General features: G+C 71.8%; 56 protein-coding genes, 1 tRNA gene, 1 pseudogene and 1 riboswitch (2 of these 59 only partly in view). Of the genes and pseudogenes, 28 read left to right on the top strand and 30 right to left on the bottom strand.

Translation table 11 applies throughout. The features are described from left to right. The 3 genes from cysS to ACIHEJ_RS19865 all read left to right on the top strand — a co-directional run. On the top strand, positions 1–864 hold the 3' portion of the coding sequence (gene cysS / locus ACIHEJ_RS19875) for a cysteine--tRNA ligase (RefSeq protein WP_400137164.1). It extends 552 nt beyond the left edge of the window; 864 of the gene's 1,416 nt are visible here — the last part of the coding sequence; the start codon falls outside the window, past its left edge; the stop codon is at positions 862–864. Positions 865–952: 88 nt separating this feature from the next. Beyond that, positions 953–1,894, top strand: a complete 942-nt coding sequence (gene rlmB / locus ACIHEJ_RS19870; protein ID WP_400137162.1) for a 23S rRNA (guanosine(2251)-2'-O)-methyltransferase RlmB — start codon at positions 953–955, stop codon at positions 1,892–1,894. Positions 1,895–2,022: 128 nt separating this feature from the next. Beyond that, positions 2,023–3,723, top strand: coding sequence for a DoxX family membrane protein (locus ACIHEJ_RS19865; protein WP_400137159.1), 1,701 nt, complete (start codon positions 2,023–2,025; stop codon positions 3,721–3,723). Positions 3,724–3,873: 150 nt separating this feature from the next. Here the strand turns inward: ACIHEJ_RS19865 and ACIHEJ_RS19860 are convergent, their stop codons facing one another. The 3 genes from ACIHEJ_RS19860 to ACIHEJ_RS19850 form a co-directional block, all read right to left on the bottom strand. Next, a complete protein-coding gene (locus tag ACIHEJ_RS19860; protein WP_366011093.1) occupies positions 3,874–4,605 on the bottom strand; it encodes a nucleotidyltransferase family protein in 732 nt (243 codons plus the stop codon). Positions 4,606–4,710: 105 nt separating this feature from the next. Further along, positions 4,711–5,172, bottom strand: coding sequence for a hypothetical protein (locus ACIHEJ_RS19855; protein ID WP_400137156.1), 462 nt, complete (start codon positions 5,170–5,172; stop codon positions 4,711–4,713). A gap of 204 nt (positions 5,173–5,376) precedes the next feature. Further along, positions 5,377–6,513: an ABC transporter ATP-binding protein gene (locus tag ACIHEJ_RS19850; RefSeq protein ID WP_400137154.1), complete on the bottom strand. Its 1,137-nt coding sequence runs from the start codon at positions 6,511–6,513 to the stop codon at positions 5,377–5,379. Between the two features lie 207 nt (positions 6,514–6,720). Between ACIHEJ_RS19850 and ACIHEJ_RS19845 the strand changes: the two genes are divergently transcribed. Continuing rightward, positions 6,721–6,797 (top strand) — tRNA-Thr (locus ACIHEJ_RS19845). A gap of 81 nt (positions 6,798–6,878) precedes the next feature. Here the strand turns inward: ACIHEJ_RS19845 and ACIHEJ_RS19840 are convergent. Further along, positions 6,879–7,067: pseudogene (locus tag ACIHEJ_RS19840) on the bottom strand (hydroxyurea phosphotransferase); the annotation flags it as partial. A gap of 83 nt (positions 7,068–7,150) precedes the next feature. Here ACIHEJ_RS19840 and ACIHEJ_RS19835 point away from each other — a divergent pair. Together ACIHEJ_RS19835 and ACIHEJ_RS19830 are read left to right on the top strand one after the other, a co-directional pair. After that, positions 7,151–7,804, top strand: coding sequence for a rhomboid-like protein (locus ACIHEJ_RS19835; RefSeq protein WP_400137152.1), 654 nt, complete (start codon positions 7,151–7,153; stop codon positions 7,802–7,804). 10 nt (positions 7,805–7,814) lie between these two features. Further along, positions 7,815–9,221 carry an NAD(P)/FAD-dependent oxidoreductase gene (locus tag ACIHEJ_RS19830; protein WP_400137150.1) on the top strand — a complete coding sequence of 469 codons (1,407 nt, stop codon included), beginning with the start codon at positions 7,815–7,817 and terminating at the stop codon, positions 9,219–9,221. Positions 9,222–9,294: 73 nt separating this feature from the next. On the opposite strand, the gene ACIHEJ_RS19825 is transcribed toward ACIHEJ_RS19830, so the two are convergent. Continuing rightward, entirely contained in the window at positions 9,295–10,266 is a 972-nt protein-coding gene (locus ACIHEJ_RS19825; protein WP_400137148.1) for a zinc-binding dehydrogenase, read from the bottom strand. Between the two features lie 147 nt (positions 10,267–10,413). On the opposite strand from ACIHEJ_RS19825, the gene ACIHEJ_RS19820 reads away from it, so the two are divergent. After that, positions 10,414–11,139, top strand: coding sequence for a pentapeptide repeat-containing protein (locus tag ACIHEJ_RS19820; protein WP_400137145.1), 726 nt, complete (start codon positions 10,414–10,416; stop codon positions 11,137–11,139). Between the two features lie 3 nt (positions 11,140–11,142). Here the strand turns inward: ACIHEJ_RS19820 and ACIHEJ_RS19815 are convergent, their stop codons facing one another. Then, positions 11,143–11,643: a hypothetical protein gene (locus tag ACIHEJ_RS19815; protein WP_400137142.1), complete on the bottom strand. Its 501-nt coding sequence runs from the start codon at positions 11,641–11,643 to the stop codon at positions 11,143–11,145. Between the two features lie 53 nt (positions 11,644–11,696). Between ACIHEJ_RS19815 and ACIHEJ_RS19810 the strand changes: the two genes are divergently transcribed. Continuing rightward, complete coding sequence (locus tag ACIHEJ_RS19810) at positions 11,697–13,088, top strand: M1 family metallopeptidase (RefSeq protein ID WP_400137140.1); 1,392 nt, start codon at positions 11,697–11,699, stop codon at positions 13,086–13,088. A gap of 54 nt (positions 13,089–13,142) precedes the next feature. On the opposite strand, the gene ACIHEJ_RS19805 is transcribed toward ACIHEJ_RS19810, so the two are convergent. Next, entirely contained in the window at positions 13,143–14,111 is a 969-nt protein-coding gene (locus tag ACIHEJ_RS19805; RefSeq protein WP_400137138.1) for a GNAT family N-acetyltransferase, read from the bottom strand. Between the two features lie 108 nt (positions 14,112–14,219). Beyond that, entirely contained in the window at positions 14,220–14,795 is a 576-nt protein-coding gene (locus tag ACIHEJ_RS19800; protein ID WP_366011106.1) for a TerD family protein, read from the bottom strand. A gap of 163 nt (positions 14,796–14,958) precedes the next feature. Here ACIHEJ_RS19800 and arfB point away from each other — a divergent pair, with 163 nt between their 5' ends. After that, the gene (arfB, locus tag ACIHEJ_RS19795) at positions 14,959–15,396 is read left to right on the top strand and encodes an alternative ribosome rescue aminoacyl-tRNA hydrolase ArfB (protein ID WP_400137135.1); all 438 of its coding nucleotides are present in this window, start codon (positions 14,959–14,961) and stop codon (positions 15,394–15,396) included. Between the two features lie 175 nt (positions 15,397–15,571). After that, positions 15,572–16,411 carry a sigma-70 family RNA polymerase sigma factor gene (locus tag ACIHEJ_RS19790; protein ID WP_400137133.1) on the top strand — a complete coding sequence of 280 codons (840 nt, stop codon included), beginning with the start codon at positions 15,572–15,574 and terminating at the stop codon, positions 16,409–16,411. 486 nt (positions 16,412–16,897) lie between these two features. Here the strand turns inward: ACIHEJ_RS19790 and ACIHEJ_RS19785 are convergent, their stop codons facing one another. Further along, positions 16,898–17,470 (bottom strand): flavin reductase family protein, encoded by a 573-nt coding sequence (locus ACIHEJ_RS19785; protein WP_400137131.1) that lies wholly within the window; start codon positions 17,468–17,470, stop codon positions 16,898–16,900. A 338-nt stretch (positions 17,471–17,808) separates the two neighbouring features. Between ACIHEJ_RS19785 and cdgB the strand changes: the two genes are divergently transcribed. Both cdgB and ACIHEJ_RS19775 read left to right on the top strand, forming a co-directional pair. Beyond that, complete coding sequence (cdgB, locus tag ACIHEJ_RS19780) at positions 17,809–19,467, top strand: diguanylate cyclase CdgB (protein WP_400137128.1); 1,659 nt, start codon at positions 17,809–17,811, stop codon at positions 19,465–19,467. 118 nt (positions 19,468–19,585) lie between these two features. Next, positions 19,586–20,542: a carbohydrate-binding protein gene (locus tag ACIHEJ_RS19775; RefSeq protein WP_400137126.1), complete on the top strand. Its 957-nt coding sequence runs from the start codon at positions 19,586–19,588 to the stop codon at positions 20,540–20,542. Here ACIHEJ_RS19775 and ACIHEJ_RS19770 read toward each other — a convergent pair. The 3 genes from ACIHEJ_RS19770 to ACIHEJ_RS19760 form a co-directional block, all read right to left on the bottom strand. After that, complete coding sequence (locus tag ACIHEJ_RS19770) at positions 20,539–21,468, bottom strand: 1-phosphofructokinase family hexose kinase (RefSeq protein ID WP_400137124.1); 930 nt, start codon at positions 21,466–21,468, stop codon at positions 20,539–20,541. The genes ACIHEJ_RS19775 and ACIHEJ_RS19770 overlap by 4 nt on opposite strands. Before the next feature lie 122 nt (positions 21,469–21,590). Next, on the bottom strand, positions 21,591–22,733 hold the full coding sequence (gene nagA / locus ACIHEJ_RS19765) for an N-acetylglucosamine-6-phosphate deacetylase (RefSeq protein WP_400137122.1): 1,143 nt from the start codon (positions 22,731–22,733) through the stop codon (positions 21,591–21,593). After that, on the bottom strand, positions 22,733–23,704 hold the full coding sequence (locus ACIHEJ_RS19760; protein ID WP_400137519.1) for an ROK family protein: 972 nt from the start codon (positions 23,702–23,704) through the stop codon (positions 22,733–22,735). The genes nagA and ACIHEJ_RS19760 overlap by 1 nt, the downstream gene beginning before the upstream one ends. 142 nt (positions 23,705–23,846) lie before the next feature. Between ACIHEJ_RS19760 and ACIHEJ_RS19755 the strand changes: the two genes are divergently transcribed. From ACIHEJ_RS19755 to otsB, 3 genes are all read left to right on the top strand, one after another. Further along, the gene (locus ACIHEJ_RS19755; protein ID WP_400137120.1) at positions 23,847–25,091 is read left to right on the top strand and encodes an extracellular solute-binding protein; all 1,245 of its coding nucleotides are present in this window, start codon (positions 23,847–23,849) and stop codon (positions 25,089–25,091) included. 35 nt (positions 25,092–25,126) lie between these two features. Further along, positions 25,127–25,351 (top strand): DUF3263 domain-containing protein, encoded by a 225-nt coding sequence (locus ACIHEJ_RS19750; RefSeq protein ID WP_400137118.1) that lies wholly within the window; start codon positions 25,127–25,129, stop codon positions 25,349–25,351. Between the two features lie 239 nt (positions 25,352–25,590). Continuing rightward, positions 25,591–26,424, top strand: coding sequence for a trehalose-phosphatase (gene otsB, locus ACIHEJ_RS19745; protein WP_400137115.1), 834 nt, complete (start codon positions 25,591–25,593; stop codon positions 26,422–26,424). Here the strand turns inward: otsB and ACIHEJ_RS19740 are convergent. Both ACIHEJ_RS19740 and ACIHEJ_RS19735 read right to left on the bottom strand, forming a co-directional pair. Next, positions 26,412–27,893: a trehalose-6-phosphate synthase gene (locus tag ACIHEJ_RS19740; protein WP_400137112.1), complete on the bottom strand. Its 1,482-nt coding sequence runs from the start codon at positions 27,891–27,893 to the stop codon at positions 26,412–26,414. The genes otsB and ACIHEJ_RS19740 overlap by 13 nt on opposite strands. Before the next feature lie 84 nt (positions 27,894–27,977). Next, positions 27,978–28,922 carry a glucosyl-3-phosphoglycerate synthase gene (locus ACIHEJ_RS19735; RefSeq protein ID WP_400137516.1) on the bottom strand — a complete coding sequence of 315 codons (945 nt, stop codon included), beginning with the start codon at positions 28,920–28,922 and terminating at the stop codon, positions 27,978–27,980. Positions 28,923–29,082: 160 nt separating this feature from the next. Beyond that, positions 29,083–29,247, top strand: a riboswitch (SAM riboswitch). Positions 29,248–29,264: 17 nt separating this feature from the next. Between ACIHEJ_RS19735 and thrC the strand changes: the two genes are divergently transcribed. The 4 genes from thrC to groL all read left to right on the top strand — a co-directional run bounded on the left by thrC (position 29,265) and on the right by groL (position 33,388). Further along, complete coding sequence (gene thrC, locus ACIHEJ_RS19730) at positions 29,265–30,548, top strand: threonine synthase (RefSeq protein ID WP_400137109.1); 1,284 nt, start codon at positions 29,265–29,267, stop codon at positions 30,546–30,548. After that, positions 30,545–30,820: a MoaD/ThiS family protein gene (locus ACIHEJ_RS19725; RefSeq protein WP_400137106.1), complete on the top strand. Its 276-nt coding sequence runs from the start codon at positions 30,545–30,547 to the stop codon at positions 30,818–30,820. The genes thrC and ACIHEJ_RS19725 overlap by 4 nt, the downstream gene beginning before the upstream one ends. Positions 30,821–31,250: 430 nt before the next feature. Further along, the gene (locus ACIHEJ_RS19720; protein ID WP_004929928.1) at positions 31,251–31,454 is read left to right on the top strand and encodes a cold-shock protein; all 204 of its coding nucleotides are present in this window, start codon (positions 31,251–31,253) and stop codon (positions 31,452–31,454) included. Positions 31,455–31,765: 311 nt separating this feature from the next. Next, on the top strand, positions 31,766–33,388 hold the full coding sequence (gene groL / locus ACIHEJ_RS19715) for a chaperonin GroEL (RefSeq protein ID WP_366011123.1): 1,623 nt from the start codon (positions 31,766–31,768) through the stop codon (positions 33,386–33,388). A 92-nt stretch (positions 33,389–33,480) separates the two neighbouring features. Here the strand turns inward: groL and ACIHEJ_RS19710 are convergent, their stop codons facing one another. The 4 genes from ACIHEJ_RS19710 to ACIHEJ_RS19695 all read right to left on the bottom strand — a co-directional run bounded on the left by ACIHEJ_RS19710 (position 33,481) and on the right by ACIHEJ_RS19695 (position 36,320). Further along, positions 33,481–34,161, bottom strand: coding sequence for a Uma2 family endonuclease (locus ACIHEJ_RS19710; RefSeq protein ID WP_400137102.1), 681 nt, complete (start codon positions 34,159–34,161; stop codon positions 33,481–33,483). Between the two features lie 60 nt (positions 34,162–34,221). Continuing rightward, positions 34,222–35,103 (bottom strand): hypothetical protein, encoded by an 882-nt coding sequence (locus ACIHEJ_RS19705; protein ID WP_400137099.1) that lies wholly within the window; start codon positions 35,101–35,103, stop codon positions 34,222–34,224. Between the two features lie 190 nt (positions 35,104–35,293). Then, the gene (locus ACIHEJ_RS19700) at positions 35,294–35,497 is read right to left on the bottom strand and encodes a DUF397 domain-containing protein (RefSeq protein ID WP_400137096.1); all 204 of its coding nucleotides are present in this window, start codon (positions 35,495–35,497) and stop codon (positions 35,294–35,296) included. Continuing rightward, entirely contained in the window at positions 35,481–36,320 is an 840-nt protein-coding gene (locus tag ACIHEJ_RS19695; protein ID WP_400137093.1) for a Scr1 family TA system antitoxin-like transcriptional regulator, read from the bottom strand. Before ACIHEJ_RS19695 ends, ACIHEJ_RS19700 begins: the two co-directional genes overlap by 17 nt. A 115-nt stretch (positions 36,321–36,435) precedes the next feature. Here ACIHEJ_RS19695 and ACIHEJ_RS19690 point away from each other — a divergent pair, with 115 nt between their 5' ends. The 3 genes from ACIHEJ_RS19690 (at position 36,436) to ACIHEJ_RS19680 (ending at position 39,730) form a co-directional block, all read left to right on the top strand. After that, positions 36,436–36,855, top strand: a complete 420-nt coding sequence (locus ACIHEJ_RS19690; protein ID WP_400137091.1) for a hypothetical protein — start codon at positions 36,436–36,438, stop codon at positions 36,853–36,855. Positions 36,856–36,971: 116 nt separating this feature from the next. Continuing rightward, positions 36,972–38,099, top strand: coding sequence for an NADH:flavin oxidoreductase (locus ACIHEJ_RS19685; RefSeq protein WP_400137089.1), 1,128 nt, complete (start codon positions 36,972–36,974; stop codon positions 38,097–38,099). A gap of 68 nt (positions 38,100–38,167) precedes the next feature. Beyond that, a complete protein-coding gene (locus ACIHEJ_RS19680; protein WP_400137087.1) occupies positions 38,168–39,730 on the top strand; it encodes a carboxylesterase/lipase family protein in 1,563 nt (520 codons plus the stop codon). Here the strand turns inward: ACIHEJ_RS19680 and ACIHEJ_RS19675 are convergent. After that, positions 39,727–40,296 carry a hypothetical protein gene (locus tag ACIHEJ_RS19675; RefSeq protein ID WP_400137084.1) on the bottom strand — a complete coding sequence of 190 codons (570 nt, stop codon included), beginning with the start codon at positions 40,294–40,296 and terminating at the stop codon, positions 39,727–39,729. The two genes, ACIHEJ_RS19680 and ACIHEJ_RS19675, sit on opposite strands and share 4 nt — an antisense overlap. A 364-nt stretch (positions 40,297–40,660) precedes the next feature. On the opposite strand from ACIHEJ_RS19675, the gene ACIHEJ_RS19670 reads away from it, so the two are divergent. Further along, positions 40,661–41,335 (top strand): class I SAM-dependent methyltransferase, encoded by a 675-nt coding sequence (locus tag ACIHEJ_RS19670; RefSeq protein WP_400137081.1) that lies wholly within the window; start codon positions 40,661–40,663, stop codon positions 41,333–41,335. 21 nt (positions 41,336–41,356) lie between these two features. On the opposite strand, the gene ACIHEJ_RS19665 is transcribed toward ACIHEJ_RS19670, so the two are convergent. The 3 genes from ACIHEJ_RS19665 to ACIHEJ_RS19655 all read right to left on the bottom strand — a co-directional run bounded on the left by ACIHEJ_RS19665 (position 41,357) and on the right by ACIHEJ_RS19655 (position 43,543). Further along, complete coding sequence (locus tag ACIHEJ_RS19665) at positions 41,357–41,581, bottom strand: hypothetical protein (RefSeq protein ID WP_400137078.1); 225 nt, start codon at positions 41,579–41,581, stop codon at positions 41,357–41,359. A gap of 80 nt (positions 41,582–41,661) precedes the next feature. Then, positions 41,662–42,591 (bottom strand): N-acetylmuramic acid 6-phosphate etherase, encoded by a 930-nt coding sequence (gene murQ, locus ACIHEJ_RS19660; RefSeq protein WP_400137076.1) that lies wholly within the window; start codon positions 42,589–42,591, stop codon positions 41,662–41,664. Between the two features lie 46 nt (positions 42,592–42,637). Beyond that, positions 42,638–43,543: a MurR/RpiR family transcriptional regulator gene (locus ACIHEJ_RS19655; RefSeq protein WP_400137073.1), complete on the bottom strand. Its 906-nt coding sequence runs from the start codon at positions 43,541–43,543 to the stop codon at positions 42,638–42,640. Positions 43,544–43,598: 55 nt separating this feature from the next. On the opposite strand from ACIHEJ_RS19655, the gene ACIHEJ_RS19650 reads away from it, so the two are divergent. Together ACIHEJ_RS19650 and ACIHEJ_RS19645 are read left to right on the top strand one after the other, a co-directional pair. Next, positions 43,599–43,982 (top strand): hypothetical protein, encoded by a 384-nt coding sequence (locus ACIHEJ_RS19650; protein WP_400137069.1) that lies wholly within the window; start codon positions 43,599–43,601, stop codon positions 43,980–43,982. 10 nt (positions 43,983–43,992) lie between these two features. Then, positions 43,993–44,271, top strand: a complete 279-nt coding sequence (locus ACIHEJ_RS19645) for a DUF4031 domain-containing protein (RefSeq protein ID WP_400137068.1) — start codon at positions 43,993–43,995, stop codon at positions 44,269–44,271. On the opposite strand, the gene ACIHEJ_RS19640 is transcribed toward ACIHEJ_RS19645, so the two are convergent. The 6 genes from ACIHEJ_RS19640 to ACIHEJ_RS19615 all read right to left on the bottom strand — a co-directional run bounded on the left by ACIHEJ_RS19640 (position 44,253) and on the right by ACIHEJ_RS19615 (position 49,307). Next, positions 44,253–45,296, bottom strand: a complete 1,044-nt coding sequence (locus tag ACIHEJ_RS19640) for a GNAT family N-acetyltransferase (protein WP_400137513.1) — start codon at positions 45,294–45,296, stop codon at positions 44,253–44,255. The genes ACIHEJ_RS19645 and ACIHEJ_RS19640 overlap by 19 nt on opposite strands. A 50-nt stretch (positions 45,297–45,346) precedes the next feature. Next, positions 45,347–45,991, bottom strand: coding sequence for a hypothetical protein (locus ACIHEJ_RS19635; RefSeq protein WP_400137065.1), 645 nt, complete (start codon positions 45,989–45,991; stop codon positions 45,347–45,349). A 113-nt stretch (positions 45,992–46,104) separates the two neighbouring features. Further along, positions 46,105–46,722, bottom strand: a complete 618-nt coding sequence (locus ACIHEJ_RS19630; protein WP_400137062.1) for a hypothetical protein — start codon at positions 46,720–46,722, stop codon at positions 46,105–46,107. A gap of 5 nt (positions 46,723–46,727) precedes the next feature. After that, positions 46,728–48,029 carry a hypothetical protein gene (locus ACIHEJ_RS19625; protein ID WP_400137059.1) on the bottom strand — a complete coding sequence of 434 codons (1,302 nt, stop codon included), beginning with the start codon at positions 48,027–48,029 and terminating at the stop codon, positions 46,728–46,730. Next, on the bottom strand, positions 48,029–48,859 hold the full coding sequence (locus ACIHEJ_RS19620; RefSeq protein ID WP_400137056.1) for an ATP-binding cassette domain-containing protein: 831 nt from the start codon (positions 48,857–48,859) through the stop codon (positions 48,029–48,031). Before ACIHEJ_RS19620 ends, ACIHEJ_RS19625 begins: the two co-directional genes overlap by 1 nt. Positions 48,860–48,884: 25 nt before the next feature. Then, positions 48,885–49,307 carry a hypothetical protein gene (locus tag ACIHEJ_RS19615; protein WP_400137053.1) on the bottom strand — a complete coding sequence of 141 codons (423 nt, stop codon included), beginning with the start codon at positions 49,305–49,307 and terminating at the stop codon, positions 48,885–48,887. A gap of 443 nt (positions 49,308–49,750) precedes the next feature. Between ACIHEJ_RS19615 and ACIHEJ_RS19610 the strand changes: the two genes are divergently transcribed. Next, positions 49,751–50,449, top strand: a complete 699-nt coding sequence (locus ACIHEJ_RS19610; RefSeq protein ID WP_400137051.1) for a copper homeostasis protein CutC — start codon at positions 49,751–49,753, stop codon at positions 50,447–50,449. A 27-nt stretch (positions 50,450–50,476) separates the two neighbouring features. On the opposite strand, the gene ACIHEJ_RS19605 is transcribed toward ACIHEJ_RS19610, so the two are convergent. Both ACIHEJ_RS19605 and ACIHEJ_RS19600 read right to left on the bottom strand, forming a co-directional pair. Further along, positions 50,477–51,298, bottom strand: a complete 822-nt coding sequence (locus tag ACIHEJ_RS19605; RefSeq protein WP_400137048.1) for a hypothetical protein — start codon at positions 51,296–51,298, stop codon at positions 50,477–50,479. Positions 51,299–51,377: 79 nt separating this feature from the next. Continuing rightward, positions 51,378–53,492: a HelD family protein gene (locus ACIHEJ_RS19600; protein WP_400137045.1), complete on the bottom strand. Its 2,115-nt coding sequence runs from the start codon at positions 53,490–53,492 to the stop codon at positions 51,378–51,380. Positions 53,493–53,845: 353 nt separating this feature from the next. Here ACIHEJ_RS19600 and ACIHEJ_RS19595 point away from each other — a divergent pair, with 353 nt between their 5' ends. Continuing rightward, positions 53,846–54,028: a hypothetical protein gene (locus ACIHEJ_RS19595; protein WP_400137043.1), complete on the top strand. Its 183-nt coding sequence runs from the start codon at positions 53,846–53,848 to the stop codon at positions 54,026–54,028. Between the two features lie 18 nt (positions 54,029–54,046). Beyond that, positions 54,047–54,184 carry the start of a glycosyltransferase 87 family protein gene (locus ACIHEJ_RS19590; protein ID WP_400137040.1) on the top strand. The gene runs 1,005 nt beyond the window's last position, so only the first 138 of its 1,143 coding nucleotides appear in the window; its start codon is at positions 54,047–54,049; its stop codon lies beyond the right edge, outside the window.

The raw sequence follows: 54,184 nt of genomic DNA, 5'->3' as shown, positions 1-54,184 counted from the left end.
TCGGCGAAGCCGGGCGAGCCGACCTGGCCGACGCCGTGGGGTCCGGGCCGTCCGGGCTGGCACCTGGAGTGCTCCGCCATGGCGCACAAGTACCTGGGCTCCGCCTTCGACATCCACGGCGGCGGCATCGACCTGATCTTCCCGCACCACGAGAACGAGATCGCCCAGGCCAAGGCCTTCGGCGACGACTTCGCCCGGTACTGGGTGCACAACGCCTGGGTCACCCTCGCCGGCGACAAGATGTCCAAGTCGCTCGGCAACAGCGTCCTCGTCTCCGAGATGGTCAAGCAGTGGCGCCCCATCGTGCTGCGCTACTACCTGGGCACCCCGCACTACCGCTCGATGATCGAGTACAGCGAGGAGTCGCTGCGCGAGGCCGAGTCCGCGTTCGCGCGCATCGAAGGCTTCGTGCAGCGCGTCACCGAGCTGACCGGCAAGACCGTCGAACCGGCCGCCGAGGTCCCGCCCGCCTTCGCCGAGGCGATGGACGACGACCTGGGTGTCCCGCAGGCCCTCGCGATCGTGCACACCACCGTCCGGCAGGGCAACAGCGCGCTGGCCGCCGACGACAAGGAGGCCGCCGTGGCCCGGCTCGCCGAGGTGCGCGCCATGCTCGGTGTCCTCGGCCTCGACCCGCTCGACGAACAGTGGGCCGGCGCGTCCGACCAGGGCGAGATCGTGCTCAACAAGAGCGCGCACGGCGTGGTGGACAGCCTCGTACGGCTCGTCCTCGACCAGCGCGAGTCCGCCCGCGCCCGCAAGGACTGGGCCACCGCCGACGCCATCCGTGACCAGCTGGGCCAGTCCGGCCTGGTGATCGAGGACAGCCCGCAGGGCCCGCGCTGGACCCTCGGGTCCCGGTAGCCCCGGCCCTTGATCGATTGTGCCGTCCGGCCCCCCGGGCGGCACACTGCATAGACGTACACACACTTTCGTAGAGAACAGGTAGGTCATGGCCGCGAACAACCGCCGCATGTCCGGCAAGAAGGGCGCGCAGGTCGGCAGTGGCGGCCAGCGGCGCAAGGGGCTGGAGGGCAGGGGCCCGACCCCGCCCGCCGAGATGCGCAAGGGACACAAGAAGAACCGCATCGCCACCGCCAAGGCCAAGCAGGCCACGCGCCGCCCCGCGGTCCGCGGCCGGGGCGGCAAGTCCGCCTCCGAGCTGGTCGTCGGCCGCAACCCGGTCGTCGAGGCGCTCCGCGAGGGCGTCCCCGCCTCGACCCTCTACGTCCAGCAGTTCATCGACAACGACGAGCGCGTCCGCGAGGCACTCCAGCTCGCCGCCGAGCGCGGTGGCATCAACCTGATGGAGGCCCCGCGCCCCGAGCTGGACCGCATGACGAACGGCCTGAACCACCAGGGCCTCGTGCTGCAGGTCCCGCCGTACGAGTACGCGCACCCCGAGGACCTCGCCGACGCCGCCGCCGACGAGGGCGAGGACCCGCTGATCGTCGCCCTGGACGGCGTCACCGACCCGCGCAACCTCGGCGCGGTCGTCCGTTCGGTCTCCGCCTTCGGCGGCCACGGCGTGGTCGTCCCCGAGCGCCGCTCGGCCGGCATGACCGCCGGCGCCTGGAAGACCTCGGCCGGTACGGCCGCCCGCACCCCGGTCGCCCGGGCCACCAACCTCACCCGCGCCCTGGAGGCCTACAAGAAGGCCGGCATCACGGTCGTCGGCCTCGCGGCGGACGGTGAGGTCGAACTCGGCGACCTCCAGGCCCTCGACGGCCCGGTCGTCATCGTGGTCGGCAGCGAGGGCAAGGGCCTGTCCCGCCTGGTAGGCGAGACCTGCGACTTCCGGGTGCGCATCGCGATGCCGGGTGGCGCGGAGTCGCTGAACGCCGGTGTGGCGGCGGGCATCGTGCTGTACGAGGCGGCGCGCCGACGCGCCTGAACACGCGTCCGGCACTTCACCCGTGCAGGGTAATTCACGCGCTCCTGTGCCGTTCGGCATGGCTTTGACGCGGTCCGGACACATCCGCTCGGTCAGAGACGTGTCCTAACTCCACGTCACTCGGTTAGATGAGTGTGGACACCAGAACACCCCGCACACCCACGGGGGACCGCTCGTCGGGATTCCAGTCCGGGCTCGACGACGCTCCCGCGCTGAGCATGGTGAAGGTGCCGAGCGATCCGGCGCAGGTCATCGTCAATCACGCCAGCTTCCGCGTGCAGTTGGGCGCGTCGGCGAGGCGGACCCAATCCCCGCGGATCGCCCGGCACCTGAGTGCCGCCCAGGACACCGGCCGGATGCCCGTCATGGGCACGGCGGCCCGGGCGGGCGCCGCCGGCCGCCGCCGCCCCGTCGTGTGGAGCGGCAAGTCCGCCCCCGACGACACCGGAGCCCACCGGCTCCTCCAGGCCGTGCGGGGCAGCAGCGTCCGCCACGCCGAGGAGCCCGAGGCCGGCGCCACCCAGGTCATCCCGCGCGTCCAGACCGGCTACGCCGACACCTACGACCAGTTCGGCCGGACCGTCGAGGCCCCCGTCGTCGGCCACCAGCGCACCGCCTCCGACGCCGAGGCCGGCACCCGCCTCCTGCCGCACATGCGCACGGTGGGCGGCGCCTACGACGAACCCCCGTACTCCGGCGCCGACTTCGAGCCGTACGAGGACTACGAGAACTCCGAGAACTACGAGAACTACGACGAGTACGCCGACCCGTCCGACGCCGAGAGCCCGCACCCCACCAGGCGGCGCGGCGACGACCCGGCCCGGCACGCCTACTACCCCGGCCGCCGGATGAACCTGGGCGTCGTCCTGCTGCCCCTGCGGATCTTCCTCGGCTTCATCTCCATCTACGCCGGCATGGGCAAGCTGTGCGACCCCGTCTACTTCGACGGCGGCAAGCGCGGCTCGATGGTCAAGTGGCTCAACACCCTGCACCCGTGGAACGTGGCCGAGCCGCTGCGCCAGTTCGCCCTGCACCACCCGGTCGGCTCCGGCCTGGTCATCGCCTTCCTGCAAGTCGTCGTCGGCGTCCTGACCGTCCTGGGCTGCTGGCAGCGCGTGGCCGCGGTCGTCGGTGCCCTGCTCTCGGCCGCCCTGATCGTCACGGTCAGCTGGAAGACGGTCCCCGCCTACGACGCCCCGGACATCATCTACCTGGCCGCCTGGTCCCCGCTGATCATCGCCGGCGCGCCCGTCTACTCCGTGGACGGCCGGCTCGCGGCCGGCGCCTGGCGCCGGCTCGGACCCCGCTCCGACATCTGGGAGCTGCGCCGCTACGTACTGCGCCGCGGCGCGCTGCTCACGGCGATCACGGTCGGCGTCACCCTCCTCGCCGGCTCCCTGCTGGGCGGAGCCGTCCGCGACTCCAGCCGGGTTGTCGTCCCCGGCCCCGGCGAGGCCCCCCGCAACAACCTGCCCGGCTCGCCGCTCCCGCAGGAGCCCGGCACGCGGCACCAGAAGACCCCGGCGGCCTCCGCCTCGCCGACGGGTGGCGCCACGGCCGGCGCGAGCCCGTCCGGCGCGGCGACGACTCCGGGCGCCGGCCGGACCGCGGGCAGCACGACCACCACCCCCAGCCAGACCCAGGGCACCACGGGTCAGATCCCGCCCCACCAGTCCTCCCCGACGGGCGGCGCCCCGAGCACGACGGCGGGCCCGACGAGCACGGGCGGCTCGACCGGCTCCGGCGGCACGTCGACGGGCGGCACCAGCAGCTCCGGCGGCTCCTCGTCCTCGGGCCAGCCGGGCCTGGTGGGCGGCCTGCTCGGGTAAGGACTCGGAGCAGCACAGGGCCCCGCATCACGAAGATGCGGGGCCCGCTGCTTTTGGTCACCGCCCCAGAGGCTTCTCGGTCACCACCTGCGGAGGCCTCTCGGCTACCGCCCCAGGGGTTTCTCGGCACCGCCCCCCGAGGCCTCTCGGCTACCGCCCCAGAGCGGCCAGCTCCTTCGCCGCCTCCGTCAGATCCTTCGCCGTGTCGATGGCCCGCCAATAGGCCCCCTGCGGAATCGGGAACCCGAACAGCCTCCGCTCCCGGGCCAGCCCGGGAAACGTCGTCCGCTCGTGATCCCCCCGCTCGGGCAGCATCCCGGCGAACTCGGGCGAGAAGACGTACACACCCGCGTTGATCTCGAACGTGGACGGCGGTGCCTCGATGAAGTCGGTGATGTGCCCGAACCCGTCGGTCTTCACCGCGCCCCAGGGGATACGCGGACGAGCCAGCGCCAGCGTCGCGACAGCGTCCCGCTCGGTGTGGAAATCCGCCATGTCCCGCAGGGAGAAGCGGGTCCAGATGTCACCGTTGGTGGCGTACCAGGGCCGGTCGGGGCGGGGAAGATGCGCGGCGGCGTACTTGAGGCCGCCGCCGCGGCCGAGGGGCTCGGTCTCCACGACGGTGGTGACCGAGACGGGCAGGTCGGCCGAGTCCAGCCACTTCTGCAGGACGTCGGCGAGGTGGCCGCACGAGACCACCACGTCCGTCACGCCTTCCTCGGCGAGCCAGGTCAGCTGATGGCCGATGATCGGGGTGCCCGTGCCGGGGATCTCGACCATCGGCTTGGGCCGGTCGTCGGTGTACGGACGCAGCCGGGATCCCTGGCCACCGGCCAGGATCACGGCTTGAGTGGGGCGCGACGCGGCGCTCGGATCGGTCATGCCCGAACTGTACGCGGCGCCCCGGCCGGGGTTTTCCCCGGCGACAGGCTCCTCGTTGAGCCGTGGCCGACGTCCCGGCCGGCCAACGGCTGTCGTCGGCTGTCGTCAGCTGTGCGCGGCCAGGACACCCGAGGCGAACGCCGTGTCGCACACCGGTCGGGCGTAGGACTGGGCGCGCGGGGCGCCGTAGATGCGTACCGCGGCGCGGCCGAGGGCGCGGGCGATGGAGGAGCAGTGCCGGGCCAGCGACGGGTGTCCGTTGACGGCCTGCTGGAGGTGGGTGAGGACCACCCCAGGGTTCTGGTTCTGCAGCTCGTTCATCAGCTGGTCGCGGAGCACGTCCTGCGGGGCGTGGGAGACCGCCTTGGAGGAAACCTCCGCCGAGGTCACGTCGGAGGCGGTCAGCACCGAGCCGGAGGGGCTTCCCGTCCAGTTGACCCGGGTGACCGCGAGGGTCCCGGAGAGCACCAGGACGACGGGCAGGACGAGGGCGAGAGTGCGGCCGATCCGGCGGGCAGGGCCGCCCCGATGGCCGCGTCGCGTCTGAGGGGTGGTGGAGTGCTTCACGCGTGTGAGGGTAGCGCCCGGTAGTGACATGGCGACATTGAGTCACTCTTACGGGGGATGAGATCGCGCCGCATTCTGGGTAAGGGGTTGACGTTCCACGCCCGAAATGATCGCTCTGCCGGGGTATATCGCCACGGCCCACGACGCCGTGAGGGGCCCCGCGGCACTCCGCGGGGCCCCTCACGTCACCTCACGGCCCGCTGCTCAGTCGGAGAGCCGCTCACCCGTGGACGTCGAGAACACGTGGGTCTCGCCCGGCCGCGGCACGACGTGGAGGGTGGAGCCCTTCTCCGGGACCTGACGCCCGTTGACGCGGACCACCAGGTCCTTCACCTCGCCGCCGACCTCGGCGGAGCCGTAGACGTAGCCGTCGGCGCCCAGCTCCTCCACGACGTTCACGGAGACCGCCAGACCGGCCGGCGCGTCCGCGCTGTCCTTGGTCAGGGAAGCGGCGGCACCGCCGCCCAGCTCGACCACGTCGAAGTGCTCGGGGCGGACACCGACCGTCACCGTACGATCACCCTTGTCAGCGGCGGCCTTCAGGGCCTCGCGGTTGACGGGGACGACGCTGTTGCCGAACTTCACCCCGCCGTCGGTGATCGGGACCTCGACCAGGTTCATGGCCGGGGAGCCGATGAAGCCGGCGACGAAGAGGTTCGCGGGCTTGTCGTACATGTTCCGCGGGGAGTCGACCTGCTGCAGCAGACCGTCCTTGAGGACCGCCACACGGTCGCCCATCGTCATGGCCTCGACCTGGTCGTGGGTGACGTAGACGGTGGTGATGCCGAGACGGCGCTGCAGGGACGCGATCTGCGTACGGGTGGAGACGCGGAGCTTGGCGTCCAGGTTGGACAGCGGCTCGTCCATGAGGAAGACCTGCGGCTCACGGACGATCGCGCGGCCCATGGCGACACGCTGGCGCTGACCGCCGGAGAGCGCCTTCGGCTTGCGGTCCAGGTACTCCGTGAGGTCGAGGATCTTCGCGGCCTCCTCGACCTTCTGCCGGATCTCCGCCTTGTTGACGCCGGCGATCTTGAGGGCGAAGCCCATGTTGTCGGCGACCGTCATGTGCGGGTAGAGCGCGTAGTTCTGGAACACCATGGCGATGTCCCGGTCCTTGGGCGGCAGGTGCGTGACGTCGCGGTCACCGATGCGGATGGCGCCGCCGTTGACGTCCTCCAGGCCCGCGAGCATCCGCAGCGAGGTGGACTTTCCGCAACCCGACGGGCCGACCAGGACGAGGAACTCGCCGTCCTCGATCGCGATCTCGAGCGAGTCGACGGCGGGCTTGGTGGAACCCGGGTAGATCCGGGTCGCCTTGTCGAACGTGACAGTGGCCATGGTGAATGGGCCCCCTTCTACCGGCAGGAACGTGCCGGACGATCCGTTGTAGGAAGGTGGTTGGTGTAGTCCACACACGTGAACTGGATCGAGACGGTACCTGGCGTTCACTCGCTCTGTCAGTAGCTGGACCACTGTGAACTTCGCGGAAATTTTCGACGGGACGCACCACGGACCTGGGTACACTGCACGAGCACCCCGGTGCACGCCTCCTTAGCTCAGCTGGCTAGAGCACCGCTCTTGTAAAGCGAAGGTCGTCGGTTCGAATCCGACAGGGGGCTCCAGACCCAGGTGGGACCCGGTCCCGCCTGGGCTTTTTCATGTCGGTCGGTGGGGATTTCCAGCTGGCGGTCCTCGATCGGGCGGCCGCCCTCCACGTCCCACAGGGCGTTCTGCAGCGGCCGGCCCGGCGTCCGGGCCCGCGCGCGCTCCCGGTCCAGGCCGAGTAGCTCGGTCATCGCGTCGAAGCGCCGGCGGACCTCGGCCGCCTCGAAGCGGTTGTCCAGGGCGGGCCACAGCTCGAAGCCGGGGTCGTCGGCGAGCGGCCCGGGGTCGGGGCTACGTCTCCTGAGCCCCGGCCAGTGAGCCGGGGATGTCAATCACGGGCCGGACGATGCCGGCGTGCGTGAATCGGCTCATGCGAATTACCCGGGGCCTGGGCGCGGTGTGGGGTTACGTCCGCAGCGCTCCCGGCACGTACGTGTGGCTGGCGATTCTGTTCATGACGACCGTCGCTCTGCACCACATGTCGCCGGAGTTCGAGCAGCACTTCCTGCGGCAGCGGTCGACCAACATCCACGAGCTGTCGCGCAATCCGGTGCGGGTGCTGGTGGCGAGCGCGATGTGGATCGACGGCGGTCATTGGCTCCCGTACGTCCTGCTGTACACGGTGTTCCACGCGCCGGCCGAGCGCTGGCTGGGTACGGTTCGCTGGCTCGTGGTGTGCGCGCTGGCGCACGTCCTGGCCTCGTTGATCAGTGAGCTGGCGCTGCTGAGGGCGATCCGGGACGGCATGGCCCCGCATTCGGCGGTCAACACTCTGGACATCGGGGTGAGTTATGCGCTGGCCGGGGTGATCGCGGTGCTGGTGTACCGGATCGCCGTGCCGTGGCGGTACGGGTATCTGCTGGCGGTGCTGCTGGTCTTCGGGCTGCCGCTGACCGAGGGGCCGACCTTCACCGACCTCGGTCACTTCGTCTCCGTGCTGATCGGGCTGGCCTGTTATCCGCTGACGCGGGGGTGCGCAAAAGCATGGAATCCGAAGGAGACACTGGCCGCTCTCAGGAGTTAGCGTCCCGGCCATGAGCAGCTCGGCAAGCAGTGTCGTGAACGGTGGCGTCTCTTTCTGGTACGCGGACGACGGGCTCCCGGCGGTGCGGGAGCCGCTGTCCGGGGACGCGTCGGCGGACGTCGTGATCGTCGGCGGTGGGTACACGGGGCTGTGGACGGCCTACTACCTGAAGAAGGCGGCCCCTTTCCTGCGGATCACGGTTCTGGAGCAGAAGTTCTGCGGGTACGGCGCGTCGGGGCGCAACGGTGGCTGGCTGTACAACGGCATCGCGGGCCGTGACCGGTACGCCCGGCTGCACGGCCGGGAGGCCGCCGTACGGCTGCAGAGGGCGATGAACGGCACCGTGGCGGAGGTGATCGCGGTCGCCGAGGCGGAGGGCATCGAGGCGGACGTGCACCGGGGCGGGGTGCTGGAGGTGGCGACCACGCCTGCCCAGTTGGCGCGGCTGAAGGCTTTCCATGAGCACGAGCTGTCGTACGGCGAGAAGGACCGGGAGCTGTACGGCGCCCGGGAGACGGCCGAGCGGATCCGGGTCGCGGACGCGGTCGGCTCGACCTGGACCCCGCACGGGGCGCGGCTGCATCCGGTGAAGCTGGTCAAGGGGCTGGCGGCGGTGGTCGAGGCTCTGGGCGTCACCATTCATGAGTCGACCCCGGTGACGGAGGTCCGACCCAAGCACGCGGTCACTCCCTACGGCACCGTCCGCGCCCCGTACATCCTGCGCTGCACCGAGGGTTTCACCGCCGCTCTGAAGGGTCAGAGGCGCACCTGGCTCCCCATGAACTCCTCGATGGTCGTCACCGAGAGGCTGACGGAGGAGCAGTGGGCGGGGATCGGCTGGACCGGTCTGGAGACGTTGGGTGACATGGCGCACGCCTACATGTACGCGCAGCGCACCGCGGACGGCCGGATCGCGCTCGGTGGGCGTGGGGTGCCGTATCGCTTCGGGTCCCGCACGGACAACGACGGCCGTACCCAGCCGGCGACGATCGAGGCTCTGCGTGAGATCCTGACCCGTTTCTTCCCGTCTCTGGTGGGTGTCCGGGTGGAGCATGCCTGGTCGGGCGTCCTCGGTGTGCCGCGCGACTGGTGCGCGACCGTCACCCTGGACCGTTCGACGGGTCTCGGGTGGGCGGGCGGCTATGTCGGTTCCGGTGTCGCCACCACCAATCTGGCCGCCCGCACTCTGCGTGATCTGGTCCAGCAGGACTCCGGGCAGGGCGGCCGGACGGAGCTGACGGACCTGCCGTGGGTGAACCACAAGGTGCGCAGGTGGGAGCCGGAACCCTTCCGTTGGCTGGGTGTGCAGGCCATGTACGCCACCTATCGCATGGCCGACCAGCGCGAACGCCTCCATCCGGCCACGGAGTCGTCCCGTCTGGCCAGGCTGGCGGACCGGGTGGCGGGACGGTACTGAGGGGTGGACGGGTGACCGGCACGGGCCCGTTGCGGCCGGCGGTCACCGTGCCGTCCGTGTCCCGGAAGGTGCTTCATGGCTCCAGCACCACCTTTCCGATCGTGGCGCGGCGTTCCAGTGCGCGGTGGGCGGCGGCGGCCTCCGCGAGGGGAAACCGGGTGACGGCCGGGCGCAGTCGGCCCCGGGCGGCCTCGGCGAGTGCCCGCGCTTCGAGGGCGCGCAGGCCGCCGGCCCTGCGGAGCATCTCCGGGCCGAGGACGTTCTCGGAGACGCCCTGGACGGTGTACCCGTGTCCGTCCCCGATGCCTTCCGCCGACCAGCCGAAGACGAGGTGTCGTCCGGCGGGTCCGAGCAGGGTGACGGCCTCTCGGGCGATCGCGCCGCCCACGCCGTCGTAGACGATCGTGGCGGGGTGTCCGCCGAGTCCGGCGCGGACCTCGGCCGACCAGTCGGGGCGGGTGTAGTCGACGGCGAGGTCGGCGCCCTCGGCCCGGGTGCGGGCCGTCTTCTCCGGGCCGCCGGCGAGCCCGACCACCAGGGCTCCGGCGGCTTTGGCGTACTGCACGAGCAGGGTGCCGACGCCACCTGCCGCGGCCGGTACGACGATCACGTCGTCGGGGCCCGGTTCGGCGAACCCCAGGATTCCCAGCGCCGTGCGCCCTGTGCCGATCATGGCGACGGCCTCGGCGAAGCCGAGGTGCTCCGGGATCTCGTGCAGGCGGTCGGTTCCGGTGACGGCCAGCTCGGCGTAGCCGCCGGGGGCGAAGCCCAGGTGGGCCACCACCCGTCTGCCGAGCCACCGGCCGTCCGCCCCGTCGCCGAGCGTGTCCACGACTCCGGCGACCTCGCGGCCGGGCACGGTCGGCAGGGTGGGTGGTTCGGGCGCCGGGCCCCGGTGTCCGGCGCGCAGGGCCGCGTCCAGCAGGTGCACCCCGGCCGCGGCGACCGTGATGCGTACCTGGCCCGGTCCCGGGACGGGGTCCTCGGTCCGCTCGTGGGTCAGGTTCTCGGCCGGGCCGAAGGCGTGCAGACGGACGGCGTGCATGGGACCCCCAGGAGGACGACTGGCTGCGCGGTCCCAGCCTCCGACCTCGACCATGCTTGAGGTCAAGCGTGCTGATCTCGTGCGGGCCGCGCTCAGGGTTCGCCCAGGTCACGGGGGATTGTCAGTGGTGGGGTGCAGCATGGGGGCATGGCGAGGAGAGCGATGGGCGGCCGGGCCGCGGAGCGGGCGGGGGCGGCGGACGGGCCGGGGGCGGCGGGCCGTGCGGCGGTGAAGCGTGCGCGCCGGCCGGAGGTGCGGCTGCCCGCTCTGGAGGTGTGGACCGACGGGGAGTTGGAGCCCGACGGGGACTACGACGGGCTGGAGTTCCGGGAGGTGGACCTGTCCGGGCAGGAGGGTGCGGGTGCCCGGTTCATGGACTGCGCGCTGACGGGCTGTGCGGTGGACGAGACGGCGCTGGGCCGGACCCGGGTGCTGGACTCGGTCCTGACCGGGCTGCGGGGCGTCGGCACGCATCTGGCGGAGTCCACGCTCCGTGACGTCGAGGTGATCGATCCCCGGCTGGGTGGCACGCAGCTGCACGGTGCGGTCCTGGAGCGGGTCGTGATCCGTGGCGGCAAGATCGACTACCTGAATCTGCGGGAGGCCCGCCTGAAGGACGTCGTCTTCGACTCCTGCCTCCTGGTCGAGCCCGACTTCGCGGGCGCTCACCTGGAGCGGGTGGAGTTCGTCGACTGCGCGGTGAAGGGGGCCGACTTCGGCGGCGCGACCCTGAAGGACGTGGACCTGCGCGGCGCCGCCCCGCTGGAGATCGTCCGTGGGCTGGACCGCCTCTCCGGCGCGGTGATCAGTACGGGCCAGCTGCTGGACCTGGCGCCGGTGCTGGCGGCGGCCCTGGGCATACGGGTGGAGTAGGGGCTACGGCACGCGGGGGAAGCGGGCCTGGAGGGTCCAGAGCGCGGGGTTGTCCGCCAGCTCCTCGTGGAGGTCGGTGAGGTCCGCGATCAGGTCGTGCAGGAAGTCGCGGGCCTCGCGGCGGAGTTCGGTGTGCGAGAAGTGCAGTGGGGGTTCCTCGGCCGGCGTCCAGTCGGAGGTGATGTCCACCCAGCCGAAGCGGCGCTCGAACAGCATCCGGTCGGTGGACTCGGTGAAGTCCAGTTCCGCCCGCTGCGGCCGGGCGGCGCGGGAGCCCAGCGGGTCCCGGTCCAGCCGTTCCACGATGTCGCACAGCGCCCACGCGAAGTCCAGCACCGGCACCCATCCCCAGGCTGTGGACAGCTCCCGGTCCGTCTTGGTGTCCGCGAGATAGACGTCCCCGCAGAACAGGTCGTGCCGCAGCGCGTGGACGTCCGCGCGGCGGTAGTCGGTCTGGGGAGGGTCCGGGAACCGGTTGGAGAGGGCGTAGCCGATGTCGAGCACGTGGGAGATGGTGTCACGCCGGCCGGGGAACCCGTGCACATAAGATCACTGACATGTCCAGATCCGTGCGCCTTGTCCCGGCCGCAGCGGCCGTCCTCGCCCTCGCCCTGACCGCCACCGCGTGCGACGGCGGTGTGCACGGCACCCCGGGCGGGTCCGGCGTACGCGACCCGTACTTCCCGAAGGCCGGCAACGGCGGCTACGACGTCGGGCACTACGACCTCACCCTCGACTACACCCCCGCCGGCCGCCGTCTCACCGCCACCGCGGTCATCACCGCCCGCGCCACCCACGACCTGTCCGCCTTCGACCTCGATCTCGTCGGGCTGCACGTCGACTCGGTGACCGTCGAGGGCAGGAAGGCCCGCTTCAACCGGGCCGGTCAGGAACTCACCGTCCGCCCGCACGACGACCTCCGCAAGGGCGAGACCTTCCGCACGACCGTCCGCTACTCGGGCACCCCGCGCACCCTCACCGATCCCGACGGCTCCGAGGAGGGCTGGCTGCCCACCGCCGACGGCGCCCTCGCCCTCGGCGAACCGGTCGGCTCCATGGCATGGTTCCCGGGCAACGACCACCCCTCCGACAAGGCGACCTACGACCTCACGGTCACCGTCCCCGAGGGGCTGCAGGCCGTGTCCAACGGCGAGTTGACGGACCGTTTCACCAAGGGCGACCGCACGACCTACCGCTGGCACACCGCCCAGCCCATGGCGAGCTACCTCGCCACGGTCGCCATCGGTCACTTCGACGTCACCCGCACCACCGGCCCGCACGGACTGCCGGTCGTCACCGCCGTCGATCCCACTCAGGTGAAGGCCAGCGCGAAGGTGCTCGCGAAGCTCCCCGGCATCATCAAGTGGGAGGAGACCAACTTCGGCCCCTATCCCTTCTCCTCCACCGGAGTGATCGTCGACCGCCCCGACGATGCCGGATACGCCCTGGAGACGCAGAACCGGCCCACCTTCCCCGGCGCACCGGACACCGGCACGCTCGTGCACGAACTCGCCCACGAGTGGTACGGCGACTCGGTCACCCCGGAGTCCTGGCAGGACATGTGGCTCAACGAGGGCTTCGCCACGTACGCGGAGTGGCTGTACGAGGAGGACTACGGCGACAAGAGCGCCCAGCAGACCTTCATGGACTACTACAACGGCGACCACGAGGCCATATGGGCCTACCCGCCCGCGAAGCCGTCGAGCGCCGCCCACATATCCGACAGCCCCGTCTACCAGCGCGGCGCGATGGTGCTGCAGAAGATCCGTCAGAAGGTCGGCGACGACAGGTTCTACGACATCATCCAGGGCTGGGCCGCCGCCCACCGCCACGGCAGCGCGAGCACCGCCGACTTCACCGCGTACGTGGAGAGGAAGGCCCCGCACCAGGACTTCACCGAGATCTGGAAGGACTGGCTGTACGGCGACAAGAAGCCGTCCCACCCGTGACGCGACCGGCGCCGGACCGCCCGCGGCGAACACCTCCGGCGCCCCGAGGCACGGTCATCCGCCGCCCGCTCGGCTCTCCCACTCGTCCAGCAGCCGCGCGAGGCCGGGCGGCCACACCGGCTCGGGTTCCTCGGCCAGTTCCCTTCTGCTCCACCAGCGCCCGGTGAGGATGCCGTCGGCGGCGTGCGCGGCGGCGAGCCGGTGGCCGGCCGGGTCCCGGCGGGGGCCGTGGGTGACGTAGATGTGCTCGTGCTGGCGGACGGGGATGTTCATGCGGGTGAAGTCGTGTTCCCAGGTGCACAGCAGCGGCCCCGGTTCCAGATCCGTCCAGCCGGTCTCCTCGGCCAGTTCGCGCACGGCACCGTCGCGCGGGCTCTCGCCGGCCTCCAGTCCGCCGCCGGGCAGGGCCCAGTGGGTGCCGATCTCGTCGTTGTCGTACCGGAAGAGGAACACCGCGCCGTCCGGGGCCACGACGGCGATCCGGGCCGCCTTCCGCGGTGTGCGTGGCGAGGTGCCCAGCACCTTGCGCAGTACGGCGCAGGGGCGGCCCAGTTCGCGGTCGGGGCGGTGGTCGATCACCTCGTAGCCGAGGGCGGTCCAGAAGGCCAGGGCTTTGGGATTGTTCGCGAGGACGGCAAGCCGTACGGCCTCGCGGCCCTGTGCGCGGAAACGGTTCTCGACGAGGTGCGCGAGGGTGCGGCCGTGGCCCTTGCCGTGCTCGGCCGCGTCCACCATCAGCAGTCCGATCCACGGGTCCGGGTCGGCGGGGTCGGGGTGGTGGGCGAGCGTGCCCGCGAGCCCGACGAGGCGCCCCTGCTCGGTGCGGGCGAGCAGCACCTCGGTGTCCGGCCCGGCCAGATCCTCGGCGAGCGTGGACGCGACCTGCTCGGGCCGTACGTCGTCGGGGTCGGGGAAGTCGCCGCTGAGTCTGTGGAACTCGTGGTTGGACGCGTACAGCGCGGTGAGTTCGGTCAGCAGCGGGGCCGGGATGTCCTGGCCGGCGGCGAGGGGCTCGAGGATCACGGGGGGAAAGCTATCCCCGAGGTGCCCGGGGGCACCTCCGGTTTTCCGAGCCGGGGCTCCGGCCGCTGGTTCCGTCGGGCAGCGGCCGGAGCCCCGGCGCGGCGTGCGTCAGACGTTGACGCCGAAGTCCTGGGCGATGCCCACCAGGCCCGAGGCGTAGCCCTGGCCGACAGCGCGGAACTTCCACTCCGCGCCGTTGCGGTACAGCTCGCCGAAGACCATGGCCGTCTCGGTGGCGGCGTCCTCGGAGAGGTCGTAGCGGGCGATCTCGGCGCCGCCGGCCTGGTTGACGATGCGGATGTACGCGTTGCGGACCTGGCCGAAGTTCTGGCCGCGGTTCTCGGCGTCGTAGATGGAGACGGGGAAGACGATCTTGTCGATGTCGGCCGGGAGCGCGGCCAGGTTGACGTTGATCGCCTCGTCGTCGCCCGCGCCCTCGCCCGTGCGGTTGTCACCGGTGTGGACGATCGAGTTGTCCGGGGTCTGCTTGTTGTTGAAGAAGACGAAGTGGGCGTCCGAGTAGACCTTGCCCTGGGCGTTGACCGCGATGGCCGAGGCGTCCAGGTCGAAGTCCGTCCCGGTGGTGGTGCGGACGTCCCAGCCGAGGCCCACGGTGACGGCGGTCAGGCCCGGAGCCTCCTTGGTGAGCGAGACGTTGCCACCCTTGGACAGGCTTACAGCCATTGTTGGGAGTCCCTTCCCTAGATATCCCTGCACAACTGGTGTGTGCCGACGAAGCTACCGTCACCCGGAAGAACGTCGAGGGGGGTCCCGCCGGTTCCGGATCCCTTTACCTTTTTTACCGAGCCGGAAATCCAGGTGACGTGGACCGGACGGGGCCGGGAAGATGGAATGCATGTCCGGTCCCTATGTCGTCCGCGGCTCCGTCTCGCTCCCCGAGGCCGAGCTGATGTGGCGTTTCTCCAGATCGTCGGGGCCCGGCGGACAGCACGTCAACACCAGCGACTCGCAGGTGGAGCTGCGCTTCGACCTCGCCCGCACCGAGGCGCTCCCTCCGGTGTGGAAGGAGCGGGCCCTGCAGCGGCTGGCCGGCCGGCTCGTCGACGGCGTCGTCACCGTCCGCGCCTCCGAGCACCGCTCCCAGTGGCGCAACCGTGAGACCGCCGCCGTACGCCTCGCCTCCCTCCTCGCCGAGGCCACCGCGCCACCGCCCAAGCCGCGCAAGGCGACCCGCATCCCGCGGGGCATCAACGAACGCCGGCTGCGGGAGAAGAAGCAGCGCGCCGAGACGAAGCGGGGCCGCTCGGGACGGGACTGGGGTTAGGGGGCTTCGTTCGGATCGGCCCGGGCCGGACCTGATCCGGACGAAACCCCCGGTCCGACGGATCGCGTGTGCCACCCGGTCGCCCTGTCCCCTCGCGCCCCTGTCACATCCGAGGGTTCGGCGACGTCAGGGTGATGCAGGAGCACCTGGAGACGACGGAGAGGCCGCGCCCGCCATGACCGACAACGACTTCCTCGCCGAGCGGTTCGAGGCCTACCGCGGGCACCTGCGGGCCGTCGCCTACCGGATGCTGGGCTCGGCCGCCGAGGCCGAGGACGCCGTACAGGAGGCGTGGTTCCGGCTGAGCCGGTCCGACACCCGGGAGGTCGAGAACCTCGGCGGCTGGCTGACGACCGTCGTCGGCCGGGTCTGCCTCGACATGCTGCGCTCGCGCCGCTCCCGGGGCGAGCAGCCCCTGGACACCTGGAATCCGGCGCCCTCCGCCGACCCGGACCCCGCGCACAGCGCCCTGCTCGCCGACTCGGTCGGACTGGCCCTCCTCGTCGTCCTCGACACGCTCTCGCCGGCCGAGCGGCTGGCGTTCGTGCTGCACGATCTGTTCGGGGTGCCCTTCGAGGAGATCGGCGGCATCCTCGGCCGCACCCCGGCCTCGGCGCGGCAGCTGGCCAGCCGGGCCCGGCGCCGGGTGCGGGGCCTCGAGGCGCCGGAGGCCGATCTCACCCGGCAGCGGGAGGTGGTGGACGCCTTCCTCGCCGCCGCGCGGGACGGGGACTTCGAGGGGCTGCTCGCGGTGCTCGACCCGGACGTGGTGGCCCGTAGCGAGGCCGGTTCGACCAGCGGCGCGACCCGGGTCGCCGCCGGGGCGACGAGCTTCGCGCAGCTGGCGCGCATCGCGACCCCGGTCCTGGTGGACGGCGCGACCGGCCTGGCCGTGTACGTCGACGGACGTCTGGAGCGGGTCCTGTCCTTCGCCTTCGTCGCCGAGCGCATCTCGGCCGTCGACGTCGTCACCGACCCGGCCCGGCTCGCCGGCATGACGGTGGAGTCGGCGTAGGGCCTGTCCGGCGATCCCGGCCCGCCCGTGCGCCGTGCGGACCGGTGCCCCAGCCTTCGGCCGGGGTACCCCGGGGCACGCCGCGACGCCGCACGGCCGCCCCTCGGGCGAGGACGCGCACGGCCGGACAGGCCCTGGCGGGTCACGGATCCGCACGCCCGCCGTCTGTCCCGCGTCGGCCCGCCCGTCGTGCGGAAGCCGAGGCGGCGGCAGAACGCCTCGGGGCCGGCCGGGCCGGGGGTGCCAGGTGACGTACGGCTCCTTGCCGCCGCGCCAGCGGGGTGGACGCCTCGGTGAGGGACTTGAGGACGAGGGCGACGTTCTCCTCCTGGTCGGCTGTACGCGGATTGCGACGGCGGTGCCGAAATTCCCCGGCGGTACGCGTTCCAGACGGAGTGTCATCCCGGCACCCCCGGCACGCGTGTTTCCCGGGAGCCACGGAATTTTCCGGGAGCCGCGGAATTCCGGGGCCGTCGAATTCCCGGCTCAGCCCAGCTGCCGGTACCGGCCGCGGAAGTACAGCAGCGGGCCGCCCTCGGCGCTCGGCACGCTCGCGGTCAGGACGCGGCCGACGACCAGTGTGTGGTCCCCGGCCGCCACCCGCTGCTCGGTCCTGCACTCCAGCGTGGCCAGCGCGCCGCCCACCAGCGGGGCGCCGGTGGCCTCGCCGCGCACGTAGGGGATGTCCTCGAAGAGCAGACGGTCGCTGATGCGGCCCTTCATGGCGAAGCGGCCGGCGATGTGCCGCTGGCTCTCGGCCAGGACCGACACCGTCCACAGGGGCTGCTCGTCGAGCAGGTCGTCCATGCGGGAGCCCGCACGCAGGCTGACCAGGACCAGCGGCGGGTCGAGGGAGACCGACATGAAGGCGGTCGCGGTCATGCCGACGTCCTCCATGGCCGGCGCGGCCGGGTCGTCCGGATCGAGCGGCGGTTCCTGCGCGGTGACCAGGACCACGCCCGCGGCCAGCCGGGACATCGCGGCCCGGAACTCGTCGTTGCTCACCCCCTCAGCATGCCCGGAAGCTGCGACGGCGGTGGGGGAGGGAGTCTTCAGCACGCCGGAAACGCTAGTCTCCGCTCCGCGGCGGTGACATCGGGCCTTCGCCCGACCCGGGTCCTAGGACCAGCGGCGGACCCGTGTGTGCACGATGTGCGCAGACGCACAAAGCTTGCGTCCGGTAAGCGCACAACCCAATTGCAAGAAAGCCACTCAATTGTTCACGTTCTCCTGTGACTTGAGTCACAAGAAGCAGGAATTGTTGACCCTGTGTACCGAGTGGGCAGCGCGCTGTGATTCAGTGGCTGGGACGCCGAACCAGCATCGTAAGAAGCCATCGTAAAGAAGCGCCGAAGACAACCCTTGATTCGCTGCGAGGTCTCGGGGGGAGGGCGAGCATGGAGACCGAGTCGGAGCCGTATGTCCGCCTTGCGTCCCTGCGGCAGCTGCACCAGGTCATGGCCGACATGAACACGGCACGCAGCCTGGCGGACACCCTGCAGACCGTCGCCGACGGCGCGGTGAACGCCCTCGGCTACGAGATGGCGTGTGTGAACCTCGTACGCCCCGACGGCGATCTCGTCGTCGCCGCGTTCTCCGGCAACTCCGCCGCCGAGGCCCTGATCACCGGCCGGGCCGGCTCCCGCGACTCCTGGGACCGGCGGCTGAACATGGGCGAGCGCTGGGGCGACCTCGTCTTCATACCGCACACCGAGGGCTGGGTCCTCGACGACGACGACGTCCCGCAGTGGTACACGGACGGCCCGGCGCCCCGCTTCGAGGACGAGTGGCACCCCTCCGACCGCCTGTTCGCGCCGATGTACACGCCCGGCGTCTCGGGCGGCTCCTCGGGCGAACTGCTCGGGGTCATCTCCGTGGACCGCCCGCGCAACGGCCGCCGCCCCGGCGCCTGGGGCCGCGAGGCCCTGCAGATGTACGCCTTCCAGGCCGCCATCGCGATCAGCAACGCCCGGCTGCGGGCCAACATGCAGCGCGCCCTGGTCCGCCTGGAGCGCGAGCAGCAGGCGCTGCGCGCCAGCGAGGAATCCTTCCGGCAGGCCTTCGAGTACGCCCCCTCCGGCATGGCCATCGCCGAGATGGGCGGCGACCAGCACGGCCGCATCCTGCGCACCAACGACGCCCTGTGCCGGCTGCTGGGCCGCCCGGCCTCCGCGATGCGCCGCTACTCCTTCTCCGACCTGGTCCACCCCGAGGACATCGGCACGCTGCTGCGGACGTCGGCGGAGGGCGGCCGGGCGGAACTGCGCCTCGGCCGCCGCGACGGCACTTACGTGTGGGTGTCGCTGCGCAACTCCGTCGTCGCCGACGCCGCCGACGGCCCCCGCTTCCTCCTCACGCACGTCGAGGACATAGAGGAGCGCAAGCGCCGTGAGCTGCAGCTCGCCCACCGCGCCTCGCACGACTCCCTGACCGGGCTGCCGAACTCCGCCGAGCTGCGCTCCCGGCTGTCGGCCCGCCTGTGCCGGCGCCCGGCCCACTCCGGCGAACTGGAGTCCCTGGACGCGGCCTACGGCCACCCCGCCTTCGACGGCCCCGCCGGCCACGGCTTCGACTTCACACCGGGCGCGGGCGAGGCGTACGACGGCTACGACCACCATGTGCACACCGCAGCCCCCGAGGACGACCACGACGACGGCACCAAGGGGCTCGCGGTCCTCTTCTGCGACCTCGACGGCTTCAAGTCGATCAACGACAGGTTCGGGCACAACGCGGGCGACGCGGTCCTCATCGAGGTCGCCCGGCGCCTGTCCCGCCAGGTCCGCGACGGTGACACGGTCGCCCGGCTCGGCGGCGACGAGTTCGTGATCCTCGCCGACGGCCTCGGCCGGGCCGACGCCCAGGACCTGGCCGTACGACTGCGCAACGAGATCATCCAGCCGATCCGCGCCGAGGGACGGGCCGTCCGGGTGGGCGCGAGTTTCGGCATCGGTTGGGCACACTGCGGCATGACGGCGGACGAGGTGTTGAAGTCAGCCGACGAGCGGATGTACGTAGAGAAACGATCTCGTCCCAAACAGCACCGACGCGCCGGATGAGCCGCAGGTCAGGGACTTGATGCGATTCGAGTCACCCGTTTGGCTCCGCCGGAGCGGGTAGGCTCGCCCTTCCAGACGTGTATCGCATCCACCCCGCACCCGCTGAGGAGACCAAGGGATGACGCCCGGCGAAAACGGCCCGAGCACGCCCGAGGACGACGACCCGTTCGGCTACCTGTACGCCGACGGCCAGGCCAGAGGAGCACAGCCGCCGTCCGGCGGTTACGGCTACCCGAACTCGGTCAGCAGGGTGCGTACGGTCGGCGAGCGCCAGTACGGCCAGCAGCAGGCCACCTACGGCCAGGGCGTGCCCCCGCAGGGCGCCTACGGCCAGCAGGCGCCGCAGCAGGGCGCGTACGGCCAGCCGAACGCCCACTACCAGGCCCCCGAGACCCTGACCGGCGGTGCCCCGGCCGGCCGGCAGCCCGCCCGGCCCGCGCCCGGCCGCCGGGGCCCGAACACCAAGGGTCTGCTGATCGGCGCGATCGCGGTGGTCGCCGCGGTGGTCATCGGCATCGGTGTCGCGATGATCAACGGCAACTCGGACGACGGCGACAAGAACGCCGACCAGGTGGGCACCGCTCCGACGCAGTCCCAGGGCCACTCACCGAGCCCCTCGGGGAGCAGCTCGGCGGCGAGCGACTCGATGCAGTCCGACGCCTCGGCGCTCGAGCCGGCCGGCGGCGCGTCGAAGGCCTCGGACGTCAAGGGCGCGAGCTCCTCCGACGGCAGCTATGTGACGGGCCTGAACCAGCCCGGCGCCTCGGTCACCTGGAAGGTCGACGTCCCGTCGGACGGCCCGTACACCCTGTTCGTGTACTACAGCGCGGCCGGCGCCGACCAGTCGATGTCGGTCACCGTCAACGGCACCCCGTTCGGCAGCAAGCTCGACATGCAGAACTACCGGCACGCCAAGGACGGCGACTTCACCAACGGCTGGACCCACTCCTTCGTGTGGCCGACCCTGAAGAAGGGGTCCAACACGATCTCCGTCTCCTGCGGCGCGGGCGACAAGTGCAACACCCTGATCAGCAACGTCAAGCTGAAGCCGGGGCAGGTCAAGAAGGACAGCTAGGCCGCGGTGACCTCGCCGGTCACCGCCACCCGGCCCCGCAGCTCCTCGTACGCCGCCCGGTCGAACTCGCCCGCAGCAGGGGCTCGTACCGTCGCCGCCGACAGGGCGACCGCGCGGGAGAGGCGGTCCGGCCAGGGGAGGCGTTCCACGAGCCCCGACAGCAGGCCCGCCACCGCCGAGTCGCCCGCGCCGGTCGGGTTGCCGTGGACGCGGGCGGGTGGGGCGGCGCGCCAGCGGCCCTCGGGGGTGACGGCCAGCAGGCCCTCCGCGCCGAGGGAGGCCACGACCGCGTGGGCGCCACGCCGGCGGGCGTCCTGGGTGGCGCGCAACGGCTCGTGGGAGCCCGTCAGTTCGGCCAGTTCGTCGGCGTTCGGTTTGACGATGTCCGGGCGGGCCGCCACGCCGCGGCGCAGCGGCTCCCCGCTGGTGTCCAGCAGGACGGGGACGCCGAGCGCGCGGGCGCTGCGGACGAGGTTCCCGTACGCCCCCACCGGCACCCCCGGCGGCAGGCTGCCGCACAGGGCCACCGCCGAAGCCGAGGGCAGGAGTTCCTCGTAGCGGTCCAGGAAGGCGCCCCACTCGGCCGGGGTGATCTGCGGGCCCGGCTCGTTCAACTGGGTGGTGTCACCCGAGCGTTCGTCCACGACCGCGATCGTGCGCCGGGTCGACCCGGCCACCGGGACCAGCGCGTCCGTCACCCCGGCCGTGTCCGCCAGCCGTTCGCGCACCACCCGCCCGGTCGCGCCGCCCGCGAAGCCCGTGACCGTCGCCTCGTGCCCGAGCGCGGCCAGCACCCGGGCCACGTTCACACCCTTGCCGCCCGGCCGCTCGACGACCTCCGAGACGCGGTGCGAGGCGTGCGGCCGCAGCGACCGCACGCGATAGGTGATGTCGAGAGCGGTGTTCAGTGTGACCGTGAGGATCACCCGGGCCGACCTCCCTCGATGTCCGTGCGTCTGTCATCGGTTTCCGGGGGCACGATCATGCCAAAGAGACGGCGGCCGGCCCAGTCAGAGGCCGGCCGCCGTCCGGGGAAAAGACGGACAGATCAGACCAGTTGGGGCGCCCCCACCCACTCGCCCCGGCGCATCACGCCCTTCACGTCGAAGTCCGCGTCCAGCAGCACCAGGTCCGCGTCCTTGCCGGGCTCCAGCGAGCCGATCCGGTCGGACAGGCCGAGCAGTCGCGCCGGGTTCACGGACAGGGCCGTCACGGCGTCCTCCACCGACAGCCTGTCCACGGTCACCGCCCGCCTGAAGGCGCGGTCCAGGGTGAGCGTGGAGCCCGCGATCGAACCGCCGTCCACCAGCCGGGCCACGCCCTCGCTGACCTCGACCTCCAGCGGGCCGAGCATGTAGCGGCCGTCGCCGGCGCCGGCCGCGTCCATCGCGTCCGTGATGAACGCGACCCGGTCCGCGCCCGCGTGATGGAACGCCAGCTCCAGCGTGGCGGGGTGCAGATGGGTGCCGTCGTTGATCAGCTCGACCGTGACCCGCTCGTCCTCCAGCAGGGCGGCGATCGGGCCGGGCGCACGGTGGTTCAGCGCGGGCATGGCGTTGAACAGGTGGGTGGCGACCGTGGCGCCCGCCTCGATCGCCTCCACCGTCTGCTCGTAGCCGGCGTCCGTGTGCCCGATCGCCGCGATGACGCCGTGCTCGGCGAGCAGCCGCACGGAGTCGATGCCGCCCGGCAGCTCGGTCGCGAGGGTCACCATCGTCGCCCTGCCGCGCGCCGCGTCGATCAGCTTGCGGACCTCGGCCGGCTCCGGGTCGCGCAGCAGCTCCTCGGAGTGCGCGCCCTTGCGGCACGGCGAGATGAACGGCCCCTCGAAGTGGATGCCCGCGATCTCGCCCTGCTCCGCGAACTCGCTCAGCAGGCCGGCCTGCCGCACCAGCAGGTCCATCTCGTCGGTGACGGTGGAGGCGACCAGGGTGGTGGTGCCGTGCCGGCGGTGCGTGCGGATGGCCGTGAGGATGTCCTCCGGCGTACCGGAGAAGGAGGCTCCGCCGCCGCCGTGGTTGTGGAGGTCGACGAACCCCGGGACGAGCCAGTGGCCGCTCACGTCGACGACGTCGGCGCTCTCGGCGACCGTGGCGGCGATCCGCGTGCCCTCGACGGCCACGCGCCCGCCGTCCACCACTCCGCCGGGCAGCACCACCCGAGCACCTGCGAGAACCAAGCTGGGAGCCATCAGGCGGTTACCTCCGAGGGGTCGGTGGGGTCGAGGTCGGTGGGGTCGAGGTCGGTGGAGTCGAGCAGGTCGCGGGCCAGTAGTCCCGCCCCCAGGCAGCCGGCCGTATCGCCCAGGGCCGCGGGGACGACGGTGGGCAGCTTCTGAAAGGTGACCCGTTGCCGGACGGCGTCCCGCAGGGGCTGGAACAACACTTCCCCCGCCTCGGCCAGACCACCACCGATGATCAGCGTGCGCGGGTCCAGCAGGGTGAGCGCGGTGACCAGCCCGTCGGCGAGCGCGTCCACCGCCTCCTGCCAGACCCGGACGGCGTTCGGGTCACCGGACGCGACGGCCTTTGCGCAGTCGGCGGCGTCCGCGTCCGGGTCCCCGCAGGCCGCGGCCCAGGCCTCGCTGACGGCGGAGGCGGAGGCGTACCGCTCGAGGCAGCCGTGCTGCCCGCAGGGGCAGGGGGTGCCGGAGGGGCGTACGACGATGTGGCCGATCTCGCCCGCGAAGCCGTGCGCGCCCGACTCCACCCGGCCGTCGATGCCGATGGCGCCGGCGATCCCGGTGCCGAGCGGCACGAACAGGAAGCGGTCGGCGCCCTTGCCCGCACCGATGCGGCCCTCGGCGAGCCCGCCGGTGCGCACGTCGTGCCCGAGGGCGACCGGAACTCCGAGCCGCTGCGCCAGCAGGTCGCGCAGGGGCACGTCCCGCCAGCCCAGGTTGGCCGCGTAGGCGGCGATGCCCCGCTCCTCGTCGACGATGCCGGGGACCGCGATCCCGGCCGCGGCTGCCGGGGTGCCGTAGTGCTCGACGCCGTACGCGCGCAGCTCGGCGGCGAAGTCGAGGATCGTCCCGACCACCGCGTCCGGCCCGCGCTCGCGGCCGGTGGCGCGGCGGGCGCGGTGCAGGAGTGCGCCGTCGTCGCCGACCAGGGCGGCCTTCATCCCGGTACCGCCCACGTCCAGGGCGATGACATGTCTCACCACGGTCCCTAGTGTGACCCTCCTACCCGTGAGAGGTCTAGTCCACTCGCGTGGTGTAGACCTTATGTGTCCACATATTGAACGGTCAGACAGCAGGGTTGGGGTTTTGAGGGTGCGTCGGCGTACGGCAGGAACGATCGCGGTGGTGTCCGCACTGGGCATGACGGCGGTGCTCGGCGGCTGCGGGAGCACGGGCTCCTCCGACGTCACCCTCAGACTTGTCGCCGCCGACTACGGCGACTCCGCCGCCCACAGCTCCAAGAAGTACTGGGACGCCCTGGCCGAGGACTACGAGTCCCAGCACCCCGGCGTGAAGGTGGACGTCACCGTCTACTCCTGGAACGACGTGGACCGCAAGGTCAAGGAGATGGTCGACGCCGGGCACGCCCCCGACCTCGCCCAGATCGGCGCCTACGCCGACTACGCGGCCGCCGGCAAGCTCTACCAGGCCTCCGACCTGCTCTCCATCCACACCCAGGCGGACTTCCTCGGCCCGCTCTCCGACGCCGGCGAGTGGAACCACACGCAGTACGGCATCCCCTTCGCCGCTTCCACGCGCGTTCTCTTCTACAACAAGACCCTCTTCGCCAAGGCCGGCATCGCCCCGCCCACCACCTGGGACGAACTGGCCGCCGACGCCGCCGCCCTCAAGGCCAAGGGCGTGAAGTACCCCTACGCGCTGCCCCTCGGCCCCGAGGAGGCCCAGGCCGAGACCATGCAGTGGCTGCTGAGCGGCGGCAACGGCTACACCGACGACGTCGGCACCTACACCCTGGACTCCGCGCAGAACGTCGAGACCTTCACCTGGCTCAAGGACGATCTGGTAGGCAAGGGCCTGACCGGCCCGGTCGCGCCCGGCAAGCTCAACCGCGCGGACGCCTTCGCCGCCTTCGCCGACGGCCAGGTCGGCATGCTCAACGGGCACCCCACGCTGATCCAGCAGGCCGCCAAGAAGGGCGTCAAGTTCGGCATGGTCCCGATGCCGGGCCGCACCGGCAAGGCCAGGGCCTCCATGGGCGTCGCCGACTGGATGATGGCCTTCAAGCAGAACGGGCACGCCGAGCAGATCGGCGACTTCCTCGACTTCGTCTACAGCGAGAAGAACGTCCTCGCCTTCTCCCGCGAGTACGGCCTGCTGCCGGTCACCGGTTCCGCCTCCACCGCCATGAGCGACTCCGACGCGGCCAAGGACAAGGCACTGCGCCCCTTTCTGGACCAGCTGCCCACGTCCGAGCTGTATCCCGTCGGCAAGACCTCCTGGGCCTCGGTCAGCGCGGCCGTGAAGCAGAACATCGGCCAGGCCGTCACCCCGAGCGGCAGCCCCGCCGGCGTCCTGGCCCGCCTCCAGGCGTCGGCCACGGCGGCCGACAGCAGCAACGCGAACTGACCCCGTTGTCGGTGCGCCGCGTTACGGTGGCGCACATGGAACTGGGCAGCCGCGAACAGGCCATCCTCGCGCTGGAGCGCCGGGGCTTCACCGGCCCCGGCGCGAAGGAGCGCGCCATCCGCGAGGAGCTGGGCCTGGCCCCGGTGCGCTACTACCAGCTGCTGAACGCGCTGCTGGACGACGAGAGCGCGCTGGCGCACGATCCGGTGACGGTGAACAGACTCCGCCGGGTCAGAGAGACCCGCAGAGCGGAGCGCTGAGGCCGACCGGGTCGGAAGCCCTGCCGGCTGTGGCGGTGGAGCCGGCCGGTCGAGGGTCACGCGAGGGGAACCGCTGAGCCGGTGGGAGGGGACGTGCCACGGCGCTGGCCGGGCTGCCGTTCCGGCCGGCCGCGGGCGGCCGAGGCGGGGTTCGAGGGCGGAGCCCACGGCGGGATCCGTGGCGGGTCCGGGCGGCCGACCCAGGAGTGAGGCCGGTCCGCGCTGGATAGTGTCGCTGTATGGATCCTCTGCCCACCCCGCGGACCCAGCCCGGCCGGGACGGACTGGCAGCCCTCCTCGCCAAGCCGAGCACAGCGGTCGTCGGCCTGGACTTCGACGGCACCCTGGCCCCCATCGTCGCCGACCCCGAACAGGCCCGCGCCCACCCCGAGGCCGTACCCGCTCTCGCCGCCCTCGCCCCCAAGGTCGCCTCCGTCGCGGTGATCACCGGCCGCCCGGCCGGCGTCGCGGTACGGCACGGCGGCTTCGCCGGCGTCCCCGGCCTGGAGCACCTGACCGTCCTCGGCCACTACGGCGCCGAGCACTGGGACGCGGTCACCGGCACCGTCACCGCCCCGGCCCCGCACCCCGGCGTCGCGGCCGTCCGCGCGGAGCTACCCGGCCTGCTCGACCGCGTCGGCGCCTGGCACGGCACCTGGATCGAGGAGAAGGGCCGGGCGGTCGCGGTCCACACCCGCCGCGCCGACGACCCCCAGGCCGCCTTCGAGGCCCTGCGGCAGCCCCTCACCGACCTCGCCGGCCGCCACGGCCTGATCGTCGAACCCGGCCGTATGGTCCTGGAGCTGCGCCCGCCGGGCATGGACAAGGGCGTCGCGCTCAGCGAGTACGTCCGCGACACCGGCGCCGAGTCGGTCCTCTACGCCGGCGACGACCTCGGCGACCTCCCCGCCTTCGCCGCCGTCGACAAACTCCGCTCCGAGGGCGTCCCCGGCCTCCTGGTCTGCAGCGGCAGCACGGAGGTCACGGAACTGGCCGAGCGCGCGGACGTGGTGGTCGACGGCCCGGCAGGGGTCGTACGACTGCTGCGGACCCTGGCGGCTCAGCTGGACTGAACCTCCCTGAGCGCCCGCAGCTGATCCAGGAACCACTGGGCGGGCGGCAGCGCGGTGGCCGCGGCACCCAGCCGCTTCGACCGCTCCGCCCGCTCCTCCGGCCGCAGGGACAGCGCCTCGTGCAGGGCCCGCGCGGTCTCCAGCACGTCGTACGGGTTCACCGCCAGCGCGTCGGCGCCCAGTTCCTCGTACGCCCCGGCCTCCCGGGACAGCACCAGCGCACAGCCCTGGTCGGAGACGACCGGGATCTCCTTGGCGACCAGGTTCATGCCGTCCCGGATGGGATTGACCAGGGCTACGTCGGCGAGCCGGTAGGCGGCCAGGGAACGTGCGAAGTCGTCCTTGACGTGCAGCACGACCGGGGTCCACCCGGGCGTGCCGTAGGACGAGTTGATCTCCTCGGCCACGCGCTGCACCGCCGCCGTGTACTCCCGGTAGACGGCGAGGTCCTGCCGCGACGGATACGCGAACGCGATGTGCACCACCCGCTCGCGCCACTCGGGATGCTCGTCCAGCAACTGCCGGTACGCCAGCAGGCCGCGCACGATGTTCTTCGACAGCTCGGTGCGGTCGACCCGGACGATGCTCTTGCGCCCCTCGCCGATCTCCGCCCGCAGCGCCGCCATCCGCTCCTCGACGTCCGGCTCGTGCGACCGGGCCCGCAGGAAGTCGCCGTCGGCGCCGAGGGAGTGCACGCCGACCTCCGTACGCCGGCTCCCGCGCAGGTGCTCGACGTGCCGGGGCGCCCCCGACGGCCAGGCCACGCGGTAGTCCTCGGGGTCCAGGCCCTCCGCGCACTTCATGAAGGCCGTCGCCCACCGCCAGGTCAGGAACGCCACCCGGTCCGCGCCGAGCATGCCCGCCAGCAGCTGCTCGCGGATGTCCTCCGGCAGCAGCCCGAAGTACTCCGCGGGCGCCCACGGCGTGTGCGAGAAGTGGCCGATGCGCAGGTCGGGGCGGAGCTCCCGGAGCATTCCGGGCACCAGGCACAGGTGGTAGTCCTGCACCAGCACCGCCGCGCCCTCGGCCGCCTCCTCGGACAGCGCCTCGGCGAACGCCCGGTTGTAGGCCTCGTACGACGCCCACTGGCGCCGGAACTCCGCGTCGAACACCGGCTCCAGCGGGGTCTGGTAGAGCATGTGGTGGACGAACCACAGCACCGAGTTGGCGATGCCGTTGTAGGCGTCCGCGTGGACGGCGGCGTCGATGTCCAGCATCCGCACCCGCTGCCCGCCGCTGTCCCCGGCCGGCAGCAGCCCGCCGTCCGCGCGCCGCACCGCCTCGCGGTCGCCGTCGCCGAGCGCCGCGCACACCCACACCGAGTCCGCGTCGGAGCCGATGGCCGACAGTCCCGAGACCAGCCCGCCGCCACCCCGCCTGGAGCGCAGCGAGCCGCTCTCGTCCACCGTGTACGTAACCGGGCCGCGGTTGGACGCGACCAGCACCTCAGCACCGTGCCTGGAAGCCATGGTCCTCAACCTAGCCCGGCCCGGAAACGCTCAAACGTACGGCTACGCCCGGCACGCGGACGTATACGACCGGAGACGGCCGGTTCACGCCACCTTGCGCTCGGCGTACTCCGCGATCTCCACCATCGGCGGCCGCTCCTCGGTGTCCACCGAGTAGGTGCGCGGCTCGAAGCCGTCCGCGCCCCGCTCGAACTGGGTCAGCGACGGCCGGACCAGATGGCCCCGGGCCAGCCGCAGCTGGGCCGTGCGGTAGATCGCGGCGGCCATCCGGCCCAGCGCCTGGCCGTCCTGGTGCCGGTGCTTGCGGACCCCGACGTCGACCTGGGCCAGCGCCTCCAGTCCCACCAGGTGCAGCGCGTCCACCAGCATGCCGAGCTCCACCCCGTACCCGACGGGGAACGGCAGCTGCTCCAGCAGGGAGCGGCGGGCCGCGTACTCACCGCCCAGCGGCTGCACGAAACCGGCCAGCTGCGGCCAGTGCATGTTCAGCAGCGGGCGGGCCATCAGCTCGGTGACCCGGCCCCCCTGCCCGGCCGCCCCGCCCAGCGGACGGTCGTACATCGCCTTGACCAGCTGCACGTCCGGTTCGGTGAGCAGGGGGCCGACGATCCCGGAGACGAAGTCGGCGGAGAACTCCTTCAGGTCGGCGTCGATGAAGCAGAGGATGTCCCCGCCGGTCACGAGCAGCGAGCGCCACAGGACTTCACCCTTGCCGGGGACGGCGGGAACGCGCGGCAGGATCTCGTCCCGGTGAACGACCCGCGCGCCCGCGGCGGCGGCCACCTCGGAGGTGCGGTCGGTGGAGCCGGAGTCGACGACGACGATCTCGTCGACGAGCGGAGTCCGTTCCACGAGTTCGTGGCGGATGACCGTGACGATGTCGCCGACCGTCTCCTCCTCGTCGAGGGCCGGCAGCACGACGCTGATCGTCTGGCCGCTGCGCTGCTTGGCGGACACCAGGTGGTGGAGAGGGCGGTCGGTCACGGACCAGGAGCGGGTGGCCAGCCAGCGCTCGACTTCTTCCAGCACGGTCTGCGGCTCCTCACTGTTCGTGATCACAGGGCGTGACCGTGTGATCCATCTCGCGGTTCGGACGACTATCTCAACTGTCCTGGCCTTCGGTTACAGTCTTGAACAACGCCGGTGACCATCGCATGTCGGGGGTCGAGAGGCGTTCACAACCGCATACAGCTCATCCAGAGGGGCAGAGGGAAACGGCCCGATGAAGCCCCGGCAACCCTCCAGTCGGTACTCGTAGATCGGCCCGATCAGGCGCGATCGCTCCGCGAGGCTCCCGGCTAGGGAAGGTGCCAAATCCGTCTCACGGCGAAGTGCGTCGTGAGGAAGATGAGGAGAAAGGGCCTCGCCTCCATGGCTGTGCAGACAGTTGCAAGCACCTCCGGTTCCACCGTCGATCTCGGTCCCGCCGCCGCCCTGAGCTGTCGTGAGTGCGGTCACCGGGTACCCCTCGGCCCCGTGTTCGCCTGCGAGGAGTGTTTCGGCCCGCTGGAGATCGCCTACGACTTCTCCGCGTACGACACCGAGGAACTGCGCCGGCGCATCGAGGCGGGCCCCGCGAACATCTGGCGGTACGCGCCGCTGCTGCCCGTCCCCGCCGACGTGGCCGACAAGCCCAACATCAACCCGGGCTGGACCAAGCTCGTCAAGGCCGACAACCTCGCCGCCGAGCTGGGTGTCACCGGCGGGCTGTACGTGAAGGACGACTCCGGCAACCCGACGCACTCCTTCAAGGACCGCGTCGTCGCGCAGGCCCTCGAGGCCGCCCGCGCCTTCGGCTTCACCACGCTCTCCTGCTCCTCCACGGGCAACCTGGCCGGTGCCGTCGGCGCCGCCGCCGCCCGGGCCGGCTTCCGCTCCTGCGTGTTCATCCCGCACGACCTGGAGCAGGGCAAGGTCGTCATGGCCGCGGTGTACGGCGGTGAACTCGTCGGCATCGAGGGCAACTACGACGACGTGAACCGCTTCTGCTCCGAGCTGATCGGCGACCCGGCCGGCGAGGGCTGGGGCTTCGTCAACGTCAACCTGCGGCCGTACTACGCGGAGGGCTCCAAGACCCTGGCGTACGAGATCTGCGAGCAGCTCGGCTGGCGGCTGCCCGACCAGATCGTCGTCCCGATCGCCTCCGGCTCCCAGCTCACGAAGATCGACAAGGGTCTGCAGGAGCTGATCGAGCTGGGTCTGGTCGAGGACAAGCCGTACAAGATCTTCGGCGCCCAGGCCGAGGGCTGCTCGCCGGTGTCGACCGCCTACAAGGCCGGCCACGACGTCGTACGCCCCCAGAAGCCGAACACCATCGCCAAGTCCCTCGCCATCGGCAACCCGGCCGACGGTCCCTACGTCCTGGACATCGCGCGCCGCACCGGCGGTGCCGTGGAGGACGTCACGGACGAGGAAGTCGTCGACGCCATCAAGCTCCTGGCCCGCACCGAGGGCATCTTCGCCGAGACGGCGGGCGGGGTGACCGTCGGTGTCACCCGCAAGCTGCTCAAGGACGGCGTGCTGGACCCGGCGAAGACCACGGTCGTCCTCAACACCGGCGACGGCCTGAAGACCCTCGACGCGGTGGCCGGCACCGGCCTGACCGCCACCATCCGCCCGACCCTGGACTCCTTCCGAGAGGCTGGCCTCGCATGAGCGTGACCGTCCGCATCCCCACCATCCTGCGCACCTACACCGGTGGTCAGGCCGAGGTCGCCGCCCAGGGCACGACCCTCGCCGAGGTCATCGAGGACCTGGAGAAGAACCACACGGGCATCGCGGCCCGGGTGCTGGACGACCAGGGCAAGCTGCGCCGTTTCGTCAACGTGTACGTCAACGACGACGACGTCCGCTTCGAGCAGGGCCTGCAGACCGCCACTCCGGACGGTGCCGGCGTCTCGATCATTCCGGCGGTCGCCGGCGGCTGATCATTACCTTGGGTAACTTCGGTTACCGATGGTGCATTGAATTGCCCCCTCCGTGAGAGAAGCGGAGGGGGCAATTCAGTGTGATTGAGCGCGGTAGAGTTGGGGAACGCGCTCCCGGTCGGACCGGTCGGGAGCCCTGTATTCATGCCGCAGGCCCGACAAGAAGTAGCCAAAGTGCGCGGGTTCTATGCGGCTTTTGTGGCTTTTATGGGGCCCGACTTGCCCTGACTGTGCATGAATTTTCGCCACATTCCGGACCGCTCGCGTCCAGAATTCTCGTCCGATTGACCTGTTGCAGACGGCAGTTGGACAGATACATTCAGCCGCGGTCGACGCGTTCCGGCGCACGCCCCCGTCGATGGGGGGTGAGGTCTGACCCGGGTCCGCGAAGTGTGGATCTGTGCAAGGGCCAGTAATAGGGGAGTTAGGCATGGCTCAGGGCACCGTCAAGTGGTTCAACGCGGAGAAGGGGTACGGCTTCATCGCGGTCGACGGTGGTGCGGACGTCTTCGTCCACTACAGCGCCATTCAGATGGACGGCTACCGCACCCTGGAAGAGGGCCAGCGGGTGGAGTTCGAGATCTCGCAGGGCCAGAAGGGCCCGCAGGCCGACATGGTTCGCCTCAGCGCCTGAACGTTTCTTGTCGACGAAGGGCCCGCACCGGCACAGGGTGCGGGCCCTTCGCCGTGCCCGGGGCCGCTCCGCGCCCGGGCGTGTTCGCGGGCGGCTGAGCGCCCCTCCGGGAGGGCGGAGGCGCTTGCACTCGACCATGCCGAGTGCTAATCATTGCGTTAGCACTCTGAAGGTGAGAGTGACAAAGAAGGACCGGGTCGGTGAGGCCCGCAGGCCACGTGGGGCAAGGAACCACAGGCCGGCGAGCCGTCCGTCGCGGGCGCGGGCGCGGTCCGAAGGAATCACCCCCAGTCCTGGAGGGACCACTTCACATGGCCAAGATCATCGCGTTCGACGAGGAGGCGCGGCGCGGCCTCGAGCGCGGCATGAACCAGCTCGCGGACGCCGTCAAGGTGACGCTCGGCCCCAAGGGTCGCAACGTCGTCCTCGAGAAGAAGTGGGGCGCCCCCACGATCACCAACGATGGTGTCTCCATCGCCAAGGAGATCGAGCTCGAGGACCCGTACGAGAAGATCGGCGCCGAGCTGGTCAAGGAAGTCGCCAAGAAGACGGACGACGTCGCCGGTGACGGTACGACCACCGCGACCGTGCTCGCCCAGGCCCTGGTCAAGGAAGGCCTGCGCAACGTCGCCGCCGGCGCCAACCCGATGGCTCTGAAGCGCGGTATCGAGAAGGCCGTCGAGGCCGTCTCCGCCGCCCTGCTGGAGCAGGCGAAGGACGTCGAGACCAAGGAGCAGATCGCCTCCACCGCGTCCATCTCCGCCGCCGACACCCAGATCGGCGAGCTCATCGCCGAGGCCATGGACAAGGTCGGCAAGGAAGGCGTCATCACCGTCGAGGAGAGCAACACCTTCGGCCTGGAGCTCGAGCTCACCGAGGGTATGCGCTTCGACAAGGGCTACATCTCCGCCTACTTCGCGACCGACATGGAGCGCATGGAGGCGTCGCTCGAGGACCCGTACATCCTCATCGCCAACTCCAAGATCGGCTCCGTCAAGGACCTGCTCCCGCTCCTCGAGAAGGTCATGCAGTCGGGCAAGCCGCTGCTGATCATCGCCGAGGACGTCGAGGGTGAGGCCCTGTCGACTCTGGTCGTCAACAAGATCCGCGGCACCTTCAAGTCCGTCGCCGTCAAGGCCCCGGGCTTCGGCGACCGCCGCAAGGCCATGCTCGGCGACATCGCCATCCTCACGGGCGGCGAGGTCATCTCCGAGGAGGTCGGCCTCAAGCTGGAGAACGCGACCCTGGACCTCCTGGGCCGCGCCCGCAAGGTCGTCATCACCAAGGACGAGACCACCATCGTCGACGGTGCCGGCTCCTCGGAGCAGGTCAACGGCCGCGTCAACCAGATCCGCGCCGAGATCGAGAACAGCGACTCGGACTACGACCGCGAGAAGCTGCAGGAGCGCCTGGCGAAGCTCGCCGGCGGTGTCGCGGTCATCAAGGCCGGTGCCGCCACCGAGGTGGAGCTCAAGGAGCGCAAGCACCGCATCGAGGACGCCGTCCGCAACGCGAAGGCCGCCGTCGAGGAGGGCATCGTCGCCGGTGGTGGCGTGGCCCTGCTGCAGGCCTCCCAGGTCTTCGAGAAGCTGGAGCTCGAGGGTGACGAGGCGACCGGCGCCAACGCCGTGAAGCTCGCGCTGGAGGCCCCGCTCAAGCAGATCGCCGTCAACGGTGGTCTCGAGGGTGGCGTCGTCGTCGAGAAGGTGCGCAACCTGACGGTCGGCCACGGCCTGAACGCCGCGACCGGCGAGTACGTCGACATGATCGCCGAGGGCATCATCGACCCGGCGAAGGTGACCCGCTCTGCCCTGCAGAACGCCGCCTCCATCGCCGCGCTGTTCCTCACCACCGAGGCCGTCATCGCCGACAAGCCGGAGAAGGCCGCCGCGCCGGCCGGCGGCGGCATGCCGGGCGGTGACATGGACTTCTGATCGACCTGACGGTTGATCGCCTGTCCTTCGGACCGAGGGCGGTACGTCCAGCTTCTGGCTGGGGGTGCCGCCCTCGGGCTTTCGCGGTGGGTTCAGTCGGCGTACTCCTTCAGCATCTCGGTGTCGAGGGTGATGCCCACCGGAGGCGGCAGCTCGACGGTCGCACCCCAGGGGCGGGTGGAGCACTGCAGGTAACGCCCGTCCTTCGGTTCGCTGTACACGCTGACCGTGCTGCTGTCGCGGTCGATGAGGAGGTAGACGGGGATCTCGGCCGCCGCGTAACCCACGGGCCTTTCGATGCGGTCACGCTGGTCGGTGTCGCGGTCGTGGGAGGTGATCTCCACGGCCATGAGGGCGCCGTCGGTCGAGGACCAGTTGCCGTGCCCCCTGAAGTGGCCTACGGGTGCGAGGAAACCGTCCGTGATGGCGCGGCCCTTGCGGTGGGCCTCGGCCTTGACGCCCCTCTCGGGCATGAGGTTCAGCTCGGGGCGCTGCTGCATGCACTGACGTAGCAGCCACATGAAGATCTCGCCGTGGTTGCCGTCCGGCATGGCCTTTACGACCACCTTTCCGTTGATGTACTCAAGCCGCACGGTTTCGGGGGCGGCCTCGGCCAGCTCCTCGAACTCCTCGACATCGAGCGGCCCGTGCCGGATGCACAGCTTCCCGCCGAGGAACTCCAGCGGGTTCCGCAGCTCCCTGGGAGCCCTGCGGACAAGTTCCTCGAAGTCCTCGAGGGACATCTGCGGGCGTTCTTCGGTATCAGGGGTCATGGCGTCGCCTCCTCCCCCTCCATCGTGCCCCTGAGTGGTCATGTCGGACCGTGGAAGCCGTCATACGGGTGTCCTCTCTTGTCGTCGTACGGACATCGCAGCCCGGATCGCGTCTGCGCGGGCGTGGACTGCGAGGGCCGGCAGGGGCGTACGGGGTTGTGCGGGAGCGCGTTCGCCGCGACAGCCGCCGCACACTCCCCCCGGCAGTGCCTCCGGCCGCCCCGGCACCCCGCATTCCGAGCACTCCAGGACCCGGCGGGGTGCCGGACGCGGGACCGGTTCGGGTGGGAGCTTGTCGACGAGTCTGCGGCGGACCAGGGCGGCCGGGTGGTGGACCGGCGTCGGCAGACCCTCCGTCAGCGCGCGGAGTACGGCCTCGTCGGTGGCCCCGCGTGCGAGCCACTCCGTGAGGAGCGGGGCGAGCGCGGCGCAGTCGGCGGCGGAGAGGGACAGGACCGGGGCCGTGCGGCCGAGGGCGGCGAGGAGGACGTGGGCGCGGGAACGGGTGGGGCCGGGCCGTTCGGGCGGGTGCGGGTCCTCCGGCACGGCGCCGCGCGTGAACGCCGTCCACCAGGAGTCGTCGCGTGCGGTACGGGACCACCACGATCGGGTGATCCAGCGCGAGCCCCCGTCCTCCGTCTCCAGCCGCTCCCTTCCTCGCCGCAAGTGCCCCGCCGCCTGGATGCGGTTGAGGGCCGTACGCAGCGCGCACTGACCGTAAGGGAGCTGCTTGGCCAGCGTTTTCACCGAGATGTCGGCGCCTTGGGGGAGCCGGTCGATGTATGCGGCGATGGCGGCTTCGCGGGGCGGGAGGTGCGCGAAGTCATGCTTGGTGCGGCGGTGTTGGTCCGGCGCGGAGCGCTTGCCGTAACCCGGGTTGGCCATCGGGTGGGAGGACGCGTGCGTGAGCGGGAGAGCAGGACTAAGCTTGGCTTCAGCCATGGGATCGACTCGCATTCGATCTTGTTGGTCAAGCCCCCGCAGGTGTTGGCGCACCTGACGGGGGCTGTTCGTTATGCGGGGACGCTAGAGGATCGTCACCGTGCGTGGCAAGTCGAGCGCGTCGCGTCAACTCGCGGGGTGGGAGGGTGGGTTGAGACCCCACCCATTCCGTGCAAAGAGGGCTCGGAGCTCAAGGCTTGAGGTTCGCGACGAACGCCGACCAGGCCTCGGGCCGGAACACGAGATTCGGGCCGTGGGGGGCGGTCTTCGAGTCGCGTACGGGGACGAGGGCGGGGTGACCCTGGGCGACTTCCAGGCAGTTGTCGGCGTTGCCGCTGTGGCTCGACTTGATCCATGCGGCCGCAGCCAGGTCTTGGTCAGGGATGTGCCTCATGGGCGTAATCCTCTGCCAACGCCTCGACCAGGGCCAGGGACTTCGCTTGCGAGAGCGCAGAGGCCACGAGGAGGTCGAACACGAACCTCAGTTGGGTGACGGTCGCCGGGTCGTCCTCCAGCCGTCCCGTGCGGACTCCTTCCAGGTAGACAAGCGGAGGAGCGTCCTCGAAGTCCATCAGCTTCAGGGCACCCTCCATCGCTGTGTGCGCACCCGCGCTGAGCGGCAGCACCTGCACGATGACCCGGCCCCGCCGGGCCAGACCGGCGACGTGGCGCAGCGCCTCTGCCATCACCGCCCGGCCCCCTGTCTCTCGGCGCAACGCCGCCTCGTCAAGCACCGCCCACAACAACGGCTTTGTTGGGTGGTCGAGTAGGCGGGCCCGCGCCATCCGGTTGTCCACCCACTCCTCGATGGTCTCCTCCGGTGTCGTCGGGTCGTACGCGTGGTTCACGGCCCTTGCGTAGGCGGACGTCTGCAGGAGCCCGGGAATGAGCAGCGGGGCGTACTGCCTGATCGCCGTGGCGCGGGTCTCCGACTCCGCCACCTCTGCGAAGTGCTCCTGGTATCGCGATTTGGCTGCCGCCATGCAGTTCCGCGCGAAGAACCCCCCTGTCTCCAGCACCTCATCCAGCATCCGCGCGATATCAGGCTGCATCCGCCGTGTCCCCGCCTCCAGCTGCCCGATGAACGACCCGCTCACGAACAGCCGCTGGCCCAGCTGGTCCTGGCTCAGCCCCATCCGCTCCCGGGCGTGCCGTAACTCGGCGCCCAGCAAGGCGCGTGGTGATGACGACGGGTCGAGGTCCTTCGGTCCTGCCATGGCAACTCCCTGTCACACACATGGGCTTGTTGGGACGCCGTATCTGGCCAGGTTAGGGCGCCGGCGACCACGCTGTGTGGTGAAGGGGAACGCTCTGTGTGGAGGGACTGGAGCAATGAGCACGAAGGAAACGGCCGCAGGCGAGCGGCCCGCCCGGACCGCCGAGGAAGCCGTCGAGCGGCTGCGCGCGGCCCTGCGGGGAGTCGGCGTCGTCCTGCCGTCGCTCCGGGTCGACCCGCTGAGCGTCTCGGACGAGGACCCCTGCGCCCTGGTCGACCTCGGCCGCTGCAATCTCGTCGTGGCCTCCCGGCTGGCGGCCGCTCTGAGCCGTACGCCCGAGTACGCCGTCGACACGCGCAGCGGGCGGATCGGTGAGGTGATGGGGCAGGTGGGCGGCCGGGTGCAGTTGCGGCCCATCGGGGGCGGGCGGGAGTGGGACTGTCCGCCCGGGTCGGTCGAGCCGGCGCCGCCGGACGAGGTGCTGCGGGAGCGGGTGCGGCGGCTGAACCGAGACAGTGTGAGTGGCGTCACGTGAGGGTCTTCGGTGAAGCCGGAATGTGGGACAGGGCATAGGCGATTACTTAAGGAGCTGCAACAATGCGTGCTCACATACCGACCGGTTAACATCGCCACTCACGAGGAGCCCCCCACGTGACCGTCACGCCCGCCGCCACCTCCCGCGCGGCCCAGATCCTGTCCCGTCCGATCACGCTGAACGGTCTCACCGTCCCCAACCGGATCGCGATGGCGCCGATGACCCGTATGTTCTCCCCGGGCGGCGTGCCCGGTGAGGACGTCCGCTCCTACTACGCCCGTCGTGCCGCCGCCGGTGTCGGCCTCATCGTCACCGAGGGCACCTACGTCGGCCACGAGTCGGCCGGCAACAGCTCGCGCGTGCCCCGGTTCCACGGCGAGGAGCAGCTTGCGGGGTGGGCGAAGGTCGCCGAGGACGTGCACGCGGCGGGCGGCACCATCGTGCCCCAGCTGTGGCACATCGGCATGGTTCGCGAGCAGGGTCAGAACCCCTTCCCGGACGCACCCGCCGTCGGCCCCTCCGGCCTGGTCACCGCGGGCGCCGAGCCCACCGGCAAGGCCATGACCCAGAAGGACCTGGACGACGTCGTCGCCGCGTTCGCGCAGGCCGCCGCGGACGCCGAGCGCATCGGCTTCGACGGCGTGGAGATCCACGGCGCCCACGGCTACCTCGTCGACCAGTTCCTGTGGGCGGGCACCAACACCCGCACGGACGCGTACGGCGGCGACCCGGTGGCCCGCACGAAGTTCGGCGCGGAGATCGTCGCCGCGGTCCGCGAGCGGGTGTCCGCCGAGTTCCCCGTCATCTTCCGCTACTCGCAGTGGAAGCAGCAGGACTACACCGCCCGCCTCGCCGAGACCCCCGAGGAGCTGGAGGCGATCCTCACCCCGCTCGCCGCCGCCGGCGTCGACGTCTTCCACGCCTCCACCCGCCGTTACTGGCTCCCGGAGTTCGACGGCTCGGACCTCAACCTGGCCGGCTGGACCAAGAAGATCACCGGCAAGCAGGTCATCACCGTCGGCTCGGTCGGCCTCGACGGCGACTTCATCGGTGCCTTCCAGGGCGAGGGCTCCCCGGTCCAGGGCATCGACAACCTCCTGGACCGCCTGGAGGCCGAGGAGTTCGACATGGTCGCCATCGGCCGTGCGCTGCTCCAGGACCCGGAGTGGGCGGCCAAGGTCCTCGCCGACCGCTTCGACGAGCTGAAGCCGTACGACGCGGCGGCGCTGCAGACGCTCAGCTGAACCCGCCCGTACGACCGGGCACTTGTGTGCGCTCCCGTCCGTTCCCCTGGTGACCAGTGAGGAGCAGCATGACGACGAGTGAGCCCCAGGTCCCGGAGACCGGCGTCCCGGACACCGACGGCCCCGTGGTGCGCACCGCTTCCGGCGCGGTGCGCGGCCTGCGCGAGCAGGGCCTGTCGGTGTTCCGGGGCATCCCCTTCGCCGCGCCCCCCGTCGGCGCGGCCCGCTTCCGGGCCCCGCGCCCGGTGCGGCCCTGGGACGGCGTCCGGGAGGCGTACGCCTTCGGGCCGCCTCCCCCACAGGACCTGGGCATCGCGGGTGGCCCGGCCGGTCCGGCCGGCCCCACGGGTGACGACTGGCTGACCGTGAACGTGTGGACGCCTGAGGCGGACCCGGCCGCCGGCCGCCCGGTCATGGTGTGGATCTACGGCGGCTCGTACAAGATGGGCCACGCAGGCCAGCCCAGCTACGACGCGCAGGCCATCGCCCGGGACGGCGACGTCGTCGTGGTCACCCTCAACTACCGGGTGGGCGTGGAGGGTTTCACCCGCATCGACGGCGCCCCCGCGAACCGGGGCCTGCTGGACCAGGTGGCGGCCCTGGAGTGGGTGCAGGAGAACATCGCGGCGTTCGGCGGCGACCACCTGCGGGTCACGGTCTTCGGCGAGTCGGCCGGAGCGGGCTCGGTGGCCTCGCTGCTGGCCATGCCGAGAGCCCGTGGCCTGTTCCGGCGAGGGGTGGCGCAGAGCGTGCCGGGCACCTTCTTCTCCGACGAGCTGGCGCGTGACATGGCGGCGGCGCTGGCGGCGGAGGCGGGCCACAAGCCGACGGTGGCGGACCTGGCCGGCGTCGACCCGGCTCACCTGGTGGCGGCCGGACAGGCCTTGGGCGCCAAGATGCCCCAGTACATCGGCAGATGGGGGCAGGCGGCACCGACGCTCACCCCGTACTCCCCGGTCGTCGACGGCGACGTCCTGCCCACCACTCCCTGGCAGGCCCTCGCGGCGGGCGCGGCCCGCGAAGTGGATCTCCTGGTCGGCCACAACCGCGACGAGTTCCGTCTCTTCATGGCCATGGGCGGCATGCTGGGCAAGATCACGGATGATCGGCTGACGGGGACCCTGCGCCTGCTGGCCCCGGGCGGCGAGGCGGGCGAACGGGCCTATCGCGCGGCCTTCCCGCACGCCTCCCCGACCGACCTGTTCGAACGGGTCCAGACGGACTGGCTGTTCGCGATGCCGAGCCTGCACCTGGCGGAGGCCCAGCGGGCGGGCGGCGGCACCGCGCACGTCTACGAACTCACCTGGCCGGCCCCGGGCGGCGGCGGTGTCCTGGGCGCCTGCCACGCCCTGGACGTCGCCCTGCTCTTCGGGACGTACGGCGCGGTGCTGGGCGGCCTGCTCTTCGCGGGGGCGGAGACACCGGCCGAGGCGGAGGCCCTGTCCTCCTTCTTCCGCCGCGCATGGACGTCGTTCGCGCGCACGGGCGACCCGGGCTGGCCGGCCTACGACACGGCAGCACGCCTGGTGCAGATCCTGGACGCGGAGCCGCGGGTCACGCCCTACCCGGAGGAGCGGAGCAGACGCCTGTGGGAGGAGCACGCGTTCCTGCCCCTGCCCCTGACCCCCTAGAGGTTCCCCATCGGCTCGATCTCGACGTACACGGGGTTCCCCCACACCCGCAGCACCTCGTAGTCGGTGAACTCGTGCACGAGCCGGTAGGCCATCGCGGGCCGGGACGAGCGCCGCTGGGCGGCGAGGTACAGCTCGGCCTCGCGCCGGTCCCGCCGGGGCGTCCCGCAGAGCTGCCACTCCTGTCCGTTCCACAGCTCCGGCAGCCACCGCTGCTGGGGCTGCGGCCGGTCACCGCGGACGCCGTAGCGGGACGGCGCGGTGGTCACGGGCTCGGCGGGCCTGCCGCCACCTTGGAACTCCGACCGCCGGGCGGCCCGGCGCCGGGTCTCACAGAGGAGACACAGGTCGGGCGCGCTCTCGTCCACGGGTCCCTGCGGGTGCTCGGGGCAGCGGGTGGCGGGCGCGTTGGAGGCGACGCTCTCGTCCAGCAGATCGAGCGCCCTGCGCAGATCGGCCTTGATCTCGTGCAGCCGGGCGTCCGGGGTGTCGGCGGTCAGGGCCTCCCCGTGCTCCCCGAGGAGCCGGAGCGCCCTGCCGAGGGCGGCGAGCTGGGCGTGGTTCATGGTGGGCCTGCGCAGTCCTTCAACGTCACGGTGTCCAGTGTGCGCCCATCGAAGGCGCCGGCTCGACGGTAGCGGCTGGGGAGCGGGTGCGAGGGGGCGGCCGGTGATGTCTCGCCGGTGGGCCGGTGGGCCGGTGGGCCGGTGGGTGTGGGCCGGTGGGCCGGTGGACCGGTGGACCGGTGGGGTGATGGGCAGATATGTTCCACCCGCGCCAGATCGACCGAGTGCACACGCCCGAACGAGAGGCCCCCGCCCTCCGGCCTGCCTGGAACGGATCTGCCAATAGGCCGCTCCGGCCAGCCCACGACCGTCCGCCCCCATCCCCGCCCGGCGTGGAGCCGACGGTTCGTGTCAGTCTGGGGGCGTGTCAGTGCTGCCGAGCCGGATAGTCGACGCCCTTCAGCGTTTCAACGCCGCCCACCCCTGGGATCACAACGCCCGCTACCACCCCTGGCTGCTGCGGCAGGTGCCCCGCCGTTTCCGTGCCGGCCTGGACGTGGGGTGCGGCAGCGGGGACCTGGTGCGCTTGCTCGCCCGGCGGGCGGAGGCGGTCGTCGGGGTCGACGCCGACGCCGGGATCCTGGAGAGCGCAAGGAAGTTGACGGGTGCGGACCTTCCCGTGACCTATGCCCTCGCCTCCGCCCCGGACGACCTCCCCGCCGGGCCCCACGACGTCATCACCTGCGTCGCCGTGCTCCACCACATCCCCTTCGCCGAGACCCTCGCCCGGCTGCGGCAGGAGCTCGCCCCCGGCGGCACCCTGGTTGTCGTCGGGTGTGCGCGGGACGCGAGTCCTGTCGATCACCTGCTCGGGCTGGTGTCCATACCGCTCAACGCGGCGACGGGGTGGAGGAAGAACCGTGGGCGGCCGGAAGCCTCCAGACCCGTGTCCATGACCGCGCCCACCCGAGAGCCGGAGATGACGTTCGACGAGATCTCCCGCGCCGCCCGTCGGCTCCTTCCCGGGGCCCGGCTCCGTCGGCGGCTCTTCTGGCGGTACACCCTGGTGTGGCGGGCTCCCGTTCCTACGGTCGGGTAGCCGGTGCGGGTGCCGGCGCCGTCAGCCGTGGTGAATGAGGCTTCCCTTGCCGCACGCATGGGCGGGCGCGCCGGTCAGCGGCAGCGGGGAGACCGCCTTGAGCGCGGGGATCACAGCTAGTTCACCGGCGCACTTCGCGGTGCCGGTGGCCGTCCAGTGCTGGTTGTCGGCGTGGGCGGGCGCGGCCAGGGCGGCGGCGGAGGCGGCCGCGAGGGCGGCCGTGGCCAGGAGCTTCATCGTCGTCATGCCGGGGCAACGACCGGCCGCCCCCGTGTGTCACGCGGTTGCGGCCACACGAGGGCGGCGCGGGAAGCCCAGGGGGTACGTCAGTCGGCCGCGTGCGCCAGCGCGGCGCGCAGATGGCCGTCGGACTCCTCCAGGAGGCGGGCGGCCGTCGGACCGTCCACGCCGGCGAGGAGGGTCAGGATCGCGTTCTTCACCTCGCCGCCGGTCTCGGTGAGGGCCCGCTCGATCTCCTCGTCGCTCGCGCCCGTGGCGAGGGAGACGATGCGGCGGGAGCGGGCCCGGAGCTTGTCGTTGGAGGCGCGGACGTCGACCATCAGGTTCCCGTACGTCTTGCCGAGCCGGATCATGGTGAGGGTCGAGATCATGTTCAGGACGAGCTTCTGGGCCGTGCCCGCCTTCAGCCGGGTGGAGCCGGTGATCAGTTCGGGGCCCACGACGACCTCGATGCCGTGCTCGGCGGCGGCCGCGAGCGCGCTGTTCTCGTTGCAGGCCAGGCCGACGGTGAGGGCGCCCAGCGCGCGGGCGTGTTCGACGGCGCCGACGGCGTACGGGGTGCGGCCGGAGGCGGAGACGCCGACAACGGTGTCGTCGGGCCCGAGTTTCAGCGCGTCCAGGTCCTGGCGGGCCAGCTCCTCGGAGTCCTCGGCGCCCTCCACCGAGGTGACCATGGCCGTGGGGCCGCCCGCGATCAGGCCGACCACCTGGGTGGGGTCGGTGTTGAAGGTGGGCGGGCACTCGGAGGCGTCCAGCACGCCGAGCCGGCCGGCGGTTCCGGCACCGGCGTAGACGAGGCGTCCGCCGCGGCTCATGCGGGCGGCCACGGCGTCGATCGCGGCGGCGATCCGCGGGAGCTGGGCGGCGACGGCGGCGGGCACGCCGGCGTCCTCGCCGTTCATCAGGCGGGCGATGTCGAGGGTGGACAGCTGATCGATGTCGGCGAGTTCGGGGCGGAAGGCTTCGGTGGTCAGGGAAGCCAGTTCGGTACGCAGATCGTGGGAGTGGGAGGTCATGGGGGGTGGCTCTCTCCGAGTCGGGTGCCGATGCGCGTGCTGGTGGTCACCTGGGGGTGCTGCGGTGCCGGTGAGCCAGCGCCTCGTAGGAGGCGGCCAGCGCGGGCGCCGCACTCTCGTACGTCCGCTGCGCGACTCCCACGAACAGGCAGTCCACCACCAGCAGCTGACTGGTCCGCGAGGACATCGCGGCCGGCCGCAGCTCGGTCTCGCGGGAGGTGGACGTGGTCAGGACGTGGTCGGCGTACTGGGTCACCGGGGAGTCGGGGCGCCCGGTGATGGCCACCGTCGTCGCCCCGTGTTCGAAGGCGACCCGCAGCGGCTCGATGACGTCCCCCGTGGATCCGGAGTGCGTGATCGCGATCGCCACGTCGCCCGAACGGAGCTGTACCGCGTTGGTCACCGCCAGGTGCGGATCGCTGTGGGCGTGGGCTATGAGACCTATCCGCAGCAGCTTCTGGGTGAGGTCCTGGGCGACCAGCCCGGACGCTCCTATGCCGTACACGTCGGTCCGCCGGGCGCCGGCCAGCGCGGTGACGGCCGCGCCCAGCTGGGCGGTGTCGAGTCCGGCGGCCGTGTCGGCGAGGGTCTGCTGCTCCTCGTAGGCGAGCTTGGCCACCACGTCGGCCAGGGAATCGTCCACCGCGATGTCGGTCGTGATCGCGGGGGCGCGGCCCGACTGCTGCTGGGCGGCGAGCCCGGCGAGGGCGAGGCGCAGGTCCCGGTAGCCGGGGTAGCCGAGGAGGCGGGCGGTGCGGACGACCGTGGCCTCGCTGGTGCCGGTGAGTTCGGCGAGGCCGGTGACGGTGAGGGCGGCGCAGCCGGCCGGGTCGCTCGCGACGGCCTCGGCGACGCGCTGCATGGACCGTGTCATGGAGGGGGCGAGGGTGCGCACCTTGGCGGCGAGCGAGCCCGCCGGGCCGCCGAAAATTTCCTTCATGTCCTGGGTCACATGTGAAAGATATTTTCGGTCGGTGTTCCGGTCAAGAGTGCGCACAATGGGTTCCATGGAACCCGTCAGTCCCCTTGAGCAGGCCTTGCATGCCGCCCGCGCCCTGGTGCTCGCCGACCTCGTCGCGAGCCGGGTCGCGGAGGCGGACGTCGTCTCGATGGTCGAGGAATCCGTCTCCCAGCGCCGCTGGTGGGTCGAGCAGTGGCCGGACGGCGCGGCCTACGTCGCCGGGCTGGTCGCCCAGGACGTGCAGGACGCGCTGCTGGAGCGGTACGGCCGCTGGCCGCTGTGCCCGGTGTGCGGCTCGGGCGACCCGCACGCCCTGGACGTGGAGCCGGAACTGGGGCCCGACCCGCACTGGGTGTGCTCCGAGGCGGGCGTGAAGGTCGCGGCGGTGGGCTCGCTGGGCGCGGCCACGGGCGGGACGGCGTCCTCGTGAGGGGGCGCCGATGACGGTGTACATCGACCCGCCCACCTGGCCGGGCCACGGGCGCATGTGGTCGCACCTGGTCAGCGATGTGTCGTACGACGAACTGCACGAGTTCGCCGCCGGTCTGGGCGTGCCCCGGCGGGCCTTCGAGCGCGACCACTACGACGTTCCGTCGCACCGGTACGCGGACGCGGTGGCCGCCGGGGCGGTGGAGGTCGACAGCCGCGAGGTGGTGCGGCTGCTGCGGGCGTCCGGCCTGCGCCGCCCCAAGGGGCTCGCTCAGCGGCGCAGTTCGTAGGTGGCGAGCGTGTCGTCCGTGCCGACCAGCCGGAAGCCGGCGCGGGAGACCACCGCCCGGGACGCGCTGTTGTCCAGGTCGATCTTCGCGAGCAGGGTCCGCACGTCGTCCCGGTCCAGCGCCCAGGCGGAGAGCGCGCGCAGCGCCTCCGTGGCGTACCCCTGGCCCCGGGCCGCCTCGGCGAGGTCGTAACCGATCTCCACGAGGCCTTCCTCGTCCGGGGCTCCGTGGAAGCCCATGGCGCCGAGCGCCCGGCCGTCCTCGGCGCGTACGAGCGCGAAGACCCCGAACTCCGGCCGGTGCACGCCCGCTTCGTACGCCTTGAGGAGCATCCCGGCCGCATCGCGGGTGCCCTGGTACGGGCCGCCGTCGATCCAGTCGAAGCCGCCGTCGCCGCCGAGGTTCAGATCGCGGGCGGCGGCCGGGCGGACGCCGGTGAGGGCGACGCGTCCGGCGGGGATGACCAGGTTGTTGCGCCAGCGCCAGTCGGTGACCGGGGCGCGGCCGGGCAGTTCGCCGCGGCCGGTGGCCCACAGCAGGGTCGGCCAGGGCGCGGGGCCGGGCTGGACGTGCGGGAACAGCCAGGTGAGCACGGACTCGGCGAGGTCGGCGGAGGGCTCGAAGGCGAGGCCGAGCCCCTCGGTGATGTCGTGGGTGTGCAGCAGCACCTCGGTGACGCCCATCGCGGCGAAGCCCTCGCGGTCGGCGCTGCCGAAGGGGTAGGGGTGGAAGGCGCGGGCGCCGGGCGGGGCGGTGCGCACGGCGGCGGCGAGCAGGGCCCCGGCCGTCTCGACCACGTGCAGCAGCCCCGCGTTGTCGGTGCCCTCGTCGAGGGTGATCTCGAAGGGCACGTACGAGTCCCCGGCGCGCCCGGCGAGTTGGCCGGCGTACGCGACGAGGGCTTCGGCGACGTGGAATGCCGTCACGTGGCAGTTCCACTCCAGCTGCCCGGCCGTGGCCCTTGTCCAGTCCCGGTCCACCGCCGGTCGCAGTGCCGTCAGGCACTCCGCGACGGCCTTGTTCACGTCATCCCCGTTTATCGGTCGCATGGGCGCACCCTAGGGGCACGGTCCCCTCAGGTCGACAGCATTTCCAGCTCCGAGGTGAGGTTGTAGCGGGCGGTGGTCTCCCAGTGCTCCTGCCCGTAGGGGGTGCGGAACAGCCGCGGCAGGGCGAGGAGCTGGCGCAGGATCGCGGAGCGGCCCGCGCGGAAGGCGTCGTTCGGGACGAAGTGGTACTCCTCGCGGACCTCGGCGGTGTAGCCGGCGTACGCCGACGGGGGCGCGGCCAGGATCGCGAGGTCCGCGTCGCACAGCACCTGACCGTCGCGGTCGTCGTCGGCCGGGTCGTGGCCGACGGTGAGCCGGACCAGGCGGGCGACCTCGGCCGTCTTGGCGTCCGACAGGCCGGCCTCCGGCAGGGCGCGCTCGGCCAGCCGCGCGGACCGCTCCTCGTTCTCGGACCGCTCGGGGAGGTAGACGGCGTCGTGGAACCAGGCGGCCAGCCGTACGACGTCCGGGTCGGCCGCGTACTCCTGCAGCGCGTCGACGCGGTCGAGGACGGCGGTGAGGTGGGCGAGCGTGTGGTACCGGCGCTGCGGCTCCTGCCAGCGGGCGAGCAGGTTGTCGGCGTAGGGCGCGGGGTCGGGACCGCCGCCCGGGCCACGGGCCGCTTCCAGGGCGCGGACGAAACGGAGGCGGAGGGCGTCTGGGTCGGCCATGGAGCCATTCTTCCGTGACGGGCCGGCTCCGGCCTGTTCAAGAATTTCCCTCGGATCGGGCCGGCTCGGCCGCCGGCACTTCCGTGACCCCGGCCTGATCCGAACGGAAGACCCTAGCTCTGTTCGGCCCGCTCCGTCTGTCGAGGCTGCCCCGTCGCGGCCACGCACACGCCGACCACCCACAGCGCCACGGCCAGGGCGGCGGCCGAGGCGCTGGACGACGGGTGCAGCGACCATGCCCACGGCTCGGGGGTGTTGTCACTGCGTACGCCCAGCAGCAGCGTGGGTCCGAACATGCCCAGCGGCAGCAGCCAGGCGAGGCCGCTGCCGAAGAGACGGGCGCCGATCATGGCGAGCCCGAGATAGCCGACGACGTTGCGGGCGGCCGACACGATCACCTGTCCCGTGGCACCGGCGAGCAGCGGCAGCGCGCTCAGCCCGAGGGCCAGGAGCAGCAGTACCACCAGGTAGACACCCCGGTGGCGCCTCATCGGCTGGGCCGCCGTCTGCTCCAGGTCGGCCATGGGCGAGAACATCGTGGTCGCGAGGATCACCGCGTGGGCGAGCGGGACGACTTCGGCCACCGGCACGCTGAAGTCGACCAGGTACCGGAACTCGGGCACCGCCAGACGCTGTCCCGCGAAGGCGGTGGCCACCAGGGCGACGAGCAGGGCGAGGCCGGCGGCCCGGGGCAGGCCCCGGCAGCGGACGAAGGCGAGGGCGGTGGGCACAGGGTTCACCTGGGGAGCGCGGGCAGGGGTCGGCAGGCGCGGATCTGCTTGGCCGCCTGCTGGATCCAGACGTCCTGTTGCGCGCGCGAGGCGCTGGTGACCCGGGTCACGGCGCGGCCGAACTTCTCGCCGTAGTACTCGCCGGGTACGCCGATGCGGGCGCGGACGACGGCTTCGAAGAGGAACGTGTCCGGGTAGCCGCCGGTTTCCTGGAGCAGGTGAGGCGGGCAGTCCGGCGACGTGGGCTGCGGCAGGGCTGCCGAGAACAGGGCGTCGGTCAGGTCGGCCTGGCTCTCCGCGGGCGACATCACGGACAGCTCGGCGGTGTCGCCCGCCGGGCGGTGGAGGCCGCTCGCGTAGAACGCGCGGTTGAACCCGGCCAGGGGCCCGAGCGCCGAGTCGACGGTCTGTGCGGCGGCGCGGGCCTGCGGCAGGAGATGGCGGTCCTCGGGCCACAGGCACACCCTGGTGCGACCGCTGACGGCGCACAGCGGGTGTGCGGGCTGTTCCTTGCGCACCGCCCAGTAGGAGTCGGGCACGGGCGTGCGGAAGGCCACCAGGGTGCCGCCCGCGGCCAGTGCCACCAGGGTGAGCGCGCCCAGGGCCGCTGGCCGGGGCGCGAGCGCGGCGCGGCGCCGTAGCGCGGGCAGCGCGGTCAAGACCAGGCCGAGGGACAGACACCAGGCGACGGCGATCAGCATGCGCGTCGTGTTCGGCTCGAACTCCGAGCTCCAGAACTCGTCGATCGCTGGGAACAGCTTGTCGAGGGGGGTGTCCGGGACGAACGCGACGAAGACGAAGAGGCCGTACCACAGGATGCCGGCGAAGGGCGCGACCACCCGTGAAGGCAGGGCCGATCCGATGGCGATCCCGAGGGCGATCTCCAGGCCCATCATGCTCGCGCCGAGCAGCAGCGGGGTCCACGCGGGCCGGGTGACGTCGCTGACCGCCGCGGTGCGGGAGAACGCGACGGCGATGAACACGGCGTACGCGCACAGGGCCCACAGCCAGGCGGAGAGCCACAGCAGGAGCGCCTGCGACCATCCGTTCCTGGCGGCGGTGTCGGCCCAGGCCCGGGTGCGGTGGCGAAAGGCGCGGCCCGCTCCCCAGGCGGCTGCGGCGCTCATCACCGAACCCATGACGATCACTGAGAACAGCTGGATCCGCAGACTCGTCTGCGTCCACCAACCGATCCAGTCGCTGTCGCCGGGACTCCCCGAGGCGAAGTAGTAGAGGCCGATGGCGCCGGTGAGGGCGGCGGCCCACTTGGCCTCGCCCCGTCTCATCTCGATCAGCAGGATGCGCATCAGGTCGCCACCCCTTCCGCGCCGGCCAGATGGAGGTAGCCGGCTTCCACCGCTTTCCCGTCGACCACCGCCTCGGCGCCGCCCGATGCGCCGGAGCCGGCTGTGGACGTGCCCCCGTCGGGCAGAGCGCACAGTTCGGCGACTGTTCCCGTGAAACGGGCCGTACCGTCGAGCAGGACGGCGACGCGGTCGCACACGTGCGCCACGTCCTCGGCGAGATGCGTGCTCATGACGACGGCGCACCGGTCGCCCAACTCTTTGATCAGGCCGCGGAAGCCGACCCGCTGAGCCGGATCGAGACCGACCGTCGGCTCGTCAAGGAGTACCAGCGAGGGCTCGTTCACCATGGCCTGGGCGATGCCCACGCGACGCAGCATGCCGCCGGACAGGGCGCCCATCCTGCGGTCGGCGTGCTTCTCCATCTGCACCAGGCGCAGTGCCTCGAGGGCCCGTTCGCGCCGCTGGGCCGCGGGCACCTTGCGCAGCCATGCCGCGTACTCGGTGAACTCCCGGACGGTGAAACGCGGATAGAACCCGAAGGACTGCGGAAGTACGCCGATCCGCCGCCGGAGCCGCTGCACCCGCGCCCGTCCCGACGCGTCCTCTCCGAGGAGGGTGACGGAACCGGAGGCCGGTCTGCGGGCCGTGCTCAGCAGCGACAGCAGCGTGCTCTTACCCGCGCCGTTGGGTCCCAGGAGCCCGGTGACGCCGGCGGGGAAGTCGAGGGAGACGTTGTCGAGTGCGGTCGTCGATGCGTACCGCACGGTGGCGCCCGCAACCGCCGCGACCGGCTGTGCGCCGGCCGCGGCGGTGCTTGACTGACTGGTCACGTGAGTCCTGGTTCCTGATCGTGGATCAGTTCTGTGCGTTCACGTAACCATAGGCTCGGCTGCCGGGGATACCGGCCCACGAGGCCTTGGTGTAGTACTTGCCGCCGGTGCTGGTGCCCTTGTACGAACCACAGCCGTACGACTGCTTGTAGCTGCGGGACGCGCTCGCGATCTGCGGGTCAGGACGGAAGCTCTTGTCCTGGTAGATGTACGCGCTGAACGTCCTGGTGTCGTTCACCGGGACATCGCCGCAGGCCTTGGCGTGCCCGCTGCCGCTGCCCTTCCAGCGGTCACCGTCCTCGCTGCTGCCCGCGGTGGCGACGGAGAACGGAAGCCTGCTTCCGTTGATCTCCGCCGCGACCGCACTCACCGCGGGCACTCCGACGGCGATGGCCGTCAGCACTCCTACGGCCGCGAGCTTGCGTCGTCCCGTCACACTCCTGCGCATGAATCCCCCTGAAAGCAGGACTACTTGGTCGCCGAACAACCTACGTGGCGGGCCGGAAAATTGCTCGACAATAAGTTCGATTGAGTCAATGTGTGACTCCCGTGCGACACGCGGCGGTCTTGCTTGATCGAGAGCCGTGGGCTTGATAAGGCCGGGCTGCTCACGGGCGCCGGACCCCCGGGGACGGTACGCCGGCGGCGTCACCGTGCTCGTCCGGCTCCGCGGGTGCCCGCTGGGCGGGGTGGCGCACGGGTCGGTGGGGTGCGGGGAGGGAGGCTGGACGCCCTCGGGCGGGCGGCGGCCCCGGGCGGGCCCGGGGCAGGCGTAGTCTTGGATTGGACTAGACCTCTATGGGAAGAGCTGTACGGCGGGAGCCGTACGGCTCGGGCTGTACGGCTAGGACGACTGGACCGCCACCGACGAGTGCCGATGAATGGGGTGCCATGAGCAAGCGTGCAGTCCTGGAGGTGATCGCCCTCGACACCGAGGACGCGGTCGCCGCCCAGGCCGGAGGCGCGGACCGCCTGGAGCTGGTCACCGAGATGGCGGCCGACGGGCTCACCCCGTCGCCCGCCACCGTCGCCGCGATCCGGGCCGCCGTCGACATCGACCTGCGCGTGATGCTCCGCCTGGCGGACGGGTTCGCGGCCGGTGACGTGCGGCGGCTGGTCCGGGTGGCCGGGGAACTGCGGGCGGCCGGCGCGGACCAGTTCGTGCTCGGGTTCCTCGACGCGGACGGCGCGGTGGACCTGGCCGCGGTGGAACAGGTCGTCGAGGCCCTCGACGGCTGCCCGTGGACGTTCCACCGGGCGATCGACCGCGCCGCCGACCGGCACGCCCTGCGCAAGCAGCTCGCCGACCTGCCCGGCCTGGACACCTACCTCACGGCGGGCTCCGCCACGGGCGTGGACGCCGGCCTGCCCACGCTGGTCGCGGAGGCGGGCCACGACGGGGAGCCCGGGTACGGGCAGCGGATCCTGGTGGGCGGCGGACTGCGCCTCGAGCACGTCCCGAAGCTCCGCTCCGCCGGGATCGACGGCTTCCACATCGGCGGCGCGGCGCGTCCCGACGGCTGGCGGGGGCCGGTCTCGGCGGAGGCGGTCGCCGAGTGGCGCGCGATGCTGGACGGCCCGGCCGCCTAGCGTCCGCGTCTTCTCACACCGGTCTCCTCACCTCACCGGCTGCAGGCAGACCGTGGTCAGGTCCGTGCCGACGTCGGCGACGTACTCGCCGGACGTGCACAGACCGTCCTTCGGGGCCTTGACGCGGAACTGCGCGTCGGCCGCGCCACAGGGCACCTTCTTGAGATCCCAGTGGGTCAGGGTGCCGTCGTTGCGGGCGCAGTCCCCGGCCGACACCGGCGCCGCGCTCGTCGTCGGGGCGAGGCCGGTGGCGCCCGCGGTGCCGTTGTCGTCGGCCGTCGCGCCGATGATGACGAGGGCGGGAAGGGCGACGAACAGCATCAGGGCGAACGCGGTGATCGGGAGGAGCCCGAACAGCCCGGCCGGGCGCTTGAACACCGGCCGGCCCGGATCCAGCGGCGGACGCCAGGCGGCCGTCGCGGGGGCGGGGAGCTTCCGGATCCGGGAGAGGGCGCCGAGGTTGATCAGCAGGGTGATGGGCGTGATCACCACCGACATCGCACCCCACCAGCCCTGCAGCAGGGTGTCGGCCTGCATCTTGCGGAAGATCGCCAGGCCGCAGGTGCGGCACAGCACGCCCTTGCGCCGCAGGAACCGCATCATCACGATCATGCCCTGATGCCCCCGGACCGTCACCGGCCCGGCCGGCGAGGCACCGCACACCTCGCACCCGGGCGCGGGAGTGGGAGCGGACGGGTACGGGCCGGAGGTCCGGGGGTGGGGGGCCTGCGGATAGGGGGCCTGTGCGTACGACCCCGGAGCCGGAGCCTGCTGGTACGGCCCGGGGGCCTGCGGATACGGCCCGGAGGCCTGCGGGTACGGGGAGTGCGGGGGCGGCGGGGTGCTCAACGACGGCCTTTCCGAGCGGACATGACAGAACGGCACAGCACCCTACTCACCCGGGCCCCTGCTCCCGCCCCGCGCCCTTTCAGCCCAACTGCTGCGGCAGCGGGGCCGCGTGCGTCACGATCAGGCCGGACACCGCTCGGGTCAGCGCCACGTACAGGCGGCGCAGCCCCGTCCGCTCGTCCGGTTCCCCGTCCACCACCGCCTGCGGCTCGTCCAGCACCACGTAGTCGTACTCCAGACCCTTGGCGAGCGAGGCCGGGACCAGGGTGAGGCGGGTCTCGCGCGTGGTCTCCTCGCCGGGCGCGAGAGACGGGATCCCCGCCGCCGTCAACGCCTCGGCCAGCTCGGGCACCCGGGCGTCCGCGGCGATCAGGCCGGTCGAGCCCTCGTTGCGCAGCAACTCCTCGCAGGCGGCGATCACTTCGGCCGTCTCACAGACCGTACGGACCTCGAAGAAGCCGGGGTTCTCACGGACGGACGCGACCGGCGTGAGGCCGGGCGCGATGTGCGGCAGGAGGCGCGAGGCGTAGGTGATGACGTCCGTGGGGACACGGAAACCGGCCGTCAGCTCCTCGATGACCCCGTCCTGCTTGCCGAGGTGGGCGAGGGCCTCGGCCCAGCTCCGGGTCGCCCACGGCGTCGTGCCCTGCGCCAGGTCGCCGAGGACGGTCGCGCTGCCCGTCGTGCACCGGCGGCCCACGGCCCGGTACTGCATCGGCGACAGGTCCTGCGCCTCGTCCAGGACCACATGGCCGAGCGAGTGCGTGCGCTGGGTCAGGTCGGCCGCCTCGTCGATCAACACGGCGTCCGCCACGGACCACTTGGCGGCCTTCACGCTGCGCACCGGTCTCGCCCACAAGATGGTCTTCTGCTCGTCCTCGTCCAGGATCCCCGCCGCGTGCTCGGCGAGGAAGTCCGCGTCCGTCAGCAGCCGCAGGACCAGCTTGGCCGGGTCCACGGCCGGCCAGATCGCCTTCACGGCCGCCTTCACCGCGCTGTTGCGGGCCACGGCGTCCTGCACCCGGTCGTCCGGGGCCTCACCGGCCCGCTCCATCTGCACCAGCACCGCGTGCGCGATGCGCTGCGGCAGGGCCTCGCGGGCGGCGCCGTAGCGGATGTCCCGCTCCAGCAACTGCTTCACCAGGTCCTCGAGTTCGTACGCCGGGACCCGCCAGCGCCGCGAGCCGCGCACCACCACGACCGGCTCGGCCGGCAGCGTGACATGGGAGTACAGGGCCCGGCGCAGCACCTCGGCCATCCGGGCGTCGCCCTTGACGACCGCCGCGGCGGCCTCGTCCGTGCCGCGCACCTCGACGTGTGCGACCAGGTCGTCCACGGTGGCCTGCTGCACGCTCAACTCGCCCAGCGCCGGGAGGACCTGCTCGATGTAGTGCAGGAAGGAACGGTTCGGCCCGATCACGAGGGTGCCGGTGCGGGCGAGCCGCTCCCGGTGGGCGTAGAGCAGGTACGCGACCCGGTGCAGGCCGACGGCGGTCTTTCCGGTGCCGGGGCCTCCCTGGACGCAGACGGTGCCGCCGAGCCCGCTGCGGACGATCTCGTCCTGCTCGGGCTGGATGGTGGCGACGATGTCCCGCATCGGGCCGACGCGGGGCCGCTCGATCTCCTGCTGGAGCAGTTTGCTGGTGGTCGCCGCCTCGGCCGGGTCGGAGAGGTGCTCGTCCTCGTAGGCGGTCAGGTCGCCGCCGGTGTAGCCGAAGCGGCGGCGCAGCCCGACGTCCATCGCGTCCTTCTTGGACGCCCGGTAGAACGGCTGCGAGACCGGCGCACGCCAGTCGATGACCATGGGGTCGCCGTCGGCGTCGTGCACATGCCGCCGCCCGATGTAGAACCGCCCGCCCGTCTCCCACCCCCGCCCTTGCAGGGAAGGGGCTTCGCGCCCCTTCGATTCCTCCGCGCCCTCGGCCTGCTCGGCGCCCGGCGCGTGCAGGTAGTCGAGGCGGCCGAAGAACAGCGGGGTGTCGCTGAGGTCGGCCAGCGCCTTGATCCGGTCGTCGATCTGGCGGGCGAGCACTGCGGCGTTGACCCAGTTCGCGGTGACGTCCTTGATGTCCAGCGCCTCCACGTCCTCGCGCATGGCGCGCAGGGCGGCGCGGGAGGAGGCGAGGTGGGAGCGCTCACGGGAGAGGGGATCGTCGAGCGGACCGTCGGACGGGTCGGGGGCGGGCGTGGACAAGGGGGTGCCTCCGGATCTGGTCGTGCAGGACTGGCACGGGGCTGGCGCATGACTGGTGCATGACTGGGGGCCGTCCGGTTTCCGTCCGGGCGGCGGCGCTCCGTGAGGGGAGGCGGGCAAGAGCGGAGATTTTAGGTGAGACGGGCGGGGCAAAGCCAATGGATTTTCGTGCCCCGGTTTCGTGGCCCCGTGTACCGGAGCGTTCGTGGCCCCGTGTTCCGGAGTGGATCCCCTAGGGGGCGGAGGGCGCCTCGGGTAGGGGACGGAGTCCACCCGGAGATCTACGCGCGGCCCTTTCGGATTGGACCCCCGGACCGATGCGCGAGGGGGGTCCGAAGTTCCACCATGGAGACATGAGCGCAGCAACCATCTCACCAGCTCCTGTCCGGCCCCCGACCGGTGCCACGGCCGTGGACGGCCCCCACCACCACTTCGTCGGCAATGCCCTGCGCGCCGTCAAGGTGTTCGTGGAGGCGGCGTTCAGCGTGGTCATCCTCGGCGAGTACGGCGAGGAAGCGGGCATACGCCGCAAGTGACGGCATAGGGTCTTGTCCGTGCGGAAACGGACGGCAGCCCTCCTCGCCCTCGCTTCTCTCGCCTCCTTCGCCGCGCTGTGCGCCGTCCGAGGCGCACCCATGGCCGACGTGCTCGTCTACCGGGCCGAGGGCACGGCCGTGGTCCACGGCACCGAT

The sequence above is a fragment of the Streptomyces sp. NPDC052301 genome, assembly GCF_044593395.1.
In the GTDB taxonomy this organism is placed as follows: Bacteria; Actinomycetota; Actinomycetes; order Streptomycetales; family Streptomycetaceae; genus Streptomyces.
This window is presented reverse-complemented; position numbering and strand designations above follow the sequence as displayed.

What these genes read in the sequence shown, in the direction of transcription:
- rlmB (WP_400137162.1), top strand. Translation starts at nt 953, where the DNA reads ATGGCCGCGAACAACCGCCGCATGTCCGGCAAGAAGGGCGCGCAGGTC.
- ACIHEJ_RS19865 (WP_400137159.1), top strand. Translation starts at nt 2,023, where the DNA reads ATGAGTGTGGACACCAGAACACCCCGCACACCCACGGGGGACCGCTCG.
- ACIHEJ_RS19860 (WP_366011093.1), bottom strand. Translation starts at nt 4,605, where the DNA reads ATGACCGATCCGAGCGCCGCGTCGCGCCCCACTCAAGCCGTGATCCTG.
- ACIHEJ_RS19850 (WP_400137154.1), bottom strand. Translation starts at nt 6,513, where the DNA reads ATGGCCACTGTCACGTTCGACAAGGCGACCCGGATCTACCCGGGTTCC.
- ACIHEJ_RS19835 (WP_400137152.1), top strand. Translation starts at nt 7,151, where the DNA reads ATGCGAATTACCCGGGGCCTGGGCGCGGTGTGGGGTTACGTCCGCAGC.
- ACIHEJ_RS19830 (WP_400137150.1), top strand. Translation starts at nt 7,815, where the DNA reads ATGAGCAGCTCGGCAAGCAGTGTCGTGAACGGTGGCGTCTCTTTCTGG.
- ACIHEJ_RS19825 (WP_400137148.1), bottom strand. Translation starts at nt 10,266, where the DNA reads ATGCACGCCGTCCGTCTGCACGCCTTCGGCCCGGCCGAGAACCTGACC.
- ACIHEJ_RS19820 (WP_400137145.1), top strand. Translation starts at nt 10,414, where the DNA reads ATGGCGAGGAGAGCGATGGGCGGCCGGGCCGCGGAGCGGGCGGGGGCG.
- ACIHEJ_RS19810 (WP_400137140.1), top strand. Translation starts at nt 11,697, where the DNA reads ATGTCCAGATCCGTGCGCCTTGTCCCGGCCGCAGCGGCCGTCCTCGCC.
- ACIHEJ_RS19800 (WP_366011106.1), bottom strand. Translation starts at nt 14,795, where the DNA reads ATGGCTGTAAGCCTGTCCAAGGGTGGCAACGTCTCGCTCACCAAGGAG.
- arfB (WP_400137135.1), top strand. Translation starts at nt 14,959, where the DNA reads ATGGAATGCATGTCCGGTCCCTATGTCGTCCGCGGCTCCGTCTCGCTC.
- ACIHEJ_RS19790 (WP_400137133.1), top strand. Translation starts at nt 15,572, where the DNA reads ATGACCGACAACGACTTCCTCGCCGAGCGGTTCGAGGCCTACCGCGGG.
- cdgB (WP_400137128.1), top strand. Translation starts at nt 17,809, where the DNA reads ATGGAGACCGAGTCGGAGCCGTATGTCCGCCTTGCGTCCCTGCGGCAG.
- ACIHEJ_RS19775 (WP_400137126.1), top strand. Translation starts at nt 19,586, where the DNA reads ATGACGCCCGGCGAAAACGGCCCGAGCACGCCCGAGGACGACGACCCG.
- nagA (WP_400137122.1), bottom strand. Translation starts at nt 22,733, where the DNA reads ATGGCTCCCAGCTTGGTTCTCGCAGGTGCTCGGGTGGTGCTGCCCGGC.
- ACIHEJ_RS19750 (WP_400137118.1), top strand. Translation starts at nt 25,127, where the DNA reads ATGGAACTGGGCAGCCGCGAACAGGCCATCCTCGCGCTGGAGCGCCGG.
- otsB (WP_400137115.1), top strand. Translation starts at nt 25,591, where the DNA reads ATGGATCCTCTGCCCACCCCGCGGACCCAGCCCGGCCGGGACGGACTG.
- ACIHEJ_RS19740 (WP_400137112.1), bottom strand. Translation starts at nt 27,893, where the DNA reads ATGGCTTCCAGGCACGGTGCTGAGGTGCTGGTCGCGTCCAACCGCGGC.
- thrC (WP_400137109.1), top strand. Translation starts at nt 29,265, where the DNA reads ATGGCTGTGCAGACAGTTGCAAGCACCTCCGGTTCCACCGTCGATCTC.
- ACIHEJ_RS19725 (WP_400137106.1), top strand. Translation starts at nt 30,545, where the DNA reads ATGAGCGTGACCGTCCGCATCCCCACCATCCTGCGCACCTACACCGGT.
- ACIHEJ_RS19720 (WP_004929928.1), top strand. Translation starts at nt 31,251, where the DNA reads ATGGCTCAGGGCACCGTCAAGTGGTTCAACGCGGAGAAGGGGTACGGC.
- groL (WP_366011123.1), top strand. Translation starts at nt 31,766, where the DNA reads ATGGCCAAGATCATCGCGTTCGACGAGGAGGCGCGGCGCGGCCTCGAG.
- ACIHEJ_RS19710 (WP_400137102.1), bottom strand. Translation starts at nt 34,161, where the DNA reads ATGACCCCTGATACCGAAGAACGCCCGCAGATGTCCCTCGAGGACTTC.
- ACIHEJ_RS19705 (WP_400137099.1), bottom strand. Translation starts at nt 35,103, where the DNA reads ATGGCTGAAGCCAAGCTTAGTCCTGCTCTCCCGCTCACGCACGCGTCC.
- ACIHEJ_RS19700 (WP_400137096.1), bottom strand. Translation starts at nt 35,497, where the DNA reads ATGAGGCACATCCCTGACCAAGACCTGGCTGCGGCCGCATGGATCAAG.
- ACIHEJ_RS19695 (WP_400137093.1), bottom strand. Translation starts at nt 36,320, where the DNA reads ATGGCAGGACCGAAGGACCTCGACCCGTCGTCATCACCACGCGCCTTG.
- ACIHEJ_RS19690 (WP_400137091.1), top strand. Translation starts at nt 36,436, where the DNA reads ATGAGCACGAAGGAAACGGCCGCAGGCGAGCGGCCCGCCCGGACCGCC.
- ACIHEJ_RS19680 (WP_400137087.1), top strand. Translation starts at nt 38,168, where the DNA reads ATGACGACGAGTGAGCCCCAGGTCCCGGAGACCGGCGTCCCGGACACC.
- ACIHEJ_RS19675 (WP_400137084.1), bottom strand. Translation starts at nt 40,296, where the DNA reads ATGAACCACGCCCAGCTCGCCGCCCTCGGCAGGGCGCTCCGGCTCCTC.
- ACIHEJ_RS19665 (WP_400137078.1), bottom strand. Translation starts at nt 41,581, where the DNA reads ATGACGACGATGAAGCTCCTGGCCACGGCCGCCCTCGCGGCCGCCTCC.
- murQ (WP_400137076.1), bottom strand. Translation starts at nt 42,591, where the DNA reads ATGACCTCCCACTCCCACGATCTGCGTACCGAACTGGCTTCCCTGACC.
- ACIHEJ_RS19650 (WP_400137069.1), top strand. Translation starts at nt 43,599, where the DNA reads ATGGAACCCGTCAGTCCCCTTGAGCAGGCCTTGCATGCCGCCCGCGCC.
- ACIHEJ_RS19645 (WP_400137068.1), top strand. Translation starts at nt 43,993, where the DNA reads ATGACGGTGTACATCGACCCGCCCACCTGGCCGGGCCACGGGCGCATG.
- ACIHEJ_RS19635 (WP_400137065.1), bottom strand. Translation starts at nt 45,991, where the DNA reads ATGGCCGACCCAGACGCCCTCCGCCTCCGTTTCGTCCGCGCCCTGGAA.
- ACIHEJ_RS19625 (WP_400137059.1), bottom strand. Translation starts at nt 48,029, where the DNA reads ATGCGCATCCTGCTGATCGAGATGAGACGGGGCGAGGCCAAGTGGGCC.
- ACIHEJ_RS19615 (WP_400137053.1), bottom strand. Translation starts at nt 49,307, where the DNA reads ATGCGCAGGAGTGTGACGGGACGACGCAAGCTCGCGGCCGTAGGAGTG.
- ACIHEJ_RS19610 (WP_400137051.1), top strand. Translation starts at nt 49,751, where the DNA reads ATGAGCAAGCGTGCAGTCCTGGAGGTGATCGCCCTCGACACCGAGGAC.
- ACIHEJ_RS19595 (WP_400137043.1), top strand. Translation starts at nt 53,846, where the DNA reads ATGAGCGCAGCAACCATCTCACCAGCTCCTGTCCGGCCCCCGACCGGT.